Origin of the sequence: Streptomyces sp. NPDC097107 (assembly GCF_044762405.1) — a bacterium.
Lineage (GTDB): Bacteria > Actinomycetota > Actinomycetes > Streptomycetales > Streptomycetaceae > Streptomyces > Streptomyces thinghirensis.
In genome coordinates this window covers 345,938-394,501 of record NZ_JBIWEF010000009.1, presented here as the reverse complement: position 1 = coordinate 394,501, position 48,564 = coordinate 345,938, and the positions used below count along the sequence as shown (strand labels likewise).

The 48,564-nt window shown below is 72.6% G+C and carries 50 protein-coding genes and 2 pseudogenes (1 of these 52 running past the window's edge); 27 read left to right on the top strand and 25 right to left on the bottom strand.

The genetic code is table 11. The features are described 5' to 3' along the window. Window positions 1-963: maltotransferase domain-containing protein (locus tag ACIQ1J_RS23685; RefSeq protein ID WP_403559668.1), on the bottom strand; the 963-nt coding region annotated here is incomplete at its 3' end. A gap of 52 nt (window positions 964-1,015) precedes the next feature. Beyond that, window positions 1,016-1,288, bottom strand: coding sequence for a DUF5133 domain-containing protein (locus tag ACIQ1J_RS23680; RefSeq protein ID WP_210961165.1), 273 nt, complete (start codon window positions 1,286-1,288; stop codon window positions 1,016-1,018). A 239-nt stretch (window positions 1,289-1,527) separates the two neighbouring features. Here ACIQ1J_RS23680 and ACIQ1J_RS23675 point away from each other — a divergent pair, with 239 nt between their 5' ends. Both ACIQ1J_RS23675 and glgX read left to right on the top strand, forming a co-directional pair. After that, window positions 1,528-2,043: a pep a2 gene (locus tag ACIQ1J_RS23675; RefSeq protein ID WP_403559664.1), complete on the top strand. Its 516-nt coding sequence runs from the start codon at window positions 1,528-1,530 to the stop codon at window positions 2,041-2,043. Next, window positions 2,040-4,187: a glycogen debranching protein GlgX gene (glgX, locus tag ACIQ1J_RS23670; protein ID WP_403559661.1), complete on the top strand. Its 2,148-nt coding sequence runs from the start codon at window positions 2,040-2,042 to the stop codon at window positions 4,185-4,187. Before ACIQ1J_RS23675 ends, glgX begins: the two co-directional genes overlap by 4 nt. A gap of 13 nt (window positions 4,188-4,200) precedes the next feature. Here the strand turns inward: glgX and ACIQ1J_RS23665 are convergent, their stop codons facing one another. Beyond that, on the bottom strand, window positions 4,201-5,001 hold the full coding sequence (locus tag ACIQ1J_RS23665; RefSeq protein WP_403559658.1) for a VOC family protein: 801 nt from the start codon (window positions 4,999-5,001) through the stop codon (window positions 4,201-4,203). On the opposite strand from ACIQ1J_RS23665, the gene ACIQ1J_RS23660 reads away from it, so the two are divergent. After that, entirely contained in the window at window positions 4,993-5,226 is a 234-nt protein-coding gene (locus tag ACIQ1J_RS23660; protein WP_403559655.1) for a hypothetical protein, read from the top strand. The genes ACIQ1J_RS23665 and ACIQ1J_RS23660 overlap by 9 nt on opposite strands. A gap of 2 nt (window positions 5,227-5,228) precedes the next feature. Beyond that, the gene (locus tag ACIQ1J_RS23655) at window positions 5,229-5,564 is read left to right on the top strand and encodes an ANTAR domain-containing protein (RefSeq protein WP_210961170.1); all 336 of its coding nucleotides are present in this window, start codon (window positions 5,229-5,231) and stop codon (window positions 5,562-5,564) included. A gap of 1 nt (window position 5,565) precedes the next feature. Here the strand turns inward: ACIQ1J_RS23655 and ACIQ1J_RS23650 are convergent, their stop codons facing one another. Next, a complete protein-coding gene (locus ACIQ1J_RS23650) occupies window positions 5,566-6,357 on the bottom strand; it encodes a SigB/SigF/SigG family RNA polymerase sigma factor (RefSeq protein ID WP_210961349.1) in 792 nt (263 codons plus the stop codon). A gap of 301 nt (window positions 6,358-6,658) precedes the next feature. Here ACIQ1J_RS23650 and ACIQ1J_RS23645 point away from each other — a divergent pair, with 301 nt between their 5' ends. Next, entirely contained in the window at window positions 6,659-7,183 is a 525-nt protein-coding gene (locus tag ACIQ1J_RS23645; RefSeq protein ID WP_403559651.1) for a hypothetical protein, read from the top strand. Between the two features lie 18 nt (window positions 7,184-7,201). On the opposite strand, the gene hemC is transcribed toward ACIQ1J_RS23645, so the two are convergent. From hemC to ACIQ1J_RS23625, 4 genes are all read right to left on the bottom strand, one after another. Further along, window positions 7,202-8,137, bottom strand: a complete 936-nt coding sequence (gene hemC / locus ACIQ1J_RS23640) for a hydroxymethylbilane synthase (protein ID WP_403559649.1) — start codon at window positions 8,135-8,137, stop codon at window positions 7,202-7,204. 75 nt (window positions 8,138-8,212) lie between these two features. Further along, window positions 8,213-8,986: an NPP1 family protein gene (locus ACIQ1J_RS23635; protein ID WP_403559647.1), complete on the bottom strand. Its 774-nt coding sequence runs from the start codon at window positions 8,984-8,986 to the stop codon at window positions 8,213-8,215. Between the two features lie 144 nt (window positions 8,987-9,130). Next, the gene (locus ACIQ1J_RS23630) at window positions 9,131-10,111 is read right to left on the bottom strand and encodes an ATP-dependent DNA ligase (protein ID WP_403559646.1); all 981 of its coding nucleotides are present in this window, start codon (window positions 10,109-10,111) and stop codon (window positions 9,131-9,133) included. A gap of 97 nt (window positions 10,112-10,208) precedes the next feature. Continuing rightward, window positions 10,209-11,693: an MFS transporter gene (locus ACIQ1J_RS23625; protein WP_403559644.1), complete on the bottom strand. Its 1,485-nt coding sequence runs from the start codon at window positions 11,691-11,693 to the stop codon at window positions 10,209-10,211. Between the two features lie 226 nt (window positions 11,694-11,919). Here ACIQ1J_RS23625 and ACIQ1J_RS23620 point away from each other — a divergent pair, with 226 nt between their 5' ends. The 5 genes and pseudogenes from ACIQ1J_RS23620 (at window position 11,920) to ACIQ1J_RS23600 (ending at window position 15,656) form a co-directional block, all read left to right on the top strand. Further along, window positions 11,920-12,576, top strand: coding sequence for a TetR/AcrR family transcriptional regulator (locus ACIQ1J_RS23620; protein ID WP_403559720.1), 657 nt, complete (start codon window positions 11,920-11,922; stop codon window positions 12,574-12,576). Between the two features lie 48 nt (window positions 12,577-12,624). Beyond that, on the top strand, window positions 12,625-13,146 hold the full coding sequence (locus tag ACIQ1J_RS23615) for a MarR family winged helix-turn-helix transcriptional regulator (RefSeq protein WP_210961175.1): 522 nt from the start codon (window positions 12,625-12,627) through the stop codon (window positions 13,144-13,146). Window positions 13,147-13,273: 127 nt separating this feature from the next. Further along, window positions 13,274-13,654, top strand: a complete 381-nt coding sequence (locus tag ACIQ1J_RS23610; RefSeq protein WP_403559642.1) for a hypothetical protein — start codon at window positions 13,274-13,276, stop codon at window positions 13,652-13,654. After that, window positions 13,651-14,118, top strand: coding sequence for a peroxiredoxin (locus ACIQ1J_RS23605; protein ID WP_210961177.1), 468 nt, complete (start codon window positions 13,651-13,653; stop codon window positions 14,116-14,118). The genes ACIQ1J_RS23610 and ACIQ1J_RS23605 overlap by 4 nt, the downstream gene beginning before the upstream one ends. A 60-nt stretch (window positions 14,119-14,178) precedes the next feature. Then, a pseudogene (locus tag ACIQ1J_RS23600) lies at window positions 14,179-15,656 on the top strand (SpoIIE family protein phosphatase). A 44-nt stretch (window positions 15,657-15,700) separates the two neighbouring features. Here the strand turns inward: ACIQ1J_RS23600 and ACIQ1J_RS23595 are convergent. Beyond that, window positions 15,701-16,363 (bottom strand): DNA polymerase ligase N-terminal domain-containing protein, encoded by a 663-nt coding sequence (locus tag ACIQ1J_RS23595; RefSeq protein ID WP_403559717.1) that lies wholly within the window; start codon window positions 16,361-16,363, stop codon window positions 15,701-15,703. Between the two features lie 53 nt (window positions 16,364-16,416). Beyond that, window positions 16,417-17,247, bottom strand: a complete 831-nt coding sequence (locus ACIQ1J_RS23590; RefSeq protein ID WP_403559639.1) for an aldo/keto reductase — start codon at window positions 17,245-17,247, stop codon at window positions 16,417-16,419. Between the two features lie 176 nt (window positions 17,248-17,423). On the opposite strand from ACIQ1J_RS23590, the gene ACIQ1J_RS23585 reads away from it, so the two are divergent. After that, window positions 17,424-18,401, top strand: coding sequence for a TauD/TfdA family dioxygenase (locus ACIQ1J_RS23585; RefSeq protein WP_210961181.1), 978 nt, complete (start codon window positions 17,424-17,426; stop codon window positions 18,399-18,401). A 4-nt stretch (window positions 18,402-18,405) separates the two neighbouring features. On the opposite strand, the gene ACIQ1J_RS23580 is transcribed toward ACIQ1J_RS23585, so the two are convergent. The 3 genes from ACIQ1J_RS23580 to ACIQ1J_RS23570 form a co-directional block, all read right to left on the bottom strand. Further along, window positions 18,406-19,908 (bottom strand): metallophosphoesterase family protein, encoded by a 1,503-nt coding sequence (locus ACIQ1J_RS23580; RefSeq protein WP_403559637.1) that lies wholly within the window; start codon window positions 19,906-19,908, stop codon window positions 18,406-18,408. A 99-nt stretch (window positions 19,909-20,007) separates the two neighbouring features. Beyond that, window positions 20,008-20,763, bottom strand: coding sequence for a dienelactone hydrolase family protein (locus tag ACIQ1J_RS23575; protein WP_403559635.1), 756 nt, complete (start codon window positions 20,761-20,763; stop codon window positions 20,008-20,010). 119 nt (window positions 20,764-20,882) lie between these two features. After that, complete coding sequence (locus ACIQ1J_RS23570; protein WP_210961184.1) at window positions 20,883-21,503, bottom strand: L-threonylcarbamoyladenylate synthase; 621 nt, start codon at window positions 21,501-21,503, stop codon at window positions 20,883-20,885. A gap of 466 nt (window positions 21,504-21,969) precedes the next feature. On the opposite strand from ACIQ1J_RS23570, the gene ACIQ1J_RS23565 reads away from it, so the two are divergent. Beyond that, window positions 21,970-22,206, top strand: a complete 237-nt coding sequence (locus tag ACIQ1J_RS23565) for a hypothetical protein (protein ID WP_403559633.1) — start codon at window positions 21,970-21,972, stop codon at window positions 22,204-22,206. Window positions 22,207-22,409: 203 nt separating this feature from the next. After that, a complete protein-coding gene (locus tag ACIQ1J_RS23560) occupies window positions 22,410-24,068 on the top strand; it encodes a catalase (RefSeq protein WP_403559631.1) in 1,659 nt (552 codons plus the stop codon). 3 nt (window positions 24,069-24,071) lie between these two features. Here the strand turns inward: ACIQ1J_RS23560 and ACIQ1J_RS23555 are convergent, their stop codons facing one another. Continuing rightward, window positions 24,072-24,941, bottom strand: a complete 870-nt coding sequence (locus ACIQ1J_RS23555) for a fructosamine kinase family protein (protein WP_403559629.1) — start codon at window positions 24,939-24,941, stop codon at window positions 24,072-24,074. A gap of 160 nt (window positions 24,942-25,101) precedes the next feature. Here ACIQ1J_RS23555 and ACIQ1J_RS23550 point away from each other — a divergent pair, with 160 nt between their 5' ends. The 3 genes from ACIQ1J_RS23550 (at window position 25,102) to ACIQ1J_RS23540 (ending at window position 27,165) form a co-directional block, all read left to right on the top strand. Then, complete coding sequence (locus ACIQ1J_RS23550; protein WP_403559627.1) at window positions 25,102-25,425, top strand: hypothetical protein; 324 nt, start codon at window positions 25,102-25,104, stop codon at window positions 25,423-25,425. Window positions 25,426-25,496: 71 nt separating this feature from the next. Beyond that, window positions 25,497-26,288, top strand: coding sequence for a maleylpyruvate isomerase family mycothiol-dependent enzyme (locus tag ACIQ1J_RS23545; RefSeq protein ID WP_403559625.1), 792 nt, complete (start codon window positions 25,497-25,499; stop codon window positions 26,286-26,288). Between the two features lie 331 nt (window positions 26,289-26,619). Further along, on the top strand, window positions 26,620-27,165 hold the full coding sequence (locus ACIQ1J_RS23540) for a hypothetical protein (RefSeq protein ID WP_210961189.1): 546 nt from the start codon (window positions 26,620-26,622) through the stop codon (window positions 27,163-27,165). A gap of 371 nt (window positions 27,166-27,536) precedes the next feature. On the opposite strand, the gene ACIQ1J_RS23535 is transcribed toward ACIQ1J_RS23540, so the two are convergent. Beyond that, window positions 27,537-28,781, bottom strand: a complete 1,245-nt coding sequence (locus ACIQ1J_RS23535; RefSeq protein WP_403559623.1) for an MFS transporter — start codon at window positions 28,779-28,781, stop codon at window positions 27,537-27,539. Between the two features lie 436 nt (window positions 28,782-29,217). On the opposite strand from ACIQ1J_RS23535, the gene ACIQ1J_RS23530 reads away from it, so the two are divergent. Next, window positions 29,218-30,201, top strand: coding sequence for an NAD-dependent epimerase/dehydratase family protein (locus tag ACIQ1J_RS23530; protein WP_403559621.1), 984 nt, complete (start codon window positions 29,218-29,220; stop codon window positions 30,199-30,201). 69 nt (window positions 30,202-30,270) lie between these two features. On the opposite strand, the gene ACIQ1J_RS23525 is transcribed toward ACIQ1J_RS23530, so the two are convergent. From ACIQ1J_RS23525 to ACIQ1J_RS23510, 4 genes are all read right to left on the bottom strand, one after another. After that, window positions 30,271-30,834: a hemerythrin domain-containing protein gene (locus ACIQ1J_RS23525; protein WP_403559619.1), complete on the bottom strand. Its 564-nt coding sequence runs from the start codon at window positions 30,832-30,834 to the stop codon at window positions 30,271-30,273. Window positions 30,835-30,921: 87 nt separating this feature from the next. Next, on the bottom strand, window positions 30,922-31,455 hold the full coding sequence (locus ACIQ1J_RS23520; RefSeq protein WP_403559617.1) for a DoxX family protein: 534 nt from the start codon (window positions 31,453-31,455) through the stop codon (window positions 30,922-30,924). A 153-nt stretch (window positions 31,456-31,608) separates the two neighbouring features. After that, the gene (locus tag ACIQ1J_RS23515) at window positions 31,609-32,100 is read right to left on the bottom strand and encodes a hypothetical protein (RefSeq protein ID WP_403559614.1); all 492 of its coding nucleotides are present in this window, start codon (window positions 32,098-32,100) and stop codon (window positions 31,609-31,611) included. Next, window positions 32,097-34,586 (bottom strand): molybdopterin-dependent oxidoreductase, encoded by a 2,490-nt coding sequence (locus tag ACIQ1J_RS23510; RefSeq protein ID WP_403559611.1) that lies wholly within the window; start codon window positions 34,584-34,586, stop codon window positions 32,097-32,099. The genes ACIQ1J_RS23515 and ACIQ1J_RS23510 overlap by 4 nt, the downstream gene beginning before the upstream one ends. A 109-nt stretch (window positions 34,587-34,695) precedes the next feature. Here ACIQ1J_RS23510 and ACIQ1J_RS23505 point away from each other — a divergent pair, with 109 nt between their 5' ends. Then, window positions 34,696-35,334, top strand: a complete 639-nt coding sequence (locus ACIQ1J_RS23505; RefSeq protein WP_210961196.1) for an N-acetyltransferase — start codon at window positions 34,696-34,698, stop codon at window positions 35,332-35,334. A gap of 15 nt (window positions 35,335-35,349) precedes the next feature. On the opposite strand, the gene ACIQ1J_RS23500 is transcribed toward ACIQ1J_RS23505, so the two are convergent. The 3 genes from ACIQ1J_RS23500 to ACIQ1J_RS23490 are packed head-to-tail and all read right to left on the bottom strand — an operon-like array spanning window position 35,350 to window position 37,066. Further along, the gene (locus tag ACIQ1J_RS23500; RefSeq protein ID WP_403559608.1) at window positions 35,350-36,075 is read right to left on the bottom strand and encodes a metallophosphoesterase; all 726 of its coding nucleotides are present in this window, start codon (window positions 36,073-36,075) and stop codon (window positions 35,350-35,352) included. Further along, window positions 36,075-36,371: a BON domain-containing protein gene (locus ACIQ1J_RS23495; protein WP_210961198.1), complete on the bottom strand. Its 297-nt coding sequence runs from the start codon at window positions 36,369-36,371 to the stop codon at window positions 36,075-36,077. The genes ACIQ1J_RS23500 and ACIQ1J_RS23495 overlap by 1 nt, the downstream gene beginning before the upstream one ends. Beyond that, entirely contained in the window at window positions 36,368-37,066 is a 699-nt protein-coding gene (locus ACIQ1J_RS23490) for a nucleotidyltransferase family protein (RefSeq protein WP_210961199.1), read from the bottom strand. The genes ACIQ1J_RS23495 and ACIQ1J_RS23490 overlap by 4 nt, the downstream gene beginning before the upstream one ends. 209 nt (window positions 37,067-37,275) lie before the next feature. Between ACIQ1J_RS23490 and ACIQ1J_RS23485 the strand changes: the two genes are divergently transcribed. Beyond that, a complete protein-coding gene (locus tag ACIQ1J_RS23485) occupies window positions 37,276-37,578 on the top strand; it encodes a hypothetical protein (RefSeq protein ID WP_403559604.1) in 303 nt (100 codons plus the stop codon). Between the two features lie 22 nt (window positions 37,579-37,600). On the opposite strand, the gene ACIQ1J_RS23480 is transcribed toward ACIQ1J_RS23485, so the two are convergent. Continuing rightward, window positions 37,601-38,785: a PP2C family protein-serine/threonine phosphatase gene (locus ACIQ1J_RS23480; protein WP_403559601.1), complete on the bottom strand. Its 1,185-nt coding sequence runs from the start codon at window positions 38,783-38,785 to the stop codon at window positions 37,601-37,603. A 169-nt stretch (window positions 38,786-38,954) separates the two neighbouring features. Between ACIQ1J_RS23480 and ACIQ1J_RS23475 the strand changes: the two genes are divergently transcribed. The 3 genes and pseudogenes from ACIQ1J_RS23475 to ACIQ1J_RS23465 all read left to right on the top strand — a co-directional run. Further along, window positions 38,955-39,368: an SRPBCC family protein gene (locus ACIQ1J_RS23475; protein ID WP_210961202.1), complete on the top strand. Its 414-nt coding sequence runs from the start codon at window positions 38,955-38,957 to the stop codon at window positions 39,366-39,368. A gap of 101 nt (window positions 39,369-39,469) precedes the next feature. Next, window positions 39,470-40,087: a hypothetical protein gene (locus ACIQ1J_RS23470; protein ID WP_403559598.1), complete on the top strand. Its 618-nt coding sequence runs from the start codon at window positions 39,470-39,472 to the stop codon at window positions 40,085-40,087. A gap of 281 nt (window positions 40,088-40,368) precedes the next feature. Further along, window positions 40,369-40,859 (top strand): annotated as a pseudogene (locus tag ACIQ1J_RS23465) (cytochrome P450); the annotation flags it as partial. Window positions 40,860-40,868: 9 nt separating this feature from the next. On the opposite strand, the gene ctaD reads toward ACIQ1J_RS23465, so the two are convergent. After that, complete coding sequence (gene ctaD / locus ACIQ1J_RS23460) at window positions 40,869-42,590, bottom strand: cytochrome c oxidase subunit I (RefSeq protein WP_403559595.1); 1,722 nt, start codon at window positions 42,588-42,590, stop codon at window positions 40,869-40,871. 723 nt (window positions 42,591-43,313) lie between these two features. Between ctaD and ACIQ1J_RS23455 the strand changes: the two genes are divergently transcribed. The 3 genes from ACIQ1J_RS23455 to ACIQ1J_RS23445 all read left to right on the top strand — a co-directional run bounded on the left by ACIQ1J_RS23455 (window position 43,314) and on the right by ACIQ1J_RS23445 (window position 45,879). Then, window positions 43,314-44,348: a polyprenyl synthetase family protein gene (locus ACIQ1J_RS23455; RefSeq protein ID WP_403559714.1), complete on the top strand. Its 1,035-nt coding sequence runs from the start codon at window positions 43,314-43,316 to the stop codon at window positions 44,346-44,348. Window positions 44,349-44,432: 84 nt separating this feature from the next. After that, window positions 44,433-44,717, top strand: coding sequence for an ATP-binding cassette domain-containing protein (locus ACIQ1J_RS23450; RefSeq protein ID WP_403559593.1), 285 nt, complete (start codon window positions 44,433-44,435; stop codon window positions 44,715-44,717). Between the two features lie 718 nt (window positions 44,718-45,435). Beyond that, entirely contained in the window at window positions 45,436-45,879 is a 444-nt protein-coding gene (locus ACIQ1J_RS23445) for a hypothetical protein (protein ID WP_403559590.1), read from the top strand. Between the two features lie 70 nt (window positions 45,880-45,949). On the opposite strand, the gene ACIQ1J_RS23440 is transcribed toward ACIQ1J_RS23445, so the two are convergent. Next, window positions 45,950-47,113: an alpha-lytic protease prodomain-containing protein gene (locus ACIQ1J_RS23440; protein ID WP_403559588.1), complete on the bottom strand. Its 1,164-nt coding sequence runs from the start codon at window positions 47,111-47,113 to the stop codon at window positions 45,950-45,952. 258 nt (window positions 47,114-47,371) lie between these two features. On the opposite strand from ACIQ1J_RS23440, the gene ACIQ1J_RS23435 reads away from it, so the two are divergent. After that, on the top strand, window positions 47,372-47,878 hold the full coding sequence (locus tag ACIQ1J_RS23435; RefSeq protein ID WP_403559585.1) for an SRPBCC family protein: 507 nt from the start codon (window positions 47,372-47,374) through the stop codon (window positions 47,876-47,878). Further along, a protein-coding gene (locus ACIQ1J_RS23430; RefSeq protein WP_403559583.1) for a phytoene desaturase family protein crosses the window boundary here: on the top strand, window positions 47,871-48,564 show its start. 926 nt of this gene lie beyond the right edge of the window; 694 of the gene's 1,620 nt are visible here — the first part of the coding sequence; the start codon lies at window positions 47,871-47,873; the stop codon falls past the right edge of the window. The genes ACIQ1J_RS23435 and ACIQ1J_RS23430 overlap by 8 nt, the downstream gene beginning before the upstream one ends.

Sequence of the window (48,564 nt, the reverse complement as noted above, 5' to 3'; positions counted from 1 at the left end):
GACCCAGGGGTGGTCGGGGGAGCACTGGAGGGCGAAGTCGAGGGCGACCTCCATGTCCAGGCGGGCGGCTTCGGCGACGAAGTGGTCGAAGTCGTGTATCGTGCCGAGCCGGGGGTGGACGGTGTCGTGGCCGCCTTCGGGGGAGCCGATGGCCCAGGGGACGCCGACGTCGTTGGGGGTGGCGGAGAGGGTGTTGTTGCGGCCTTTGCGGTGGGTGGTGCCGATGGGGTGGACGGGTGGGAGGTAGACGACGTCGAAGCCCATCGCGGCGATGGCGGGCAGCCGGCGGGCGGCGGTGCGGAAGGTGCCGTGGGGTTGCCCGGGGGTGCCCTCGGAGCGGGGGAAGAACTCGTACCAGGCGCCGTACAGGGCGCGTTCGCGCTCCACGAGCAGGGGCAGCGGGTCGGAGGTGGTGACCAGCTCCCGCAGCGGATGCCGGGCCAGTACCGCGTCCGCCTCCGGCGTCAGCGCCGCCGCCAAACGGGTGGCCACCGGCAGCGTGTCGTCGAGCAGGGCGGCCGCGGCGGCCAGCACCACGGCGCGCCCGGCGCTCTTCGGCACACCCGCGGCGGCCCGCCGGTACAGCTCGGCGCCCTCCTCCAGGACCAGGCCGGTGTCGATACCGGCCGGGATCTTGATGCGCGCGTGGTGCTTCCAGGTGGCGACGGGGTCGCTCCACGCCTCCACCCGGTAGGTCCAGTCGCCCGGGGCGCCCGGGGTGACCTCGGCGCCCCAGCGGTCGCTGCCCGGGGCCAGCTCCCGCATCGGCGTCCACGGACCCGGCCGGCCCTCGGGGTCCTTCAGCACGACGTTGGCGGCGACCGCGTCGTGCCCCTCGCGGAACACGGAGGCGGTGACCTGGAACGTCTCTCCGGCCACCGCTTTCGCCGGGCGCCTGCCGTACTCCACCACCGGGTGGACGTCCCGTACCGGGATACGTCCGATCCCCACGGTCGCACTCATCCGTTCTCACCTCCGCCGTGCTCGGGGCCGGGCCGCAGCCCGGCCGTTCGGGTCAAGCCGCGCCGGAGGGGGTCTTCCGCCCCGACGGGGAGAGCCGGTCCGTCCGTCCCTGCGCGTGGGTGACCAGGTTCGTTCGCAGATACCGTTCGGCGGCGTCCGCGGCCTCACGTGCGCACCGCTTTCCCATCAGCACGCAGAGGGTGTAGCCGGAGTCCTCGAAGGTGGACCGGACGCCCACGTCCGCCGGGGACGCGAGCATCGAGCGTTCCCAGGCGCGGTAACGCCGCAGCTGCCGGGCGACTTCGCTCTTCGCGGGAAGCAGCATGGCCGGTCACCTTCCGGACGGTCCGGGGGTACGGACGATCGAGTTCTTCACACATGGTGCACGGGTGGTGACGCGCCGTCTTGTTGGATCTTCAACTGCTTTCTCGTGTTGCACGAATGGACTACTGCTCTCACTCTGGAGTGACTCAGAAGCGATCAGTGCTCACGCTTCGTATTCGGGGAGCTCGTCCCCCAAGGGGCGAGGAGGAGCGAGAGCTTTCGCGGTGAGGAGCCACGACGATGAAGACCGCAGTGCCCTGCTACTACCACCTCGACGTGGAAGTGAGCCCGGAACGGGTCGGACAGGTCAGGCGCATCCTGGCCGCTCACCTCCGGTTCTGGAACCTGGAGAACCTCGTCGAACCCGTCTGCTCGGGCGCCGAAATGCTGCTTCGGGCGATCGACGAGCACGCGAGCGACAAGAACACGTCGATCGAGATGTGGTGGAACCACCAGCACCTCATCACGGCCGTGGGGGGCAACGACCACGCGCTCCGTCCCGACCAGGACCTGCGCACCTGCCTGCAGCACCTCGCCGCCACCAGCGACGGCTGGGGCTGCTGCGCCGCCGACACCGGGGCCAAGGTGATCTGGTTCTCGCAGCGCGCCCGGGCCGGCGAACGCGTCCCGCTCGTGGCGACATCGCCGGAGCCGATCACCCAGGAGGGGCTGGAAGTGCCGCGAGAGACCATGCCGGTGGCCCGGGTGGCCGGTCCGGCCAGCAGGACGAACGGCATTCTGGAGGAGGCCCGGTGACCCGCGCCAGGCCGAACTGGAAGGGGTCGCCCGTGTGGAGCGGGCACCCCTATCCCCTGGGGGCCGCGTACGACGGACAGGGCACCAACTTCGCACTGTTCAGCGAGGTCGCCGAACGCGTCGACCTCGTCCTCGTCGACGACGACGGCACCCACAGCACCGTCCCGCTGCCCGAGGTCGACGGCTTCGTCTGGCACTGCTACCTGCCCGGCGTCGGCCCGGGGCAGCGCTACGGTTACCGGGTCCACGGTCCGTGGGCCCCGGCCGTGGGCCACCGCTGCAACCCGGCGAAGCTGCTCCTCGACCCGTACACCCGGGCCGTGGACGGAATGGTGGACAACCACGCCTCTCTCTTCGAGCGGGCCAGGGGCAGGGCCGACCCGGGGGACAGCGCCGGGCACACCATGCTCGGCGTGGTCACCGACCCGTTCTTCGACTGGGGCGACGACCGCCCGCCGGGGCGCCCGTACTCGGAGAGCGTGATCTACGAGGCGCACGTCCGCGGACTCAGCCGCACCCACCCCGACGTGCCCGAGGAACTGCGCGGCACCTATGCCGGGTTGGCGCACCCGGCGGTCGTGGAACACCTGACGTCCCTGGGCGTGACCGCCGTGGAGCTGATGCCGGTGCACCAGTTCGTGCACGACGGCCACCTCCAGGACCGGGACCTGTCCAACTACTGGGGCTACAACACCATCGGCTTCTTCGCCCCGCACAACGGCTACGCCGCCCACGGCACCCGCGGGCAGCAGGTCAACGAGTTCAAGTCGATGGTCAAGGCCCTGCACGAGGCCGGCCTCGAAGTGATCCTCGACGTGGTCTACAACCACACCGCCGAGGGCAACGAGAAGGGCCCCACCCTCTCCTTCCGCGGCATCGACAACGCCTCCTACTACCGCCTGGTGGACGGCGACTGGCAGCACTACTACGACACCACCGGCACCGGCAACAGCCTCCTGATGCGCCACCCCTACGTGCTCCAGCTGATCATGGACTCGCTGCGGTACTGGGTCACCGAGATGCACGTCGACGGCTTCCGCTTCGACCTCGCCGCCACCCTGGCCCGGCAGTTCCACGAGGTGGACCGGCTGTCGGCGTTCTTCGACCTCATCCAGCAGGACCCGGTGATCAGCCGCGTCAAGCTGATCGCCGAGCCCTGGGACCTCGGCGAGGGCGGCTACCAGGTGGGCAACTTCCCGCAGCTGTGGTCGGAGTGGAACGGCATGTACCGGGACGCGGTACGGGACTTCTGGCGCGGCGAGGAGCACACGCTCGGCGAGTTCGCCTCCCGGCTGACCGGCTCCTCCGACCTGTACCAGCACAGCCGGCGCCGCCCCCGTGCCAGCGTCAACTTCGTGACCGCGCACGACGGGTTCACCCTGCGCGACCTCGTCTCCTACAACGACAAGCACAACGAGGCCAACGGCGAGGGCAACCGGGACGGCGAGAGCCACAACCGGTCCTGGAACTGCGGGGCCGAGGGCGAGACCAAGGACCCGGCCGTCCGGGAGCTGCGCGGCCGCCAGCAGCGCAACTTCCTCGCCACGCTGCTGCTCTCGCAGGGCATCCCGATGCTCTGCCACGGCGACGAACTGGGCCGCACCCAGCGCGGCAACAACAACGCCTACTGCCAGGACAACGACATCTCCTGGGTCGACTGGCGGCTGAACGGGGAACAGCGCGCGCTGCTGGACTTCACCCGGCGCGTCATCGCGCTGCGGGCCGGTCATCCCGTGCTGCGCCGGCGCCGCTACTTCCGCGGCGACACCCCCACCCACGCGGACCAGCCGCTGCCCGACCTGGTGTGGCTGCTGCCCGACGCGCGGGAGATGACCGACGACGACTGGCAGCGCTCCGACGCGCACGCCGTCGGCGTCTTCCTCAACGGCGACGCCATCGCCGAACCCGACCCGTGCGGCCGTCCGGTCGAGGACGACTCCTTCCTGCTGCTGCTCAACAGCCACTGGGAGCCGACGGCCTTCCGGCTGCCCGACGCCACCTACGGCGAGCGCTGGGCGACCCTGATCGACACCGCCGACCCGGAGGGCGTCCCCGACGAGGCGGAGCACAAGGCGGGCACCGTGGTGACCGTCGAGCAGCGCAGTCTGGTGCTGCTCTCCCGGCCCTCCCGCACCGGCCGGTGAGCAGCCCGTGAGGTCAGCTGCCGAGGCGGCGCTCGGTCACCGTGAACTGCGCGCCGTCGGCGTCCCGGAGCACGGCCTCGGCACTGCTCACGGACAGCACGCTGCCACCGTGCTGCTCCGCGGTGCGGGCGCAGGCCGCCACGTCCTCGACGGCGAAGTGCACCTGCCAGTGCGGCCGGATGGCCGGGTCGGGCGCCGCTCCCAGGGCGCCCGACTCGATGCGCGCCACCACGTCGCCCTGGCTGCGCAGGACCACCTCGTCGCCCTCGTACTGGACCTCGCAGCAACCGTCGGGCCCCGCCCAGTCGAAGATCTCGCCGTAGAAGATGGCGGCGTCGAAGGCGTCACGGGTGTGCAGCCGGATGAAGGCGGGGCGCGAGGTGCGCCAGGTCTCCCAGTCCGAGAACAGCTCGCCCTCCCAGATCCCGAAGGTCGCGCCGTCCCGGTCGGCCAGCAGGGCCGCCCGCCCGGGCGGGAGGGAGATCGGCCCGACCGCGGACGTGCCGCCGCGCTCCTGCACCCGGGACGCGGCCTCGTCGGCGCTGCGCACGGCGAAGTACGGCGTCCACGCCACCGCCATCTGCCACATCGCGGCGACCGCGGCGATCCCGGCGACCGGCACCCCGTCGGCCAGGGCGATCCGGAAGGGCTCGCCCAGCTTGCCGGTCCGCCACTGCCAGCCCAGCACGGCGGAGTAGAACTCCTCGGTGGCCTTCAGATCACGGCTGGTCAGACTCACCCAGCAGGGAGCCCCGAACACGGAGTGCGTGGACAGGAGGCTCTCGCCGGCGGGGAAGGGCATGTCGTGGTTCATGGCAGTCGCGTCCTGGTCTCGTCCACCGGCAGCCACCGGCTCCACACCAGTGTCCGGCCGGGAGTGCGGCGGGCGCCTGCCGAGTACCCCGGGCGCGGCGCCGAAACGGTGGCGGACGATCCCCGGGAGGCCCGGTGGCGCGAGGAGGCGCAGGTGGCGACGATGGATGCGTCGGAGCGGCACCGCGCCGCACAGGCGGCGGTGGCCCGCCGGATCCGGAGGTGATCATGCCCACGGACTGGGGCTCGGACCAGACCGGCTCGGACCAGGTCTTCCAGCTGCAGGAGCAGGTCCGGCAGCTGAAGGAGGCGGTCGTCTCGCACGCGGTCGTCGACCAGGCGATCGGGATGGTCGTCGTCCTCGGCAGGGTGACGCCGGACGAGGGATGGATCGTCCTGAAGGAAGTTTCCCAGCATACGAACATCAAACTGCGCAATGTGGCAGAAATGATACTCATCTGGGGGCGCACCGGAGTGATGCCGCCGGAGATCCGGGCCGCCCTCGAGGGCGCGCTGGACCGGCACGGCCCGACGCAGATTCCCGGTGCCGCACCAGGGGTCTGAGTCAGCGGGCCTCCGCGAGGATCTCGTCGCGGATCCGGTCGAAGCAGCCGCTGAGCAGCCGGGAGACGTGCATCTGGGAGATGCCGAGCTGCTGTGCGATGCGGCTCTGCGTCATGCCACCGAAGAAGCGCAGGTAGAGGATGGTGCGCTCGCGTTCGGGCAGCGCCTCCAGACAGGGCCGGACGGCCACCCGGTCCACCACCGCGTCGAAGGCCGGATCCGGCCCACCGAGCGCGTCCCCGAGGGCGTACCCGTCGGTGCCGGGCATCTCCGCCTCCAGCGACAGCGCGGAGAAGCACTCCAGGGCCTCCATGCCGGTGCGGACCTCGACCGTGGTCAGCTGCGCGTGGTCGGCGATCTCCTCGATGGTGGGGGCGCGTCCCGGCGTGGTCTGTGCCAGCTCCTTCGTGGATTTGCGCACCCGGTTGCGCAGGTCCTGGATCCGCCGCGGCACGTGCAGGGTCCACATGTGGTCGCGGAAGTGCCGCTTGATCTCGCCGGTCACGGTCGGCACGGCGTACGCCTCGAAGGCGTGGCCGCGCTCCGGGTCGTAGTGGTCGACGGCCTTGACCAGGCCGAGGGCGGCCACCTGGTAGAGGTCCTCCAGGTTCTCGCCGCGGCCCCGGAAGCGGACCGCGATCCGCTCGGACATGGGCAGCCAGACCTGGATCAGTTCGTCCCGCAGGGCCTTGCGCTCCGGGCCCTCGGGCAGCCGCGCGAGCCGGCCGAAGGCCGCGGCCGTGTCGGGAGCGTCGTCGTGCGGATGGGGCTTGGTTCTGCCGGCGATACGCATCATGCGCACCTCCCTCAGCAGGGGTGCGGGCGAGTCCTCATATATATGGATACTGAGCGCGATTGCCCCGGACGGCCACCCGAACGGCTGCGGACCGGTGAGCGAGACGGCGCCGCAGCCGAACGTGATGTGCGGCACGCTCTGGGTGATCGTCCGCAGAGGGCGTCGGCGGATACTTCCTGCGCAACGCTTGATCGCTGATCAAAAGGGGTGAAGTCCCTGGCCACAGCGCATTCCGCTCATTTGACAGTGCACTGAGCGCACAGATAGGAAGCAGCGTCGAGAGGTCGAGAGGGGCACCGTGTACGAGCCGAACGTGGTCGGGGACTGGCAGGAGTACGACGAGCACACCGGCCTGCGGGTCCGCGTCCACCGACTTGAGCCGGCCGAGCCGCCGCGTGGACGCGACGACGCCGCCGAGGGGCTCACGTACTTCTGTGTCCGGGTGACCGTCGAGAACCGGGGCTCCCGGCACCTCGGCATTCACCTGGAGGACGGCCAGATCGACGTGCGGATCGGCCCCGACGGGGAGAGTGCCTTCCTCGACTGGCGCAACTCCCAGTTCGTCGAGGGCTTCGACGTGTACCCGCTGCGCCGGGCCACCGCCGTGCTCTACGCGGCCGGCCCGGAGGCGAGCCTTTGCCAGGTGGACGTCCAGGTGCAGTTGCGGGTGGACGAGGAGTGGGCCGACCGCCGGCTGTGGACCGGCGGTCTCGGGCTGCACGACGGCAGCGCCGGGACCCTTGCCGGCACGGTGCGTGACGACGGGCTGGCGCACCAGGTGAGCGCCTTCCTGCGGGGCCAGGCGGAGGAGGGCTCCGCCTGATCCCCGGCCGGCGGCGCCTCAGTGCGCGATGCCGTCGATGATCTCGCGGGCGCCCTGACGCAGCAGGGCCACGGCGACCGACGTGCCGAGCGTCGCCGGGTCGAGCCGGCCGGCCCACTCGTGGGCGTTGAGCCGGGTCTTGCCGTCCGGGGTGAAGACGCAGGCCCGCAGGGAGAGTTCCCCGCTCCGGTCCACGCGGGCGTACCCGGCGATCGGGCTGTTGCAGTGCCCCTGCAGCACGTGCAGGAACATGCGTTCCGCCGTCGCCTCCCGATGGGTCCCCGGATGGCCGAGGCCGCTGACCGCGTCGATGAGGGCGGTGTCGCCCTCGCGGCACTGCAGGGCGAGGATGCCGGCGCCGATCGGCGGCATCATCGTCTCGGGGGAGAGGACCTCGCTGATCACGTCACGGCGGCCGATGCGCTCCAGGCCGGAGACCGCGAGGAGCAGGGCGTCCGCCTCGCCGGCGGCCAGCTTCGCCAGCCGCCGGTTGGCGTTGCCCCGGAACGGCACGCACTGGAGGCCGGGGTGGGTGGCGGCCAGCTGGGCGACGCGGCGCACCGAGGAGGTGCCGACGCGGGTGCCGGCCGGAAGCTGGTCCAGGGTGAGCCCGTCCGGATGGATCAGCGCGTCCCGGATGTCGTCCCGCTCGAGGAACGCGGCGAACACCGTGCCCGCCGGCAGCGGCCGGTCGGCGGGCACGTCCTTGACGCAGTGCACCGCCAGGTCGGCCTCGCCCGACAGCAGCGCGGCATCGACCTCCTTGGTGAACGCGCCCTTGCCCTCCACGAGCGACAGGTCGCCGAGCCACTTGTCGCCGGTGGTCTTCACCGGTACGACCTCGGTGCGCACGCCGGGGTGGAGGGCCGCCAACTCGGCCCGGACGCGCTCGACCTGCGCCAGGGCCATGGGGGAGTCGCGGGAGACGATGCGGATCAGTTCGGGGACGGACATGCGGACACGATAGTGCTCCCGGGGGCGAGCCGGTGGCCGGGTTCGCTCGACCGGCCCCGGCCGGCCGCGGTCGCCTCAGGCGTTCGGGTCGAAGGAGACGCCGGAGGGCTTGGCGGCCGCCAGGTGGGAGGCGAAGCTGCCGTCCTTCAGGCCGAAGTTGGCGCTGCCGAAGTCGTAGGAGACCAGCTTCTCGCGCAGGCCGGCCGGATAGCCGTTCCAGCCGACCAGCGCCGGGTACTGCCAGCCGCCCCTGTGGTTCTCCGGCGGCTCGTCGCCCGGGGTCGCCGGGCGGAAGCAGTGGGTGCTGATGCCGTCCTTGTGGTAGACGATCTTCGGATGTGAGCCGTCGAAGCGGACCGCCGACCTCGCGTGCACGCTGAACGAGCCGTGGTTCGAGGTCGAGACGTACTCCACGGTGCCGTCCCGCACCCACACCACGACGTGCTCCCAGTCGTGCCGGTGACCGCCGAGGCTGCTGCCGGGCAGCGCCTGGTCCTTCTCGAAGTAGAGGCCGTACATGTAGGCGCACCAGCCGTTGTCGCACTTGGCGCGCGAGTAGCCGTTGGTGTTGTCCAGGTCGGCGGCGTCCCGGCAGTTGCCGCTCAGGGCGCCGGTCGGCTTGAGCCCGCCGTTGACCGCTCCGTCGGAGCCGATGGCCGGTGTGGGGTAGCAGCCGTCGGTGTCGTAGTCGTAGGCGGGCTGGTATGCCCGCTCCAGGCTGTCGGCGTTGCCGGGCAGCCCCGGGGGCGGAGCGGCGAAGGCGGTGGCGGGGAAGGCGACGACGAGGGCGAGGGCACCGAGCGGTGCGGCGAGCCATCTCTTGCGGCGGGTTCCGGCGGTACGAGACACCGCGTCCTCCTCTGATTCCGGGCGCAGCCCAACGGCTGTGGAGGGAAAGGGAGTTCAGGGTCCCGCTTTTCCACTTCCGGGCCAAGGGGTCACGTGCGTCCCCGCGGTGAAGGGCAGCCCAATACTTGACCCGGCGTCACACGGTCACACCATGTCGTCCGGGACGTCGGCGGCCGACTCCTCGGGTGCGAGGTCCGGGCGGAGCCTGAGCCAGGACGGCTGGCGCAGCATGCCCTCGCGAGTGCGGGTGCTGTAGCGGACCTCGCCGACCAGCCGGGGGACGACCCAGCGCGCTCCCGGTACCGGTGGTGCGGGGTCGAAGGGGCACACGTCGCTCGCGGCGGCCCCCAGCAGCGCCGCCAGCTCGGTGCGCTCGGCCGCGCTCCAGCCGGTGCCGACCCCGCCGACGTAGCGCAGCCGGCCCGCGGCGCGCTGGCCCACCAGGACGGCGCCCGGCAGGCCCGAGAGCCGTCCCTTGCCGGGCAGCCAGCCGCCGACCACGACGTCCTCGCTGCGCATGTTGCGGATCTTGATCCAGGCCCGGGAGCGGGCCCCCGGCTCGTACGCCGAGTCCAGCCGTTTGCAGACCAGGCCCTCCAGGCCGTGCTCGCGGGTGGCCCGCAGCGCCTGCTCCCCGTGGCCGACCAGTGCGGCCGGGGTCGACCAGGACGGCCCGCCGAGACCGAGGCCCGTCAGCTGTTCACGGCGGTGGGCGTAGGGGAGGCGCAGGAGGGGACGGCCGGCCAGGTGCATGGCGTCGAACAGCACCAGGTGGACGGGGGCCTTCAGCGCCCGGTGCGCCGCCCGGCCCGGGGCGTGCGCCAGGCCCATGCGGGACTGCAGCAACTGGAAGTCGGCGCGGCCCTGTTCGTCCAGGGCGAGCACCTCCCCGTCCAGTACGGCGGCGGTGGAGCCGAGCGCGGTACCGAGCGGTGCCAGTTCGGGGTAGGCGGCCGTGATGTCGCGGCCGGAGCGGGCGCGCAGCCGCACACTGCCGTCGCCGGGCAGGTAGACCACCACGCGCTGGCCGTCCTGCTTGGTCTCGTAGGCCCAGTGCGCGTCCTGCGCGGCGGACGGCAGGGTGCCTGGGGTGGCGAGCATGGGAGGGATCAGCGGCAGCTCCACGGGTCAGTTCTCGACCCGCCCGTGCGCCGTCACGCGCGTTGTCCGCCAGGTTCGCCTGAACGGCGCCGGCCCCGGGGCGGGACCGGCGCCGTCGCCGTCAGCGGACGGAGGTGGTGGTCTCAGCCTCGACGCCGGCGGCCGGTGCCGTGTGCGCCGGACCGGTGGCGGGGCGGTGCCGCGGGATGAACGACGCGATCACGAAGGCGAGCAGGGCGGCGCCCGCGCCGATCGCCATGACGACCTTGAACGCGTTCTCGGACGGCAGGGCGAAGCCGCCGGGGCTGACGGTCATCTGGGCCAGGATCACGCCGGCGATGGCGCTGGCGACCGACGTACCGATGGACCGCATGAGGGTGTTCAGGCTGTTGGCGGCGGCCGTCTCGCCGGCCGGCACCGCACCCATGATCAGGGCCGGCATGGCGCCGTAGGCGAAGCCGATGCCCGCGCTGATGACGCAGGAGACCAGCACCAGGTGCCACAGCTGGGACATCAGCACGATGTTCAGCCCGTAGCCGGCCGCGACGATCAGGGCGCCGATCATCAGGGTCACCTTCGGGCCCCGGGACTTGGAGACCTTCGCGGAGACCGGGGCGAACGTCATCATCACCAGACCGGACGGCGCCATCACGAGGCCCGCGGCCAGCAGCGAGCGGCCCAGGCCGTAACCGGTGGCCTCGGGCAACTGCAGGAGCTGCGGAAGCACCAGGGACATCGCGAACATCGAGAAGCCGATGGCTATGGACGCGAGGTTGGTGAACAGCACCTGACGGCGGGCGGTGGTGCGCAGGTCCACCAGCGGCTGCGGGGTACGCAGCTCCCACCAGCCCCACACCAGCAGGATCACCACGGCCGCCGCGAACAGGCCGAGGGTGGTGCCACCGGTCCAGCCCCAGTCGGCGCCCTTGGAGATCGCCAGCAGCAGGGACACCAGACCGGCCGCCATGCCGATGCCGCCGATCAGGTCGAAGCGGCCACCGGTGCGCACCGCCGATTCGGGCACGAGCGCCAGCACCAGCACCAGCACGACGGCGCCGAGCGTGCCGGAGAGCCAGAACAGCATGTGCCAGTCGAGGTTGTCCGCGATCAGCGCGGCGGCGGGCAGGCCGAGCGCGCCGCCGACTCCGAGAGAGGCGCTCATCACGGCGGTGGCGCCGGCCAGCCGCTCGGCGGGCAGTTCGTCGCGCATGATGCTGATGCCGAGCGGGATCACGGCGGCGGACAGGCCCTGCATGGCGCGGCCGACGACCATCGGCACCAGCGTGTCGCTCAGGGCGCAGACCGCCGAGCCGGCGATCAGCAGCACCAGGCTGAGCAGCAGCATCCGCCGCTTGCCGGCCATGTCGCCGAGCCGGCCGACCACCGGAGTGGCCACCGCCGCGGCGAGCAGCGTGGCGGTCACCGCCCAGGCCGCGTCCGAGGCCGGTGCGTCCAGGAGCTTGGGCAGCTCCGGCACGATCGGGATGACCAGGGTCTGCATCAGCGAGACGACGATCCCGGCCAGGGCCAGTACCGCCACCACGGCGTTCGGCCGCGGCGCGGCGGCCGTCTCGGCGCCGGTGGGTCTGGCGGGGGATGCGGGCATGAAGGTGCCTTTCGAGGATGTGCGCGAAACCGGAGCGAACTTTTAAGTCAGTCGCTTGAAGTATCCTACGAGGCGTGGGACGGACCCGCTCGTCCGGGCCGAGCGGCGCGACCGGTCCACGGTTGCGTAGGCTTCCGTGAGGACTCGCCGCACGACGGCGGACCTGCGACGACTCCAGGGACTGGCCGTCGCCGGATGTGAGGCAGGTCCCGGCGCGGTGGTGATCATGGCGGGCAGGACGGTACGGACGGAACAGGTCGGCGCGACCCGGCAGCTGATCCTGACCACCGCCGAGCGGCTGTTCGCCGAGCACGGGGTGTACGCGGTCTCCAACCGCCAGGTCAGCGAGGCCGCGGGACAGGGCAACAACGCCGCGGTCGGCTACCACTTCGGCACCAAGTCCGACCTCGTCCGCGCCATCGCCCAGCGGCACTCGGAACGCGTCGAGGACCTGCGGGCGCGGCAGTTGGCCGCCCTCGGCCAGTCGGCGGTCCTGCGCGACTGGGTGGACTGCCTCGTGCGGCCGCAGTTCGATCATCTGGCGGCGCTGGGCAGCCCCACCTGGTACGCGCGGTTCTGCGCCCAGGTCATGACCGACCCGGCGCTGCGGCAGATCATGACCGAGGAGTCCCGCGCCTCCGCCTCACTGCGCGAGATCATCGCGGGGCGCAACCGGTGCATGCCGGCGCTGCCGGGAGAGGTCCGGGCGGAGCGGGGCGACATGGCGCGTCATCTCATCGTGCACGTGGCGGCCGAACGGGAGCGAGCCCTCGCCGAAGGGCGTCCCACTCCCCGCGCCAGTTGGCAGGAGGCCGCCGACGGGCTGGTCGACGCGATCGTGGGCATGTGGCTGGCGCCCGTGACGTCCCGGGGCGGGGTGTGACGAGCGGGCGTTTACTTGCGTTACGCAATGAGATGCTAAAGTGGTCGTATGCCCACATCCCCGCTCCCCGGCGGTCCCGCGTCCCCCGAGGTGACCGAGATCGAGCGAGCGCTCACCCGGGTCACCTATCTGAGCACGCGGCAGCGGCAGCACGACCGGCTGATGGCCCTCGCGGACGTGCCGCTCGACCGGGCCGCCGTGGCACTGCTGCGGCAGGTGGCCGACTCCGAGCCGCTGCGCCCGGGTGAGCTGGCGGCCCGGCTGGGCGTGGAGGCCTCGCACGTCACGCGCACGGTGCAGCAGTTGCAGCGGACCGGGTACGCCAGCCGCGTCCCCGACCCCGACGACCGCCGCGCCCAGCGCATCGAGCTGACCGAGACGGGCCGTCAGGCCGTCGCGCGCCTGCGCGAGGCCGGAGCCCGCGGCATGCAACTGGCCCTGGCCGACTGGTCCCCCGAGGAGCTGCGGCAGCTCGCCACCCTCTTCCACCGCATGGTCGACGACTTCCTCGGCTACGCGGCGGACGAGGAGCCCGAGGTTCGGCCCACGGCACCGGCGGGGACCGCCTGACGGATGCGCCCACCGTGCGGACGCCCCGTCGTGCGGCCGTGCCGCCGTGCGCGAACCCGGTACTCGCGTCGCCTCCCCGCCCTTACCGTCGAGTAATATCGCGCGGCAGGCCCCCAGAGGAGGAACCGTGTCCCGGTCCGAACGCTCACCCCTGCTGCTCGCCGGCCTGCTGGCCACCGCGGGCGTCGCCCACTTCGCCCGCCCTGGCACGTTCGACTCGATCGTGCCGCGCGGCCTGCCCGGCGCGCCCCGGGCATGGACGTACGCCAGTGGCGTCGCCGAACTGGCGCTCGCCGCGGGCATCGCACTGCCGCGCACCCGCAGGGCCGCCGCGCTGACCACGGCCGCCTTCTTCGTCGGAGTCTTCCCGGCCAACGTCAAGATGGCCGTGGACTGGCGGCACCGCCCCGCACCGCAGAAGGCCGCCGCCTACGGCCGGCTCCCCGTGCAGGTGCCGCTCGTGCTGTGGGCCCGCAGCGTCGCCAAGGGCAGCGAGGGCCGGTCGTGAGCGCGGCCCCGGCCGTGGGTGACACGGTCGACGACTTCACGCTCCCGGACGAGACCGGCACCCCGCGCCGCCTGTCCGAGCTGCTCGCCGACGGCCCGGTCGTGCTGTTCTTCTACCCGGCCGCCCTGACCCCCGGCTGCACGGCGGAGGCCTGCCACTTCCGCGACCTCGCCGCCGAGTTCGCCGCGGTCGGAGCCCGCCCCGTCGGGGTCAGCGGGGACTCCGTCGAACGGCAGCAGGAGTTCACCGGGCGTCACACCCTCGGCATGCCGCTGCTGTCCGACGCCGACGGCGCGGTCCGCGCGCTGTTCGGAGTGAAACGCGGGTTCAGCCTGGCCCCCACCAAGCGGGTCACCTTCGTCATCGGGAAGGACCGCACCCTGCTCGAGGTCGTCCGCAGCGAGCTGAGGATGAACACGCACGCCGACCGCGCCCTGGCCGCACTGCGCGCACACCAGGGGTAGCGGCCCGCTCCCGCTCCGTCGCGGTTGAAACCGTGCCGCATAGGGGCAATCCTGGAGGTTATGGAGCATCCCTCCGCTGTGGCGACCCTGGACACCCACGGCACGGTGACGGGGTGGAGCGAGGGCGCCCGGCGGCTGACCGGTTACCCGGCCGAGGAGGCCGTGGGCCGGGCCGCCCGGGAGCTGCTGGCCGAGGATGTGCCGGCGGACGTCCTGGCCGCCCTGTCCGGCACCGTTCGGACGCGACACCGGGACGGCACTCTCGTCGCGCTCGGCCTGCGGGCCCGCGCCCTGACGGGCGCCGACGGCAGGCCCGCGGGATACGCCGTCACCGTCGAACCGTCCGGCGGCGGGCGGGCCTCGCCGGCGGAGCTGGCCTTCGAGCAGGCGGCCATGTCGATGTCCGTCTTCGACACCCGCCAGCACTACCTGCGGCTCAACGAGGTGGCGTGCCAGGTGCTGGGCGTGTCGGAGGAGGAGTTGACCGGCCGTTACTTCTCGGACTCCGTCGAGGACGCCGAGCACAGCCGGGGCTTCCTGCACCACCTGCGCCAGGTCGCCGAGACGGGCCGGCCCGCGCGCTACGAGAGCTTCACGGGCGCGCCGGCCCTCAACCGCGACCACGCCTGGACCACCGAGATGTGGCCCGTGCGGGACGCCTCCGGCGAGCTGCTGGGGTCGACCTGCCCCCCGACGAACTCCTCACCCACCTCGACGACCTCATCACCCACGTCGTGGCCGACGACTCGGGCGACGACGTCGCGGAACTGGGCGCCACCTGCCTGTACGCCGTCTACGACCCCGTCTCCCGCTGCCTGTCCCTGGCCGCGGCCGGCCACCCCGCGCCGGCCGTCGTCCTGCCCGACGGCACCGCGCGGCTCGTCCGCATGACCGCCGGGCCGCCGCTCGGTGTCGGCGGGCTGCCGTTCGAGGCGGCCGAGCTGGAACTGCCCGAGGGCTCCGTCGTCGCCCTGTACACCGACGGCCTCGTCGAGGACCGCGACCGCGACGTCGACCACGCCACCGCGGAACTGTGCCGGGCGCTGACCGCCCCCGCCAACTCGCTCGACGCCCTGTGCGACACCGTGCTCAAGGCGGTCATGCCGGAGCAACCCGGTGACGACGTGGCGCTGCTGCCGGCCCGTACGCGTGCGCTGGGCACGGACCAGATCCGCACCTGGGACGTCCAACCGGACCCCTCGCACGTGGCCGCCACCCGGCGGTCCGTCACCGAGCAGTTGACGGAGTGGGGACTGGACGAAGCCGCCTTCGTCACCGAACTGGTCGTCAGCGAACTCGTCACCAACGCGATCCGGTACGGCGAGCCGCCCATCCAGCTGCGCCTCATCCGCGACAGCGCCCTCATCTGCGAGGTCTGTGACGGCAGCTCCACCTCACCGCACCTGCGCCGGGCCCACGCCTACGACGAGGGCGGGCGGGGCCTGCTGCTGGTCGCCCAGCTCACCCGGCGCTGGGGCAGCCGGCAGACAGGCACCGGCAAGATTATCTGGGCCGAGCAGCCCCTGCCCGCGGACTGAACGGGACTCGCCGGAGCGGCACCCCCGCGCGGCGCCGTCCCGTGCTATCCCTCGCGGTCCTGTGCGGCGACCCGCGCGAGCGTGCGGCCGGTCCGTGCGGACCGGGCGCGCCGAGGGTCGGGTGTACCGTGCGCCCGGGGCCCGCCGCCGGCCGTCCTCACGAGGAGCCACGCCTCCTCGCTGTCGTCCGCATTACCACCGCGGAACCGGGTCAGCGCGTACTCGCCGCGCAGTTTCGCACCGTGCAGCCGGAACCTGGCGTGGCCGCGCGCGAGCGACTCCCCGAAGTCCACCGGCCGTCCCCGGCGGTCATGGCTCAGCGGCTCGTAGGTGCCGTGGTCCCAGACGATGACCGTGCCGCCTCCGTACTCGCCCGCGGGGATCACGCCCTCGAACTCCTCGTACTCCAGCGGATGGTCCTCCGTCGGCACGGCGAGCCGCTTGTCGCTCGGGTCCGCCGACGGCCCCTTCGGCACCGACCAGGACTTCAGCACGTCGGCCACCTGGAGCCGGAAGTCGAAGTGCAGGGTGCTCGCGTCGTGGATCTGCACGACGAAGCGGGGCGCCGCCTCCCCGGGTCCCTCCGAGGACGCGGCACGTCCCGCCTCCCCGGGTCCCTCCGAGGACACCGCACGCCCCGCCGGCTCACCGGTCCGGCCGAAGTCACGCCTGCCGCGGTAGTCCCGCAGCCCGTTCCCCTCGCCCACCACCTGCGGCTCCTTCCCGGGAGATGTGTGCCGACGGGGGCCGGGTACCCCGGTCAGAACTCCTCGTGCACCTCCGGGTCGCCGCCGATCCGCCGGTGCGCGCGGTCCGCGACCGTGCGCATCTGGCCGGCGTCCAGTCCGAAGCCGAAGACGTCGAGGTTCGCCCGCTGCCGCGCGGGGTCGGAGGACTTCGGGATGGGCACCGCGCCGAGCTGGGTGTGCCAGCGCAGCACTGCCTGGGCGGGCGTCACGCCGTGCGCGTCGGCGACCTCGACCAGGGCCGGATCGTCCAGCAGGTCGCTGCCGCGTCCCAGCGGGCTCCAGCTCTCGGTGCGGATGCCCTTGCGCTCGTGGAAGGCGCGCAGCTCGTCCTGCGGGAAGAGCGGGTGCAGCTCGATCTGGTTGACGGACGGCAGGACGCCGGTCTCCTTCTCCAGCCGTTCGATGTGCCCTTCAGTGAAGTTGGAGACGCCCACCGACCGTACGAGGCCGTCCTCGCGCAGCTTGACCATGGCCTTCCAGGAGTCGACGTACTTGTCCACGCGGGGCAGCGGCCAGTGGATCAGGTACAGGTCGACGTACTCGAGCCCGAGCCTGGCGCGGGACTCCTCGAACGAGGCGAGGGTCTCCTCGTAGCCGTGGTGCCGGCCGGGCAGCTTGGTCGTCACCACGATCTCCTCGCGGGGAACCCCGCTGCCGGCCAGGCCGCGGCCGACGCCGGTCTCGTTGCGGTAGTTCGTCGCCGTGTCGATCAGGCGGTAGCCGGTCTCCAGGGCCTCGCGGACCGCCCGCTCCGCCTCGTCGTCCGTCATCGGCCAGGTACCCAGCCCCAGGGCCGGGAGCGGGGTGCCGTCGTTGAGCGTGTGCGTCGGGATGCTGATCACCGTGGGACCTTCCCTAGACCGTGTACGGCGGGTGTGCCGCCCGTCCAGCGTCGCCCACGGGGCGGGTGGTGATCAACCGGACGGCGCGGGAGGGGGTCTGCCACGATTTCCGTTGGAGCCGACACGCACGAAACGGCCGACGGCCGACGGCCGACCGACCGACCAACGGAGCGCGCATGACGACGGACAGGGCAACGGCGGAACGTACGGCGGCCGAAGCGGCCGGGATCGAGGTGAAACCGGTCGCCGGGCACATCGGCGCCGAGATCCACGGCGTCGACCTGGCCGGCGGCCTCGGCGCGGCACAGGTAGCGGCGGTCCGGGCGGCGGTGCTGCGCTGGAAGGTGGTGTTCTTCCGCGACCAGCGCCTCGACCACGCCGGACACGTCGCGTTCGCACGCCTCTTCGGCGAACCGGTCGTCCTGCCCCGGCGCGGCAAGGCGTCGCCGGCCGACTTCCCGGAGGTCGAGACGACTGCCGACCGGCTGGAGCTGGGCGGGCGGTTCGGGATGGAGCACGACGAGTGGCTGCGGCGCCGGCGCCACACGCTGCTGCGCGGCTGGCACTGCGACCACGGCGCCCGCGTCGACCCGCCGGCCGCCACGATCCTGCGCGCCGAGACGGTCCCGCCGTACGGCGGCGACACCACCTGGTCGAACCTCGCCGCCGCCTACGCCGGTCTGTCCGCCCCGATGCGCGCCTTCGTCGGCACACTGCGCGCCGAACACCGCCTCGGCGTCGGCTACCAGCCCCGGCCGGGCGACGACGCCTACGTCCGCCACCTGCTCGACCACCAGACCGCGACCGTGCACCCGCTGGTCCGCGTCCACCCCGAGACGGGGGAGCGGGTGCTGTTCGTCAACGGCTACTACGTCGAGCAGATCGCCGGGCTCTCCCGCCCCGAGAGCGCGGCGGTCCTCCAGTTGCTGGTGGAGCAGGCGACCCGGCCCGAGTACACCGTCCGCTTCCGCTGGGAGCCGGGCAGCGTCGCCTTCTGGGACAACCGGGCCACCATCCACCTCGCCCCGAGCGACAACGCCCACCTCGACCACCCCCGGACCATGCACCGCGTGATGCTCGCCGGCGACGTACCGGCCGGAGTCGACGGCACCCCCTCGGAGGCGATCGCCGGCAGCGGACCGGGACGCTGGTGAGCCGTCAGACGAGCGGGATCGTCACCTCGTCCTCGACCGGCGGATCCAGCTCCTGGGCCCGGTTGCCGGTGGCGGCGTAGCAGCGCAGCCGGACGGCGTCCGGGGCGACGTCCAGACGCAGGAAGCACTTGAAGAAGGGCGGGTCGTACGTCGCCGAACTCGGCGAGAACAGCTGCGTGTAGATCTTGCGCACGGGCAGCCGGAACCGCTTTCCGCGATCGGGCCGCCGTCCGGTGCCCAGCAGCCCGGCGACCAGCCTGGTGCGCCGGGTGACCCGCGCGGCCGTACCCGGGGCGCGGGCCGGGCGGATGCCGAGGCGTTCGGTGATCACGGCCGTCGCCTCGGCCTCCGTGAGGGTGAAGAAGCGGCGCAGTCGCAGCCGGCGGCCGTACAGCCGGCTGTAGAAGGCGAGGGAGTCGCCGCGCAGCGGGTAGCAGCGGAAGTCCCGCTCGTCGACGCCGGCCACCGAAACGCGGGGGATGGTGTGGGTGGCGTGCATGAACGCCCCGCCGCCGCCCGCGACGACGTACTGGACGGTGCGGCCGTCCACGTCGACCGGATAGCGCTGGTAGTTGTGGATGTCGCCGCCTATCGCCGCGACGTAGTGGTGGTCGGGGTCGCGCACGAGGTCGTCGACCGTGCCGCCGCCCTCCATGGGGCACGGGTGGTGCTCGCCGTCCACGTACAGGGGCGAGCCGGTGACGAGGATCTTCGGCCGCGGGCCTCGGGACACCTCCCGCAGCCACGCGCCCTGTTCGGCGTCGACCGTGCCCAGCAGCCCCGTGTCGATGCCGATGATCCGCACCGGTCCGGCGTCGATCGCCCAGTACGGTCCGGGCTGGGCGGCCTGCTGCGCGGGCGCGGACCGCAGCTCGCGCGCCTCGTCCAGGTGCCGGCCGTCGTCCGGGCGCGGCCGGTGCCACAGCAGGGACCGCAGCCAGGCGGGAGTGAGGGGGCGCGGCACGGGCTCCGGCGGCAGCGGCGGGGCGTCGTCGCAGAAGACGCGCATGAAGCCGCCCAGGTCCTCGTACCAGTCGTGGTTGCCCGGTATCGCGTATATGGGTGCCGGATAGTCGCGGTACGGGCGGAAGAACTTCGTGCCGTAGTCGTCGGCACTGCCCACCGGGTAGATCACGTCGCTGGCGAGGACGGCGAAGCGCGTGTCCTGACCAGCCTTCAGCAGGCCGGGGACGACGGCGTACTGCGGGTCGTCGCCCTCCCCGGTGTCGCCGATCACAAGGAAGGAGAACCGGTCCGGGTCGTCGCGCCGGATCACCTTGTCGGCCGGCGCCCCGTCCGCCGTCCGCCGCGCCACCCAGCGGCCCCGGGTCCGGCCCGTGGGGTCCCCGAACCAGGAGGCGAGCACGCCGTTGCGGGCGGCCCACAGCGTTCTCGGACTCAGCCAGGACAGCTTCTCGGTGCGCTGCGGCATGAGTGCTCGGTAGGCGCCGCGCCCGGCGGAGCCCCAGCCGGCGCCTTCGGCGGTATCACGTGAGGAGTCAGACACCCGGGCACGGTAACAAGGCCCGGGGCGGGCGGGGGCGGGCCCGTCGCGGGGAGCCCCGTCAACTCCCGCCCCGGCACCGCTGTTTCGCAACCGTCCGGATCAGAACGTGCGCTTCAGGAGGTCCAGCAGCGCCGCCCAGTGCCGCTCGGTCGCCTCCGGGTCGTACGCCGCGGTATCGGCCTGCGTGTAGCCGTGGGGGGCGTCGCCGTACACCTCACAGCGGTGCCGGACGCCGGCCGCGGTCAGCGCCGCCGCCAGGCGCTCCTGCTGCTGGGGCGGCATGGACCCGTCGTGGTCCGCGTGGCCGAAGTACAGCTCGGCGGTGATGTTTCTGGCCACCAGGTGCGGGCTCTGCGGTCCCTCGGTCGCCAGGTTCCCGCCGTGGAAGCCGGCCGCCGCCGCGACCCGGTCCGGATACGTGCCGGCCGTGCGCAGGGCGAGCCCGGCGCCCATGCAGTAGCCGGTCAGCGCGACCGGGCCGTCGGCCGCCGCCGGGCAGTCCGCGAGCCACCGCAGGTAGGCCCCGGCGTCCCGCATCGCCCGGTCGGGCGTCAGCGACCGCATGCTCGGGCCGAGGCGCTGGAAGATGTCCGGCCGGGCCCCCGGGTCGATGAACTCGGGCAGTTCCACCACCGGCGCCCGCCCGTGCCGGTGGAAGACGTTGGGGACCAGGACCGTGTACCCGGCACCGGCCAGCCGGTCGGCCATGTTCCGCAACTGCGGGCGCAGTCCGAAGACGTCCATGTAGAGCAGGACCGCGGGATGCGGGCTCCCGTCGGCGGGATGCGTGAGGTAGGCGTCGGCGGTGCCCTCGCCGGTGGCGACGTCGACGGCTGTTCCCTGTACGGCGGCCATGGGGGACTGCCTTTCTGTCGTGCCTCGGTGCCCGATCCGCCGGCGTCACCGGCGGATCATGGCCATCCTGGCACGCCGCTCCGGGGGAGTGCGGCGGACCCCCGGCGGTGGGCGGCCGGCTACTCGAACCTGGCCGTGTCGCCCGCGCCCCGCCGCACGATCTCCGCCGCACCGCCGGAGAAGTCGACGACCGTGGTCGGCTCGGTGCCGCAGTCCCCGGAGTCGATCACCGCGTCGAGCACATGGTCGAGCCGGTCCTTGATCTCCCAGCCCTGGGTCATCGGCTCCTCCTCGCCGGGCAGCAGCAGGGTGCTGGACAGCAGCGGTTCACCGAGTTCGGTGAGCAGGGACTGGGTGACGACGTGGTCCGGGATGCGTACGCCCACGGTCTTCTTCTTCGGATGCTGGAGCATGCGCGGCACCTCCCTCGTCGCCGGCAGGATGAAGGTGTAACTTCCCGGTGTCGACGCCTTGATCGCCCGGAACACGTCGTTGTCGATCTGTACGAACTGACCGAGCTGCGCGAAGTCCTGGCACACCAGGGTGAAGTGGTGCCGGCTGTCCAGTTGCCGGATCGACCGGATGCGGTCGATGCCGTCGCGGCTGCCCAGCCGGCAGCCCAGCGCGTAGCAGGAGTCCGTCGGATACGCGATCAGCGCCCCTGAGCGGACGCTGTCGGCGACCTGGGTGATGCTGCGCGGCTGGGGGTTGTCGGGGTGCACGTCGAAGTACTTCGCCATTCACCGAGCTTATGCCCGCCGGCGGGCGCCGCGCCGACAGGCCCGGTCGGCGGCTCGGCCGCCGCCCGTTCCCGGATCGTCGCGTCCGCCGGAAGCACTCGGCCCAGGCCGGGGACGTTACCGCATGGCTGAGCGCGCACCGCGTGTTCACCGGCCCCGGCTCTCCACTGCCGTGCCCCGTCCTCTCGGCCCGCCACGTCGGCCTTCTCCTCGCCCTCGTCCTGACCCTGGGTTCGACGGACCGAGGGGGCACGACCGGAACGGGGGACCGGTCGCGCCTCCTCCGCCTTCTCCCCACCCGAAGGGGCCGGCACAGCCGCGCAGCCGAACCGGGATCATGGGACACGACCGACTGGGGGCCCGAGTCCGGGTGGCCGGGTCCGTGCCCGCGAACGCCGTGTGCCCCATGGCACCCCGGGTACCCGGCCGGCACTTCGGATCGAACACCTTGAAGGAGGAGGCCCGCATGACCAGCGGCACGGAGACCGGCGGTGTGACCGGCACGCAGGACAAGGACTACAACCTGATCTGGTACGTCGAGTCGTGCCTGAACAACGTGCTGCGCCTGGAGACGTACATCCAGGACGCGGAGCGCAACAAGGACACCGAGGTCGCGGAGCTGTTCCGCAAGGCGCAGTCGGACAGCCGCAAGGGCGCCGAACTGGGCAAGGGGCTGTTGCGCGCACGGCTGAACGGCGGCTGAGCGCGGTCCGCCCGCGAGGACCCGGACGCCCGGCGGCACGGGCTTCCGGGTCCTCGGCGTGCGATACGGGAAAAAACCGCAAATCGGTATGTGTCGGATGATGCGTCGAGGGGTACCCGGCCCGCCCATCTGCGCGGCCGACGGCCGCCTCGCAGCTCAGGGCCGCGTCCGAGGCCGGCCACGAGTCGAAGGAGCCCACGAACATGACGGACGTATCGAGCCAGGGGCCCGCCCCGGGCGACGACCGCAAGGTGCTCACCAACCGGCAGGGGCACCCCGTCTACGACAACCAGAACCAGCGCACCGTCGGCGCCCGCGGTCCCGCCACGCTGGAGAACTACCAGTTCCTGGAGAAGATCAGCCACTTCGACCGCGAGCGCATCCCCGAGCGCGTCGTACACGCCCGCGGAGTGACCGCGTACGGCTACTTCGAGGCGTACGGCACCTGGGGCGACGAGCCGATCGACCGCTACACCCGGGCCAAGCTGTTCCAGGAGCGGGGCAAGCGCACCGACCTGGCCGTCCGGTTCTCCACCGTCATCGGCGGACGCGACTCCGCCGAGACGGCCCGCGACCCCCGCGGCTTCGCGGTGAAGTTCTACACCGAGGACGGCAACTGGGACCTCGTCGGCAACAACCTGGCCGTCTTCTTCATCCGCGACGCGATCAAGTTCCCGGACGTCATCCACGCCCTCAAGCCGGACCCGGTGACCTTCGAGCAGCAGCCGCGGCGCATCTTCGACTTCATGTCGCAGACACCCGAATGCATGCACATGCTGGTCAACCTGTTCAGCCCGCGCGGCATCCCGGCGGACTACCGCCACATGCAGGGCTTCGGTGTCAACACCTACAAGTGGGTCAACGCCGCCGGTGAGACCAAGCTCGTCAAGTACCACTGGATGCCCAAGCAGGGCGTCCGCAGCATGACCGAGGAGGACGCCGCCAACGTCCAGGCGCAGAGCCTCGGCCACGCCACCAAGGACCTCTACGACGCGGTCACGCGCGGCGACCACCCCGAGTGGGAACTGCTCGTCCAGATGATGGACGACCACGACCACCCGGAGCTCGACTTCGACCCGCTCGACGACACCAAGACCTGGCCCGAGCAGGAGTTCCCGGCGAAGCCGGTCGGCCGGATGGTGCTCGACCGGATGCCGGAGAACTACTTCGCCGAGAACGAGCAGATCTCCTTCGGTACCGGCGTCCTCGTCGACGGACTGGACTTCTCCGACGACAAGATGCTGGTCGGCCGCACCTTCTCCTACAGCGACACCCAGCGCTACCGGGTCGGCCCGAACTACCTCCAGCTGCCCGTCAACCAGGCCAAGAACGCGGACGTGCGCACCAACCAGCGCGACGGCCAGATGGCCTACCACCAGGACGGCGGCGGCGAGAACCCGATCGTCAACTACGAGCCGTCGATCACCGGCGGCCTGCGCGAGGGCGAGTACCCCACGCACGACGAACAGGGCCCGGAGATCCAGGGGCGGCTCACCCGCAAGCGCATCCCGCGCGCCAACGACTACATGCAGGCCGGGCAGCGCTATCTGCTGCTGGAGCCGTGGGAGCGCGACGACCTCGTGGCGAACTTCGTCGACCTGCTCTCCCAGTGCGACCGGCCGGTGCAGGAGCGCATGGTGTGGCACTTCCTGCTGGTCGAGAACGACCTCGGCCTGCGGGTCGGCGAGGGGATCGGCATCAGCCCGCAGGACGTGTCGGATCTTGAGCCGCTGGCCAGTCAGGACCTCACCGACGAGGACCGCGAGCGGCTGGCCAACCTCGGCAAGAACCCGCCGCGTGACGTCGCGGGCCTGACGATGACCCACTGCGTCCCCAACGAGCGGCACGTGGTGACGCGCTGACGCTCAGCCGGGGCGCCGTAGTGCCGTCCGGGCCGCCGTGAGGGCCTGCTCGGCGTAGCCGCGCCCGAAGAGTACGGCGTGCACCAGCAGCGGGAAGAGCTGGTGCACGACGACGCGGTCGGCCCAGCCGTCGGCGAGCGGCGCGGCCTCCTGGTAGCCGTCCATGATCCGGTCCAGGTGCGGGCAGCCGAAGAGGCTCAGCATCGCCAGGTCGGTCTCCCGGTGCCCGCCGTGCGCGGCCGGGTCGATCAGGTGGACCCACCCGTCGGCTCCCCACAGCACGTTGCCGTTCCACAGGTCGCCGTGCAGCCGGGCGGGCGGCTCGGCGGGCCCCGCCAGCTCGGGCAGCCGCTCGCAGACCCGCTCGACATCGGCCGCCTCGGCCTGCCGGAGGGTGCGGGCATCGACCGCGCGGCGCAGGTACGGAAGCACCCGGTGCTCCGCGTACCAGCTCGGCCAGTCGCCTCCGGTGACGTTCTGCATCGGGGCGAGCCCGATGTACGCGTCCTTCGGCCCACCGGGTGGCGCGGCACCGAAGGCCGGCGCTCCGGCGGCGTGCAGCGCGGCCAGGTCCCGGCCGAACCGGACCGCCGCCCCGGCACTGGCCCGGCCCTCTGCGACGCGGGCGGTGACCAGCCAGCGCTCGTCGCCGCCGCGCACCGCAGGGACCCGCACCGTGCGGGCGTCGGCCAGCCAGCGCAGCCCGGCGGCCTCGGCCCGCGCCGCTCCCGCCCCGTCACCGCGTTTGACCATCACCGTGTCCCCGTCGTCGAGGGTGACTTCGGTGAGCGAACCGGACAGCGGGCGCTCACCGGCCACCGACCGGCCGGTGAACCGGGCCGCGGCGACCGAGGGCGAGGTGGTGGGACACACGGCGACCAGCCTAGGTCCTGTCGTCAGACTCCCGTCCGCCCGGAGGCGGACGGGAGTCTGACGACAGGACCTAGGAGCCCAGGACCGGGTTGCGGCCGGACTGGTGAAAAACGCCTGGTATGCCGATCGAACACCCCGGGCGCGGGGGAGCAGTGGGACTATGACCAGTTCAGCGTTCCATCGCACCATCACCTTGCCCGCCCCCGTGTGCGAGCAGGCCGCACAGCATCTCGAGCACGCGGTCCAGAAGGCCATCGACGGTGCGGCGACCCCCTGGCGCGCGTTCCGCGGGGCCGACGGCGACGCCTTCGCGTTCTCCGTCCCGGTCGTCGAGCAGGCCGCGGGCTGCCTCCTGGTGCTGGCCGCCGAGAGCGCCCAGAGCCTGCGTCCCTCCGCCCTGCGCGCCCTGATCACCGTCGCCCTCCATCTGCGGGACGCCGCCGAGGCGGTCCGCCGCCCGGTGCTCACCAGCGGGGCCTGGTGAGCACGGGCCCGATCCCGCCAAGCCGGTTGAACCCCGTGCTCCTGTCCTGAGCGTGTGCTTGTCTCTGCGGCATGGAGTACTCCCGTTTCCTCGACTGCCTCGCGGCCGACTACGACCGGCTGCGGGCCGTCGTCGACACCGCCGCCGATGCCCCGGTACCCACCTGCCCCGGTTGGACCGTCGCCGATCTGACCCGCCACGTCGGCGAGGTCTACCTGCACAAGACCGTCGCCATGCGGGAGGGCGTCGAGCCCGAGCCGTGGCCGCCGGAGGAGTTCGCCAAGGAGGAGCCGACGGCGCTGCTCGACCGTGGGTACACCGCGCTGCGCGCCGAGTTCGCCACCCGCGCTCCCGAGGACCCGGCCGCCGCCTGGTACGGCCCCGACCAGAGCGTCGGTTTCTGGATCCGGCGGATGGCCCAGGAGACCGTCATCCATCGCATCGACGCCGAACTGGGCACCGGGCGGGCTGTCGCGCCGGTCCCGGCCGATCTCGCCGTGGACGGGATCGACGAACTGCTCAAGGTCTTCGCCGCGTACTCCGTCGCCGAGTGGGGCGAGTACTTCACCGGCATCCTGGCCGATTCGCCGGGGCACACGTTCCTGGTACGGGCCGGTGACGCGGCGTGGCGGGTGCGGACCGGCCCCGGGGAGTTCGCCGTGACGGACGGCGCCGGCGACGGCACGGCCGACGTGACGTTCGGCGGCAGCCCGGAGGCCGTGCTGCGCCGGCTGTGGAATCGGGAGAGCGCCGACGGGGGCTCCGGGGGCTCCGGGGGTTCCGGGGACCCCGGGGTGACGATCGAGGGCGACCCCGAGGCGATCGAGGAGCTGCGGCGCTGCATCGTCGTGGCGACCGAGTGACCGGACGCCCGGCATGGGCCGGCGCCGCCGGGGCCGCGCGCCTATGAGGCGCCGGCGTGGGGGTCACGCCGTGTGCACGCCGTGTGCCTCCCCCGCCTGCGGCTGGGCGGCTCTCATGACGTGTGGCGTTGTCTGCGGCTGGGCGGTCCTTATGCCGTGTGCCTCCCCCCGCCTGCGGCCGGGCGGCTCTCACGCCGTGTGATGTGTCCGAGGCCACGCCGCCGAGGAGAGCCGGGCCATGTTCCACGCCGGGGCCCCGGGCTACGGTTTTCGTGTCCTCCACGACGACCAGACTCCCTGTCCCACGACGAGCAGTTCGGACGGCCCGGCAGTGCACGCAGATCTCTCCCCCGTCATCGCGGCGACCGCCCAGTGGCTCACCTGCGCCTACCCGGCGTCCGGCGGCGCGCTGGCCTGCGCCCTGGGTGAGGTGCAGGCGCGGCAGGCGGTGACGGTCGCGGCCCGGCTGCGCTATCCGACCCCGATGGACGTCGCGCTGCTGGGCGTGGCGGGCCCCGGAGGCTCCGCCCGGCTCGACTGGATCACCGGCGCGGACGGTACCGCTGCTGCCGACCCGGACGGGGATGCCTGGCGGACCTGGGTGGACGAGGTCGTCGCGAGCTGGGCGGCCTGCCTGCTGACCGACCCGGAACTGGCCGCCCTGGCCGTGGCGGCGCTGGCGGACGGTGACGGCGGCCCGGTGGCGGGCAGGCCGTGCGGTGCGCCGGTGGAGTTCCGCCGCCTGCTCGCGCCCGACGAGCAGGACCGGCGGGCGGCGACGCTCCTGCGCCATCCCGACCTCGCCGCGCCTGTCGCCGAACTGCACCACGCCCAGCTCGTGGCCCGACTGGACCCCGGCCGGGCGCTCGTCGCCTGATCCGTGTACCTGCGGTGGCCTGCGCGGGTTTGGTGGGGGTGCGGGTAGCGCGGGCCGGTTCGTTGCGGGTCGGGGCCGTGCCGGGGGTGTCCGCCCGCAGCGGTTGGCGCGTCAACGCCGGCACTTCTGCGGCCGACCCGTTCCGCGCGCCGTTCCGAGGACGGACTCCCCCCGGCACGTCCCCTTCTCGCCGTACGCGGCTACCGGATTCCCCGTCCCGCTGCGGGCAGTCGTGCCGTCGTACCCCGTGGCTGCGGGCAAGTCGTGCCTCCCCCAGCGCCTGAACGGCCTGGGAGGTACCCCCAGGGGCGGCACGGGTGGGCGCGGCGGCACCCTGTAGCGCCGGGCGGCGGCACCCACTTCCGTCCCGCTCAGGCGGCCGTCCCCAGCGCCGCCTGCTCGGGCACATCCGCGTCTTTGGCCCGTACCGCCACCGGGGCCGTGAACCGGCGTTCCCGCAGAAGGTGCCCCGCACCGATGCTGCCGGCGATGATCAGTCCACCCGCGATGAGGGCGCCGCGTGCGCCGGCCAGCTCCATCAGCAGGCCCAGGGCAGGTGGGCCGCCGAGGCTCCACACGGTGCCGATGCTGCCCCACACCCCGAGCACCCGGCCCCGCATGTGCGCGGGCGGGTCGGTCTGGAGCACCGCCGTTCCCGCGGTGTCGGAGACGGACTCCACCACGGCCATCGGCAGCACCATCACCAGGAGGACGGCCAGCGACGGCGACAGGCCGGCCACCACCTGGAGCAGCCCGCCCAGCGCCGCCAGCGCGCCCACGATCCGCACGGAGGGCCGGCGCAGCCGGGCGCCCAGGACGGCGCCGACGATGCCGCCGACGGCCAGCACCGTGGAGACCGTGCCGAACGAACCGGCGCCGCCCGCGAGCGGCCCGGTGACCAGGACGGCCAGGGTGAGCTGGTAGTTTCGGCCGAAGACCGCGCTGACCCCGGTGACGCCGGCCAGCGCCAGCAGGCGGGGACGGCGTGCGAAGAAGGCCAGCCCCTCGCGAACGGTCATGGTGTCCGCGTCGGCGCCGCGCTTCACCGCCCCGGTGTGCCTGACCGCCCCGCGCGCCGGACGCAGGAAGGGGATGACCGAGGCCACGAACAGGAACGACAAGCCGTTGGCGGCGTAGGCGGCGGCCGTACCGAGGAAACCGACCGTCACCCCGGCCAGCGCGGCCCCCGTGAGGCGGCCGGCCTGGTGGACCAGCGCGCCCACGCCGATCGCGGAGGGCACGTCCTGGGGCGGGACGAGGTCGTTGCCCAGCAGCGAACACGCCGGGCCGTCGACGGTGGCGATGACTCCGGTGACGGCGGCCAGCAGCATCAGGGAGGTCACGTCGAGCCGGTCCAGTGCCACCATGAGCGCCGTCACGAACGCGACCGCGCCGAGCAGGGCCTGGCTGACGGCGGCGGTCAGCTTCCGTGGCCAGCGGTCGACGGCCGCGCCGCCGAAGACGCTGATCAGGAGCGCGGGCGCGGCCTGGACGGACATCGACAGACCCGTCGCGGCGGCGGACCCGGTGATCTGCAGGACCAGCAGGTTCTGCACCGTGAGCTGCATCCACGTACCGGCGTTCGACACGAAGTTCGCGACCGACCACCAGCGCATGCTGCGGTATCTCAGGGACCGCCACGGCGAACGGGACGGTGCGGAGACGGAGGCGGAGGTGTGGGTAGGGGCAGGGGAAGAAGACACAGTGCGCCACTCGAAGACGAGTCGTGAGACCCGGAAGGGAAAGGGACGGGAGCTGAGAAGGCCGGCTGCGTTGCGCGGCCACTCCACTGAGCCGGAGACGGCGCCGACCATCGTGGCAGAAGGGAACGGCGAGTCATTGCCGGTCCCCATCCCCGGGCCGGGGCCGGAGGGGCCAAACTCCTTCACCGTCAACTGATTTGGTGAGGTGAGTGGGTTTGATCACAGGCTCTGGAGCCTCACGGACAGTGACGGCAGGGGGCGCAGTAGACGTCAGAGCATGAAAGCGACTCGGTGGGGCACCCGGGGCCACGCTCCGTCAGCGTTTCGCAGAGGAAGAAGGGTCGTCCTCATGATGTCGATGGCGGCGTCCAGCCCGCCCTGGAACCATGTCCTGGTGACCGGCGGCGCAGGGTTCCTCGGTTCACATCTGTGCACCCACCCGCTCGATTCGGGTGTCGAAGTCGACTGCCTGGACGATCTCTCCACGGGGCGGGCGGAGAAGGTGGCCCACCTCGCCGGCCGGCCCGGCTTCCGCTTCCTGGAACGCGACATCTCCGACCCCGACTGCTCGGAAACTCCGGCCGGCTCCTACGACCTGGTCCTGCACCTGGCGGGTCCCGCGTCCCCGGCCGCCTGGCCGGACCGGCCCGTGGAGGTCCTGGACGCCGCCAGCCTCGGCACCCGCAACGCGCTGGCCGTCGCCGACCGGGACGGTGCCCGGTTTCTGCTCGCCTCCTCGCCGCCGGTGCCGCCCGCCGCCGACCCGGTCGGTCCGCACAGCGCCTGCGCCGAGGCCGTCCGGTTCTCGGAGGCTCTGGTCGCAGCGCACGCGGGCGCCCGCGGCTCGAACGCCGGCATCGTCCGGCTGTTCACCGGCTACGGACCCGGTATGCGCACGGACGCCGGTGGAACCGTGGCGGGCTTCATCGAGCAGGCCCTCGCCGGCCGGCCCGTCACCGTCCCCGGGGACGGCAGCCGGAGGCACCCCCTGTGCTACGTCGACGACATGGTCGACGGCGTGCTGCTGGTCGCGGCCGGCCGCTCGGTGCGGCCCGTGGACATCGGTGGCGACGAGGAGCCCACCGCCGCGGAGATCGCCCGCCTGGTGATCGACCTGACCGGGTCCGACTCGCCGCTGACGTTCGTCGACGGGGCGGGGGCCCGGCCTGCCGAGCCCCGGCCGGTCACCGGCTTCGCCCGCGAGATCTTCGGCTGGCTGCCGAGTGTGACCTGGCAGGACGGACTGGAGCGCACGGTCGCCTCGCTCCGCGGCCTGGCCGAGACGATCCCGACGACGGCGGCGCCCGGGAGGGCGGGGGAGTGGTGGGCCTGAACGCCGTGTGAGGGCCCGTCGCCTTGGCGACGGGCCCTCACATCACACGGCGTTCGCGGACGGGTGCGCTCAGCCGGACTTGCCCCGCCCCGACATCGCGTCCCGCACCCGGTCGACCATTCCCGCACCGGGCGCCAGGAGCTTGTTCATCGGGGGCTTGTCCGGCGCGGACGGGTGCGGACGTGTCGGCGCCGTCTTCTTCGCCTGTCGGACCTTGTCGCCCAACTCGTTCAGCGCGTCCGCGGGGCAGGCCTCGCGGAGCCGCGGGAAGAGGTTGCCCTCCTCGTCGGCGACGTGCTCACGGATCTCACTCATCAGCTTGCCGATCAACCGGTCGAACTCGGCGTCGTCCGCCGCGCAGCCCTCCAGGTCCTTCATGATCTGCTCGGCCTCGGCGTGGTCCTCGAGTTCCTTGTCCGCGAGGGCACCTCCGTTCGCCACGTGCTCACGGACGGCCGGATAGAGATACGCCTCCTCCGCCACCGAATGCCGGATGAGCTCGATGGTGGCCTGATCGGCGTACAGCTTGCGGTCCTTGTGACCGGACGGCAGGGCCTCGATCTTGCCGAAGAGCTCCTCGACCTCACGGTGATCGGTCGTCAGCTCGTCGATGACGTTTCCTCCGTGTCCCATGCTTCACCTCCATCAGGTCGTGGCGGTTACGGGACCGACCCGCCACGGACGTCGGGTCCCCCCACACTCAGTGGGCTAACGCCCCCTTCAGCTGCCCAGCTTGGCCCGGATACCACCCGCGGCCGCCGCGGGACGTGCCGCGGCCCGGACCGACCGGTGCACCAAGTGGGCGTCGTGCCGCAGGTCTTGGGCCGCGTGTCGGCCGCGCCACAGCAGTGAGGGGGCGCTGCCGGTGTCGTCGGCCGCGATCAGCAGCCCGCCCATCATGGACAGGTTCTTCAGGAAGTGGATGCGCTGCTGGGCGCGGTCGGACGCGTCCTCCGCCTCCCAGTAGCGGTGCGCCGCCAGCGTGGTGGGGACCAGCGTCGCCGCGAGGGCCAGCGCGGCCAGTCGCGGGCAGCGGCCGAGCCCGAGCAGGACCCCGCCCGCCACCTGGACGGCGCCGTTGAGCCGTACGAGTTGTTCGGTGTCGTCCGGCAGCGCCGCCACGCGGTCCGCGACCGGCCGCACGATCGGCTCCGCCGCCGGGGCCACGTCCGCGGGCCGGCGCAGGGCGTGCAGACCGCCCGCGACGAACATCGAGGCGAGCATCGGGCGGCCGACCATACGCAGAAGACTCATGACACTCTCTCTCGCTTCAATCCATGGGTGTCGGAGGTTGCCGAGGGTGTGACGCCTACTGGGATCATCAGGTGCCCGGACCCGGCGGCGCCATTCGGCGTCCAGCGCGGTACCTGCGCTCCCCGGCACCGCGCCGCGCCGGGGCCGCGCAGGTCACAGGCTGTTGAGGAGCTGCGGCGACAGGTTCTTGATCATGGTGTTGGTCCAGCGCATCTGGCGCAGTGTCCGCGGGTGGCAGGCCGAGGCCAGCCCCAGCAGTTCGCTGTCCCTGGACGCCTGGGCGGCCTGGGCGAGCATCTCCCAGTGCAGCGAGTTCTCCGTGGCGGCGATGTGCAGCTCCCGCAGGTCGCGCAGGAGCAGCAGGCCGGGCTCGGGCCGGTGCACCACCGCCTCCGACGCCTTCTTCCGCAGCGTCGCGAAGACGCCGTCCGACGAGTGGTCCGGCGGTTCGCCGAGCCTCACGTCGTAATGCGCGGCGACCTCGGCCAGCCGCCGGACGTGTTCACGCGACCAGGCGGCGAGGTCGGTGGCGACGTGCTGGACCTCGTGCTCGGTGCGGTGCCGCTCGGCGACGCTCACCAGGTCGTGTGCCAGGTGCCGTTCGCCGCGGTGCAGGGCGCGCAGGGTCAGGGTGATGCCGTTCACTGGGCGCCTTCCTCACGGCCGTGCGGGAACCCGGTCGGTGTCTGTGTCGTGTGCGCCGCCGGTCCGCCCGCGGTGGGCGTCGCGACGCCGGGGGTGGCGGGCGCCGAGGCGGCGGTGGTCGGTGCCGGGGACGCACTGCCATCGCCGCGTTCCACGAGGGTGAGGCCGGCGGTGGCCGTCTTGAACAGCGGCTGCTTGGAGGCCGGGTCCCAGTCGGTGACGGTCGTCTCGTTCGCCGCCCGTCCGGGAGTGTCCGGGCCCGGTCCCGAACCGTTCTCGGTGTCCCAGTAGCCGTAGTGGAACGGCACGAACAGCAGGCCCGGCCGGATGCCGGTCACCCGCAGCCGCCCCCGGAGCGAACCGCGCCTGCTCGTCACGTCGACCAGGTCGCCCTCGCCGAGGCCGAGCCGGTCCGCGTCCGAGGTGGAGATCTCCACCCACACGCCCGGGGCGGCGTCGCGGAGCTGGGGTGCCCGCCCGGTCTTCGTACGGGTGTGGAAGTGGTAGATCGTCCGGCCGGTGGTGAGCTGGAACGGGTACTGCTCGTCCGGCTCCTCGTGCGGCGGCCGGTAGGCGGCGGCCTTCAGCATCGCCTTGCCGTCGGGGTTGAGGGAGCGGTACTCGACCACCTCCTGCGACGCCCCGGTCTCCAGATCCTTGCCGTAGCTCTCGCACAGGTCCGGGTGGGCCCAGCTGATGCCCTCGGTGTAGAGGCGAGCGGTGCCCTCGGGTGACTCCTCGTCGCAGGGCCACTGGATACCGCTGGTGTCGCGCAGCTTGGCGTAGGACAGGCCGGTGTAGTCGCAGGGGCGGCCCGCGCTGCAGCGCTTCCACGCCTCGAACGCCGACTCGGGGTCGTCCCAGGTGATCAGCGGGCCGCCGTCCTTGTCCCGGAAGTCCATGCGCCGCGCGTAGTCCAGGAAGATGTCCAGGTCGGGTTTGGCCTCGCCGGGCGGCTCGACCGCCTTCTCCGACAGGTGCACCGTGCGGTCGGCGTTGGTGAGGGCGCCGGTCTTCTCGCCCCAGGTGGCGGCGGGCAGCACCACGTCGGCCAGTTGCGCCGTCTCCGTCAGGAACAGGTCCTGTACGACTGTGAACAGGCGTTTCTGCGTCAGGATCGAGCGGATGCGGGACAGTTCGGGCAGTGACACGGCCGGGTTGGTGCCGCTGATCCACAGCATCCGGATCGAGCCCTGCTCGGCGTACCGGTACATCTGCATCGCGTGCGTGGGCGGCGCGTAGTGCGGGATGGTCTCCGGCTCGACGTTCCACACCTTCGCGAGGTCGGCGACGTGGGAGTCGTTCTGCCAGTTGCGGAAGCCCGGCAGGTCGCCGTTGGCGCCGCACTCGCGGGTGTTCTGGGCGGTGGGCTGGCCGTTCATCTGCAGGAGGCCGGCGCCGGGGCGGCCCAGCATGCCGCGGATCAGGTGCAGGTTGTTGATCTGGACCGCTGCCGCGGTGGCCTGGTGGGACTGGTAGACGCCCTGGAGGACGGTGGAGACCAACGCGTCGGTGGTACCGACGAGTTCGGCCGCCTCCTCGATCCGGGCGGCGGGGACGTCGCAGATGTCCGCGGCCCACCTGGGCGTGCAGTCGGCGACGCGCTCGGCCAGCTCCTCGAATCCCACGGTGTGCGCGGCGATGAAGCCGCGGTCGATCCGGTCGTGCCGGATCGTCTCGTGCAGCAGCGCGTTGAGCAGGGCGACGTTGGTGCCGCCGCGCGGCGCGAGGTGCACGGCGGCGTGCCGGGCGACCCGCGTGGGGCGGGGGTCCACGCACAGCAGGCGCGGTGGATCGGCCCCCTCCATCCGGTCCAGCAGCCGCATCCACTGCACGGGCTGGGTCTCGGCGATGTTGTGGCCGAACAGCGCGACCACGTCGGCGTGGTCGAAGTCGTCGTAGCTGCCGGGCTGTCCGTCGCAGCCGAAGGTCTCCTTGAGCGCCTCCGCGGCCGTCGCCGTGCACATCCGGGTGTTGCCGTCGAGGTGGTTGGTGCCGATGCCGGCCCGGGCGAGGACCGCGAGCGTGTAGTACTCCTCCAGGAACAGCTGCCCGGTGGTGTAGAAGCCGATCGAGCCCGGTCCGCGCTCGTCCAGCAGTTCGCGGGAGCGGGCGGCGACCAGGTTCATCGCCGTGTCCCAGTCCGTCTCCTCCAGCCGCCCGTCGCGCCGGACCAGCGGCCGGGTCAGCCGGTCCCGGGAGGCGTTCGCCTGCCAGCCGAACAGGTCCTTCGGACCGAGCCGGCCGCGGTTGACCCGGTCCACGTCCCGGCCCCGTACGCCCACCATCCGGCCGTCGGCCACCGCGATGTCCATGGCGTCGCCGTCGGAGTGCAGGATCGACGCCGACTGCACCCACTGCTGCACCGCCTCGGGCTCCACCCCGTCCGCGAGGAACGTGTCCACCCGGGCCGGCCAGGTCTCGTGCCGCCCGTAGGGCACTCTGTCGCCCCACGGCTGCGCGATCCGGTCCGCGCTGTCCTCCATTGCCGGCCTCCTGCCAACCGTCGTCACACTGCGGGCCGCCGGGTACCCGGGCGCCACCGATCGAAGCGGACCACTTGTGGGAGCGCTCCCAGGCGGGCAGGATGCTGCGGTGACCCCGACAGCCGCCGTACGCCCGTACCGCCCCGCCGACGCCCCGGCCCTCGACGACATCTGCATCCGCACCGCGCACAACGGCCGGGACAGCCGGCCCGTGTACGCCGGCCCCGCCGTCCTGCCCGCCATCTTCGCCGCCCCCTACGTCCACCTGGATCCCGACCTGGCCTTCGTGCTGGACGACGGACAGGGCCGGGCGGTCGGCTACATCCTCGGCACGGCGGACACCCCGCGCTTCGCGGAGGAGTTCCGGGCCAAGTGGCTGCCGCGGGTCGCCGACCGGTATCCGGCACCGGACGGCCCGCCCGGCTCCCCGGACGAGGTCATGGCCGGACTGCTGCACGACCCGGAGCGGATGATCGTCCCCGAACTTGCCGCGTACCCGGCCCATCTGCACATCGACCTGCTGCCCGACTGGCAGGGCCGCGGACACGGCCGGGCACTGATGCGCGCGTTCTGGCGGGCACTGCGGGAGCGCGGGGTACCGGCCGTCCACCTGGTCATGGCGACGGCCAACACGCCGGCCAGGGCCTTCTACGACCGGATGGGCTTCCACGTGATCGAGGCGGCGGGCATGGACCCCGCGGACGTCACCTGCCTCGGACGTACGACGGAGGACACCGGCCGGACCTGACGCGCGGGGCGGCGGTCAGGCGGTGCCCAGCCGGTAGACGTTGAAGGCCCGGCGGATGACGGGCTGGGCCACGTTGCGCACCCGCACGCCGCCCGCCGTCATCCCGTGCTCCGAGCCCAGGTGGGCGTGGCCGTGGACGGCGAGGTCCGCACCGGCCGTGTCGATCGCCTCGGCCAGGAGATAGCTGCCGAGGAACGGGTGGATCTCCGGCGGCTCCCCGGCGAGCGTGTCGGCGACCGGGGAGAAGTGGGTCAGCGCCACCCGGGCCGCGCAGCCCTCGTCGTCCAACTCCTTCAGCGCGGCGTGCAGGCTGTCCGCCGAGCGGCGTGTGGTGCGGACGAACTCCTTCATGATCGGCTCGCCGAACTCTCCCGCGCTGCGCCCCACGAAACCGCCGCCGAACCCCTTGGCCCCGGCGATCCCCACCCGGGCCCCGGCGCACTCCAGGACAGTCCCCTCACCCTCCAGGACTCTGACGCCGGCGTCCTGGAGGAGGGCGGTGACCTTCTCGGGCTGTTCGTCGTGGTGGTCGTGGTTGCCGAGCACGGCCACCACCGGCACCGGCAGGTCGCGTACCTCCTGGGCCACCACCCGCGCCTCCTCCGGCGTGCCGTGCCGGGTGAGATCCCCGGCGAGCAGCAGCAGGTCGGCACAGTCGGGCAGGGTCTCGAAGGCCGGCCGCAGCAGTCCCTGACTGTCCGGCCCCATGTGGATGTCTCCGACGGCGGCGACGCGGATCATCACAGCTCCTCCGCATGGTCGGGGCCGGCCGTCTCCGCCACCACGACGTCGGTGTGCACGGTGAGCCCGGCCAGCTCCTCGTGGGCGACCCGCAGCACCGTCTCGCGGCACTGCGCGGAGGGCACCGTGCCGGTGAGCACGATCGCGCCGGCCCGGATCTCGGCACGTACACCGAGCTCGCCGAGTTCCTCCGCGGCGAGCCGGTCGTGCAGGTGGGCCACCCGGTACTCGACGTTCTCGGCCGCGGCAGAGGTGTCGCTCGCCGCGGGTCCCCGGTGTGCGACGGGATCGCTCATCGCTGCTCCTCCTTCGCGGAGTGGGACGGGGAGATGATCTCCAGCCGTTCGAGGATGAAGAAGAACGCGGCGGGCATCGGGGCGTCCCCGCAGTCGCGGCGCAGTTCCTCCCAGTCGATCTTCTCCCGCAGCGTGCGGGCGATCGGCAGTACCGCCCCGAAGTCGCAGTGGTGCTCCGAGAAGGCCGCCAGCAGACCGCGCAGCAGATCGGTCGGCGACAGGACCGGCATGAGCACCGAGTCGACCGAGAGGTCCTGGGCCCGCGCCAGCAACTGTGTCGTGACGGGCTCGTGCGCCAGCTCGAAGATGAGGTCGACGTGCTGTCCCAGGCAGTTCGCCTTCAGCAGCCAGTCCTCGGGAGGTGTGTACACCGCCAGACCCGCCTCCCGCAGCGTCGCGGCGACGGCCTCCGCGTCGTCGGGCCGGATGCAGAAGTCGACGTCGTGCTGGAGGTTCTGGGTACCGCCGTGCGCGTACACGGCCACGCTGCCGGCCAGCGCGAACGGGTGCTCCTTCTTCTTCAGGATCGAGCCCACCTGCTTGGCCGCCTGAAGGATCGCCTGATTGCGGTCGAGCGGGAGATCCTCGTGGCGTGCGTCGTTCTGCGGGACGAGTTCTGGGTCCCCCGCTGCCAGACGGAGCTCGGAAACGCCGGCGCGCTGGTCGAGAGCGTGGTCGTCGGCGGGCTGCGTCATTGCTGTCCCCTTCCCGGGCTGTCGCCTTCTGCCGGGCCGGATCAGTCTGACTCGGACTGAAACGAAACGAATCAGTCGGAGCTGAGCGAGATGAATCAGACGGTGTCGGGCCGGTCCTCCGCTGAAGTTCCGGGTACCCGGCGCGGTAACGCCGACACGAACCCGTCCCGGAGATGAGGTGCCGGGAGGAATCCGGGCACTCGGGCGGCATGAACGACAAGCAGCGGACCGGACCCGAGGACCGCCGGACGGTGGAACGGCTGGTGGCCGCGTGGCTGGCGGAGACCGAGCAGCACGACCGTGCCGCGGCCCACGAGGCCCGCACCGGCTGGGAACGGGGCGCCCTGCCCGAGCGGGCCGCCCAGGACCTGGCCACCTGGGTCACCGCGAGGATCACGGACACCGGTTTCACCGAGGACGAGGGGCCCTACGTGGAAGGACCCGTCCGCATCACCCCGTCGGACAAGGACACCGTGCACGACTGGCTCCGTGCCCGAGGGCACCCGGTCTGACCTGTCGGGGACCGTGCCGGCGTCAGCGGGCCGGCGGCCGCCATTCGAACATCAGGATCGTCGCGTCGTCGCGCAGCCGCCCGCCGGTCTGCGAGTCGAGGATCGAGTGGATCAGGCGCCGCAGCGACTCGGGCGCCAGCTCGCCGCCCGCCGTGGCCCGGATGACGTAGTCCGCGAACCGTTCGAGCCCGAACAGCTTCTCCTCCCGGGTGCGCGCCTCCGTGACCCCGTCGGTGTACATCAGCACCCGGTCGCCGGGCTCGAGCCTCATCTCGTGCGTCTGGCGCGGCTCGGCGGACAGGAGGGCCGGAGCGCCCATCGGCGTATCGGCCTCCCGCTCAAGGGCGTCGACGATCAACTGCTCGCCCCGGATCAGGAGAGGCGCCGGATGCCCGCAGTTGCTCCAGCGCAGCAGGCCGGTCGCGAACTCCAACTGGGCGAGGACCGCGGTGCAGTACTGCTCCGGCAGCCAGCGGGCCAGCGCGTCGTCGACGCACTCCACGAGCGTGGGCAGGTCGGCGCCGTTGCGCCGGGCGTTGCGGCAGGCGGCCAGCGCCACCGCGCTGGTCAGCCCGGAAGCCAGGTCGTGCCCCATGGAGTCGATGACCGAGACGTGCAGGGTCGTCCGGGTGAGCGAGTGGTCGAAGGCGTCCCCGCCGAGTTGGTAGGCCGGTTCGAGGACGGCCGTCGACACGACGTGCGCGTTGCCGATGGTGCGCGGCGGCAGAAACGCGCGGAGCATCTCCGAGGGGAGGTCCATCGGCTGGGTACGGGTGTGCGTGACGAAGGAGTCCTCGAAGGCCCGCTTCGAGGTGATCATCATGGCCAGCAGCGAGGCCAGCGTCCGGCCCCGGGTCAGGGTGGCGGAGGTGAGCGCCGACGAGTGCACCGCCAGCACGCCGAGCCGCTCGGCACCGTCCACCAGGGGCAGCCACGCGATGACGCCGCCCGTGTCCGACTCCTCCACACGCAGCGCCTGGGTGCGGTAGGCCCAACCCGCGAGAGAGCCGTCGACGGGGATGGCCGACGCCACGTCGGTCTGCGGTACGAGGTGCCGTTGCTGCAGGTCGGCGAGGTAGACCACCGCGTGCTGGATATCCAGCGCCTTCGTGCACCGGGCCACCGCGCCGGCCAGGTCCAGGGTCAGATGGGCCGGATCGGCGAGGAACTCCTGCAGCAGCGCATCGCACGCCTCTGGAGTCGGCACCTCGTCTCCCCTCGTCGAGAAACCCGTCGTGGCGGGGCACACTGCGCAGCAGTCTGACACCGGGCGCCCCGCCCCGCCCGTCGAGCGGATCACCGCCGAAGCGCTTCGGTCGGGACAGACAGGGCACGCGTCACGTCGTACGACACCGAGCGCGAAGGAGTGGTGCCGCATGACCGAGTACGAGCGTTCCCGCACCATGCCCGCCCATCCCGAGCAGGTCTTCGGCCAGGCCGCGAACGTCGGGCAGCTGGACACCTGGCTGCCCCGGGACCTGCACGTGGAGCCCGAGGACCCGCCCGCGGTCACCGTGCACGAGGACCGCACCGACCAGGACACCTCCGCGCTGCTGAGCGCCCGGCCCGAGCAGATGCGGCTCGAATGGGGCACCCGCGACCAGGGCAGCTACGCCGGCTGGCTGCAGGTCGCCGGACTCGACAGCGGGGCCAGCGAGGTGACGGTGCACCTGTCGTTCTTCGACGAGGGCCACGACCCCGGGGAGCAGACGGTGGCCGACGCCCTCGACAGCAGCCTGCGCCGTCTGGAGGAGCAGGTGCGGCTGCGCACCGACAACGCGGCCGGGTGAATTCGTAGCAGGGACAAGGGCAACCCTTCGCCCTCATGTCGGGTCGTACGGGTCGTACGGGGAAAGGACGACCGATACCGACGAACCGACATGGGGGACACATGCACGTCCGTAACCGAGGGGCCCGCGCCGCCGTGACCGCGCTGGCGGCCGGTGCCGCGGTCGCCGTGACCGCGGTCCCGGCGACCGCGGCGACGCCGCAGACCGATCCGCCCGCCTTCCTGGAGCCGGCCGAACTGCCGCCGCATCCCACCTCCGACTGGTACGCCGGGCCGGTCACCGCCGGACAGCCGGATCCGCTGCCCATGTGCGTCGGCGAAGCGCTGCCGTCCACCGCCTCCCACCGCCGGTACTGGACCGAGTACGACACCGGCGCCCTTCAGGCCACGGTCGTGGAGCGCGGCCCGCGGCAGGCCCGGGAGTTCGCCGCCCTGCTGCGCAGGAACCTCGCCGACTGCGCGCGGAAGGTGATGGAGCAGTACCCCGACATCACCGCCACGCAGAAGTACTACGGCCGGCTGAACGTGGAGGAGGGCGCCCACGTCTACGGCGTCCACACGGTCGCCGAGTGGGGCGCCTCAGACATCGGCCTGTTCTCGGTGGGCCGGGACGGCAGGACCGTGACCGTCGTGCAGTGGGGGCAGATGGGCACCTTCGCGCACGCCCAGGTGGCCGACTTCAAGACCACCACGGTCACGGCCGTCGGCAAACTGAACTGAACGGTCGCGGCGGTCGCCGCCCGCTAGGGGGTGCCGTTTGGATCAGGCCGACTCCGGGCAGCGGTGCGTTGCGACTGACCCGAGCGGGGTCTGGTGCGTGCGGCTGCAAGGCGGAGGAGGGCAGGGCGGAGCCCTGGCAACCGACGACAACGCCGCAGATGTGCGTGCCAGGCCCCGCGACCCCGGCACGATCCAAACGGCACCCCCCAGGTCACGGCGGGCGGCCCGCCGTCCGGGCCGAGGACGGCACGCTGACCGTGCCGGCAGAGGCGCTGTTCGGGCAGGGCGCCGCCCACGCCCTGCACCGGTGGGCGGCCCATCGGGAGCGGCTGCGCGCAGGTGACGGCGCGTTCGCCACCGCGTTCGCGCACGAGGTTCGCCGTTTCTACCCGTTCGCCCCGTTCCTCGGCGGCCGGACGGTCAAGGAGCTGACCTGGCACGGCGAGTCCGTCCCGCCGGCGGGACGCTGCTGCTCGACGTCTACGGCCAGAACCACGACGAGAAGCTCTGGGGCGACCCCTGCACCTTCAGGCCGGAGCGGTTCCTGGAGCGGCCCGCCGACCCCGACGAGCTGATCCCGCAGGGCGGCGGCGACCCGGCCACCGGTCACCGCTGCCCCGGCGAGCGCGTCACCGTGGGCCTGCTGGAGGCCCTTGCGGTGCGGCTGGCGCGCCTGGAGTACACGGTCCCCGAGCAGGACCTGCGCATCCCCCTGCGCCGCGTCCCGACCCGTCCGCGCAGCGGCTTCGTCGTCACCGGCGTAGGCGTGCCCTGCCCCGCGTCAGGACGTACGGTCGCCGCCCTTGTGTCCCTCACCCGGCTCCACCGCGTCGCGCCGCCCGGTCTGCTCCGCCTGGTCGAGCCGGGTGAGGCCTGGGTGGTGCAGGTCGAAGGCCGGCGACTCGGAGCGCACGCGCGGCAGTTCGCGGAAGTTGTGGCGGGGCGGAGGACAGGACGTGGCCCACTCCAGCGAGCGCCCGTAGCCCCAGGGATCGTCGACCTCGATCGGCGGGCCGTACTTGGCGGTCCACCACACGTTGTACAGGAACGGCAGCGTGGACAGACCCAGCAGGAACGCGCCGATCGAGGAGAGGGTGTTGAGGGCCGTGAATCCGTCGACGGCCAGATAGTCGGCGTACCTGCGCGGCATGCCCTCGACGCCGAGCCAGTGCTGCACCAGGAACGTGGTGTGGAAGCCCACGAACAGCGTCCAGAAGTGCACCTTCTCCAGCCGGTGGTCGAGCATGCGGCCCGTCATCTTCGGCCACCAGAAGCTGAATCCGCCGAACATCGCGAACACGATCGTGCCGAACAGGACGTAGTGGAAGTGCGCCACGACGAAGTACGAGTCGGTGACGTGCCAGTCCAGCGGCGGTGAGCCGAGGATCACTCCGGTCAGGCCCCCGAAGAGGAAAGTCACCAGGAAGCCGGCCGCCCACAGCATCGGCGGCTCGAAGGACAGGGACCCCCTCCACATCGTGCCGATCCAGTTGAAGAACTTCACCCCGGTGGGGACGGCGATGAGGTACGTCAGGAAGGAGAAGAACGGCAGCAGTACGGCACCGGTGGCGAACATGTGGTGCGCCCAGACGGTGGCCGACAGCCCGGCGATGGCGATGGTGGCACCCACCAGGCCCATGTAACCGAAGATCGGCTTACGGGCGAAGACCGGGATGATCTCGGTGATCACCCCGAAGAACGGCAGCGCGAGGATGTACACCTCGGGATGGCCGAAGAACCAGAACAGGTGCTGCCACAGGATCGCCCCGCCGTTCTCGGCGTCGAACACGTGCGCACCGAAGTGCCGGTCCGCCTCCAGCACCAGCAGCGCCGCGGCCAGCACCGGGAAGGCCAGCAACACCAGGACCGAGGTCAGCAGCACGTTCCAGACGAAGATCGGCATACGGAAGATCGTCAGGCCGGGTGCGCGCATGCAGATGATCGTGGTGATGAAGTTGACCGACCCCAGGATGGTGCCGAACCCGGACAGCGCCAGCCCCATGATCCACAGATCACCGCCGAGGTAGGGGGACCGGACCGGCCCGCTGAGCGGTGTGTACGCGGTCCAGCCGAAGTCCGCGGCGCCCTGTGGGGTGAGGAAGCCGCCGAGCACGATCAGGCCGCCGAAGAGGAACAGCCAGTAGGCGAGCATGTTCAGCCGAGGGAAGGCCACGTCGGGCGCACCGATCTGCAACGGCATGACGGCGTTGGCGAATCCGGCGAAGGTCGGGGTGGCGAACAGCAGCAGCATGATCGTGCCGTGCATCGTGAACGCCTGGTTGTACTGCTCGTTGGAGAGCAGTTGCAGACCCGGCCGGGCCAACTCCATCCGGACCAGCATCGCCAGCACCCCGGCGATCAGGAAGAACGCGAACGACGTGATGAGATACAGGTGGCCGATCCGCTTGTGGTCGGTCGTGGTCAGCCAGGAGACGACCACCCGCCCCCTGCCGCGGTGTTCCGCCGCCGGGACCGGCGCGATCGGTTCGGTCTGTGTCGCCATCCGACCAGAGCAGCCGACCCGCGGCAGCCTGCGTCGACGCCACGTCACGCGACCACCCATGTAGGGCCGGTTGGCTGATCGTTTCTATCCGTCCGGGTGCGTCGTCACCTCGGAGGGGCGAAGCGGCCGTCACCCGAATGGCCCCCGCACAGTACTGGTGACGGCCGATCCGGTGTCTCCTGGAGAGTGTCAGCGGCGTCCAGGCTGGGAGGCCGATCATGTACGAAATGTGCGTGGGCCCGGAGAAGGCGGGCGGAGCGTTGGTGTGGCACGTGATGGCCAAACAGGCCGCGGCCACCCTGTGCGGACAGCGGCTCCGCGAACGTATCGAGGCATCCGACGGTGAACGGGCACGTCACTGCCCAGACTGCATGGCTTCCTTCGAGAAGTTGATGGCAGTCACGCCGTGCTGACGGACCGTCCGCAACCGTCCGCCCCGTCGCATCCCGCGGCGGGGCGGACTGCGGATCGCGTAACACCGCGGACTGCGTCGGGCGGTCGACGGGAGCCGTGGCGGGCGGTCGGCGTGATGGTCGGCTGGGTGCGTGGTCATAGACCTGGGCTGCTCCGGTGATCTTTCACCGGGTGGGGCGCCGCGGACCCTGCCCGCGGTGCGGCAGCCGATTGACTGGCGGTGCGGCCGGCCCGGCGCGGTGCGAGTGCCGTCGGCTTCCGCTTTCCGCCAACGTGTCCTGCCAACGTGAGGAGCAGTACGTGTCGCAGATGGCCGACTCGGCCCCGGTAGGTGCCTTTCCGCGTCTGGACTGGGTCGACGACGTGCTCTCGCCCGCCCTGCGGGCCGCGGTCGAGTCGCTGCCGGCCGCGGAGAGCCTGGTGGCCCGGTACCACCGGGGCTGGTGCGAGGCCGACGGCGCACCCCGCGCGGCCGAGTCCGGCGGCGGCAAGGCGGTGCGCCCGGCACTCACCCTGCTGTCGGCGGTGGCCGTCGGAGGAAGCCCGGCGGCCGCGGTGCCCGGCGCCGTGGCGGTCGAGCTGGTGCACGACTTCACCCTGCTGCACGACGACGTCATCGACGGCGACGCGCTGCGCCGCCACCGGCCCGCCGCCTGGTCGTTGTTCGGGACCCCGGCCGCCGTACTGACCGGAGACGCGCTGCTGGTCGCGGCGCTGCGCGCCCTGGCCCAGGCCCCGCCGGGACGGGCCGGGGCAGCCGTGCAGGAACTCGTGGGCGCCCTCCTGGAACTGGTGGAGGGGCAGAGCAACGACGTCGCGTTCGAGAAGGCCCACGAGGTGTCGGTCGCGGACTACCTGGACATGGCCGCCGGCAAGACGGGCGCCCTGATCGGCTGCGCCTGCGCGCTGGGCGGCGTGCTGGCCGGCGCGGACGACGTCCGGGTCGGCGGGCTGCGGGAGTTCGGCCGGCGACTCGGCGTGGCATTCCAGTGCACGGATGACATCCTCGGCATCTGGGGCCGTACCGCGCGCAGCGGCAAGCCGGTCGGCTCGGACCTCGCCGCGCGCAAGAAGTCGCTGCCGGTGGCGGCGGCCCTCGCGGCTCCGGGCGAGGAGGCCGAGCGGCTGCGCGAGTTGTACCGCGCACCGCACCCACTGGACGAGGCCGGCATCGACCTGGCGCGTCACCTCGTGGAACGGGCCGGCGGACGGCAGGCGGCCGAGGAGGAGGCCCGCCGCCAGGTGACGGCCGCGCTGCGGTCCCTCTCGCAGGCCCGGCCGGCCTCTGACGCCTACCGCCAACTGCACGACATCGCCTGGGCGATGACCCGCCGCGAATCCTGACCCGGACCATTCCACTCCACGCCACCCCGGTGGCCGCGTCGAGGCCGCCCGCCGAGGCCCCGATCCGCGAAACGCAGTGGAGCCGTGCAGCACACCACCGAGCACAGCGCAACGCCTCCGGGTGACTTTCCGGCCGTCGCCGCCTACGGGATGCAGGTGACCCGGGGTACCCAACCGGTGCTGCGCAACGTCGGTTTCACCATCCCCCGTGGCCGCATCGTCGGCCTGCTGGGCCCGAGCGGCTGCGGCAAGACCACCCTGCTGCGCTGCGTGGTCGGCGTCCAGCAGCCCGGTGGCGGCCATGCCGACAGGCCATGCCCGCCGAGCGGCGGCTGTCAGCCGAAAGGGTCGGGGCACCGCGCCGGTTGACCGGCGGCGACCATCACTCGTCCGGCGCAGTGTCGCGGCGCCGACCCGGGGAAGCCGCAGAACATGCCCCGGTGCGCATTCCTCCCGCACCGGGGCGGCGGGGCGTGCCGCGGCCGGGATCCCCGAGTCGGCCGCGGCGCGCCCCCGTCAGCCGCACGGCGGGGAAGTCTCCTCGGCCGCCGGGCGGCGCGCGTCCCGGGCCGGTGCTGAGTGCCGACGCCCGGACGCCATGGGTGCCGTCCCCGATGGCGCGGCCCCGGCCCGGCGTGTGACCGTGGAGCGACGCCGCCCCGGGGGCCTTTCCGGGGGCCGGGGCACGTTGCGGGGAAGCCCCGTCCCGCCCGCCTGCGGGCGTTGGCGCGTGGTCCGTTCCGGGTGTGCCGTCCGCGCCCGAGTGCCGAGGCGGCCGGTGGTCATCGTGGCGTACTGCCGTGGGCGCGCCCCAGGCCGGGGCGCCCGCCCGTCCGGGTGCGCCGCGGCCCGGTCGGCGTCCCGCTCGGTCCGGCGGGCAGGGCAGTAGCCCGGCGGTTCGGACGACGGCCGGTACGAGGGGCATCGCGGGGCCGGGCACGCGGGTAATGGTCGCGGCGGTGCCCGGTGAACCCCGGTCACCACCCCGGCCGGTACGTCACCGGGCACCCCGGTGGGACAATCTGCCCGCAGGGTCGGTGTCCGACGGCGTGGTTGGAGCCGTCCGGGACCGGAAGGAGTCGTCAGCATGATCGAGTGGGTGCCCCTGGGCAGCGGTGCCAGGCCCGTTCCCCGGCCGGTCGCGGCTCCGCTTGTGTGGGCGGGGGCCTTCGGCGGAGCCCTCGCCCTGGTGGCCCTCCTCAACGGCACCGTGGGCTCGGGCCGCCCCGGACTCGCGCTCGTCGTGCTCTCCCTGCTGGCGGCCCTGCTCGGGCTCTGCGCCCGGTTCACGGCCGCCCCCGGGACCGCCGTCCTCTGCTGGCTGTCCCTCAACGGCTTCGCCATCCCGCCCGCCGGCACGCTGACGTGGGCCGGCCGGCGGGACGCGGTCTGGCTGGGCTGTCTGCTCGTCGCGGCTCTCGTCGGCACGGCACTGGCCCGCCTGGTCCATGCCCGGGCCGCCTACCGCCGACTGACCACGGCGGCCGGACCCGACGCACCGGAGCCGGGCGCCGGGCCGGGCGACTTCTGACGGCGCGCGACCGACGGTCGGGGGAGGGCCTCGCCGGCCACCCGGCGACGTCCTCCCCGCCGTCTCGGGGTCAGGCCGTGTGCAGGGTCAGCCCATAGCGGTTCAGGATCTCGTTGACGGGCTGGAACCAGGTCTCCCCGCCGCTGGAGCAGTTGCCCCAGCCGCCCGAGGTCACGCCCTGCGCCTGGTCGCCGCTGATGAAGGAGCCGCCCGAGTCGCCGCCCTCGGCGCAGACGCTGGTCTTCGTCATCTGGTGTACCGCGCCCTGGCTGTAGTTGACCGTCTCGTTCTTGGCCAGCACGGTGCCGCAGTGCCAGTGGGTGGTGGAGCCGGAGCGGCAGATCGAGGCGCCGACGGGTGCCTCGTTCGAGCCGCGCACCAGCTGGTCGGAGACCGTTCCCCAGCCGAGCACGACCGGTACCGTCCACCAGCCGCTGCCCACACTGACCCAGGCGTAGTCGTTGCCGGGGAACGACGAGCCCCGGAACGTCCCGATGTGCGAGCCGTCCCAGCCGCGGACCGCCCCTCCCACGCCGCCGCAGTGCCCGGCGGTGACGAACCCGCCGTGCACCGAGAAGCCGATGGAGCAGCGGACGTTGCCGGTGTAGTACGGGTCGCCGCCGACCGTACCCGCCGCGAAGGTCTGCGGGGCCGACGCCACCGTGCGCACCGCGACCGGTCCGGCCTCGCGGGCCCGGGTCACGAAGCGCTGGACATCGTTGTCGGCCCGCTTGTCCGCGACCACGTCGACGACCACCGCGTTGGCGGCCGGATCGACGTGCCAGCTGCTGACGCCGGCGGGCGCGTCCAGGCGGTCGATGCGCGTCTTGGCGGCGTCGAGCTGCCGTGCGCTGTGTTCGACGGTGCGGACGTGCGCACCGGTGGCGCCGACGGCCCGTACCGTCGCGGGGGACGCCTCCGAGGTGACGGCCACGGTCAGCCGCCCGCGACCGGCGTCGAACCAGGAGCCGCCGAAGGCGTCCCCGGCGGCCCTGCGTGCCGTGGGTGCGAGGTCGGTGGCGCGGCGTTCGGCCGCGATCCGGTCCTCGGCCTCGGCCCGGGTGAGGCCGAAGTCCCGCTGCATGGCGTCCAGGAGGCCGGCGGAAGCGGCCGGGTCCTTGGCGGAGTAGGTGGGGGAGCCGGCCGCCGAGGCGGGCAGCGTGCCGACCGCCGTCAGGCTGCCGAGCACGAGGAGGGTGGCCAGGCCGAGGTGCCTGAGTCTGCTGCGTCTCACGGGGTTGCCCTTCGTCGTTCCAGCGAGGTGGGGGTGGAACAACCGCAGTCTGAGAGCGCTCTCACCGGGTTGGTTCCGAGCTTAGCCAGGGTGCGACGTCAGGTCCATGCCAATGCAGGGGCTTTCCGGAGAGCCTGTCCGCCGGGCGGCCGGAGTCCGCGGGGAGGGGTGGGCGGGCCTGTCCTGGTTGGCCGGTCCCGGACGGGGCACTCAGTGCTGCGTCCTTGCAGTGACGGCTTCTGGATGTGGGAGGCGGGCGTGGCGGTTCGGCATCGGTTGATCCAGGCGGGTCCGGCGGCGGTGTGGGACGTCCTCGCGGACGGCGACCGGTACGTGGAGTGGGTGGTGGGCCCGTCGGAGGTCATCCCCAAGACCGGACAGTGGCCGCGGGTCGGCGCGACGATCGCCTACGAGGTGCGGCTCGGGCCGGTGCGGCTGAACAACGAGTCGGTGGTCCGGCACTGTGTGGAGGGCTCCGTGCTGGAGCTGGAGGCGAAGGCGGGCAGGCTCGGCACGGCCCGGATCGCCATCGAGCTGCGCCCCTGGGGCGAGCAGTGCCTGGTGATCGTGGACGAACACCCGCTGCGCGGCCCCGGCGGCCTGCTGCACAACGTGGGTGTCGAGGCGCTGATCCAGGTGCGGCACCGTGCGATGCTCGCCCGGCTCGCGAAGCTGTGCGAGTCCGAGGCCGGGGAACAGTGCCGGCCGGACCCGGCGGAATCGACCGGGACCGTGGACTTCGGACCCGGAGCCGGCCGTGCCTGACGCCGTCGTGATCGGGGCCGGCCCCAACGGGCTGGTGGCGGCGAACCTGCTGCTGGACGCCGGCTGGAGCGTGGAGGTCCTGGAGGAGCAGCCCGAACCGGGCGGGGCGGTGCGCCACGACAGCGAGGTCGCCCCGGGCTTCGTCAACGACCTGTTCAGCTCCTTCTACCCGCTCGCCGCCGCTTCCCCGGTCCTCGCCGGACTGCGGTTGCAGGACCACGGGCTGCGCTGGGCGCACGCCCCCCACGTGCTGGCCCACCCCCTGACCGACGGCACGTGTGCCGTCCTCGACCGCGACGTGGGCACCACCGCCGCCTCCCTCGACGCCTTCGCGTCCGGGGACGGCGCCGCCTGGGAGCGCCTGCACGAGGTGTGGGACCGGTACCGGGCCGACATCCTGGACGCCCTCTTCACCCCCTTCCCCCCGGTCCGGGCCGGCGCCCGGCTGGCCCTGCGGCTGCGCGGCGGGGGCGGACTGCGACTGGCGCGCACCCTGGTGCTGCCGGTACGGCGCATGGGCGAGGAGGAGTTCCGCGGCGAGGGCGGCAAACTGCTCCTGGCCGGCAACGCCCTGCACGCCGACCTCGCGCCGGAGGCCGCCGGGAGCGGCGGGTACGGCTGGCTGATGTCCATGCTCGGACAGACCTACGGCTTTCCCGTCCCGGTCGGCGGCTCCGGCGCCCTCA

Coding starts and splice junctions, on each gene's coding strand:
- ACIQ1J_RS23530 (WP_403559621.1), top strand. CDS start 29,218: ATGATGTCGATGGCGGCGTCCAGCCCGCCCTGGAACCATGTCCTGGTG.
- ACIQ1J_RS23575 (WP_403559635.1), bottom strand. CDS start 20,763: ATGGCCGCCGTACAGGGAACAGCCGTCGACGTCGCCACCGGCGAGGGC.
- ACIQ1J_RS23520 (WP_403559617.1), bottom strand. CDS start 31,455: ATGAGTCTTCTGCGTATGGTCGGCCGCCCGATGCTCGCCTCGATGTTC.
- ACIQ1J_RS23495 (WP_210961198.1), bottom strand. CDS start 36,371: ATGAGCGATCCCGTCGCACACCGGGGACCCGCGGCGAGCGACACCTCT.
- ACIQ1J_RS23650 (WP_210961349.1), bottom strand. CDS start 6,357: ATGCGTATCGCCGGCAGAACCAAGCCCCATCCGCACGACGACGCTCCC.
- ACIQ1J_RS23445 (WP_403559590.1), top strand. CDS start 45,436: ATGATCGAGTGGGTGCCCCTGGGCAGCGGTGCCAGGCCCGTTCCCCGG.
- ACIQ1J_RS23680 (WP_210961165.1), bottom strand. CDS start 1,288: ATGCTGCTTCCCGCGAAGAGCGAAGTCGCCCGGCAGCTGCGGCGTTAC.
- ACIQ1J_RS23585 (WP_210961181.1), top strand. CDS start 17,424: ATGACGACGGACAGGGCAACGGCGGAACGTACGGCGGCCGAAGCGGCC.
- ACIQ1J_RS23525 (WP_403559619.1), bottom strand. CDS start 30,834: ATGGGACACGGAGGAAACGTCATCGACGAGCTGACGACCGATCACCGT.
- ACIQ1J_RS23490 (WP_210961199.1), bottom strand. CDS start 37,066: ATGACGCAGCCCGCCGACGACCACGCTCTCGACCAGCGCGCCGGCGTT.
- ACIQ1J_RS23470 (WP_403559598.1), top strand. CDS start 39,470: ATGCACGTCCGTAACCGAGGGGCCCGCGCCGCCGTGACCGCGCTGGCG.
- ACIQ1J_RS23500 (WP_403559608.1), bottom strand. CDS start 36,075: ATGATCCGCGTCGCCGCCGTCGGAGACATCCACATGGGGCCGGACAGT.
- hemC (WP_403559649.1), bottom strand. CDS start 8,137: ATGTCCGTCCCCGAACTGATCCGCATCGTCTCCCGCGACTCCCCCATG.
- ACIQ1J_RS23560 (WP_403559631.1), top strand. CDS start 22,410: ATGACGGACGTATCGAGCCAGGGGCCCGCCCCGGGCGACGACCGCAAG.
- ACIQ1J_RS23510 (WP_403559611.1), bottom strand. CDS start 34,586: ATGGAGGACAGCGCGGACCGGATCGCGCAGCCGTGGGGCGACAGAGTG.
- ACIQ1J_RS23475 (WP_210961202.1), top strand. CDS start 38,955: ATGACCGAGTACGAGCGTTCCCGCACCATGCCCGCCCATCCCGAGCAG.
- ACIQ1J_RS23665 (WP_403559658.1), bottom strand. CDS start 5,001: ATGAACCACGACATGCCCTTCCCCGCCGGCGAGAGCCTCCTGTCCACG.
- ACIQ1J_RS23675 (WP_403559664.1), top strand. CDS start 1,528: ATGAAGACCGCAGTGCCCTGCTACTACCACCTCGACGTGGAAGTGAGC.
- ACIQ1J_RS23570 (WP_210961184.1), bottom strand. CDS start 21,503: ATGGCGAAGTACTTCGACGTGCACCCCGACAACCCCCAGCCGCGCAGC.
- ctaD (WP_403559595.1), bottom strand. CDS start 42,590: ATGGCGACACAGACCGAACCGATCGCGCCGGTCCCGGCGGCGGAACAC.
- ACIQ1J_RS23625 (WP_403559644.1), bottom strand. CDS start 11,693: ATGCCCGCATCCCCCGCCAGACCCACCGGCGCCGAGACGGCCGCCGCG.
- ACIQ1J_RS23535 (WP_403559623.1), bottom strand. CDS start 28,781: ATGCGCTGGTGGTCGGTCGCGAACTTCGTGTCGAACGCCGGTACGTGG.
- ACIQ1J_RS23550 (WP_403559627.1), top strand. CDS start 25,102: ATGACCAGTTCAGCGTTCCATCGCACCATCACCTTGCCCGCCCCCGTG.
- ACIQ1J_RS23620 (WP_403559720.1), top strand. CDS start 11,920: ATGGCGGGCAGGACGGTACGGACGGAACAGGTCGGCGCGACCCGGCAG.
- ACIQ1J_RS23615 (WP_210961175.1), top strand. CDS start 12,625: ATGCCCACATCCCCGCTCCCCGGCGGTCCCGCGTCCCCCGAGGTGACC.
- ACIQ1J_RS23655 (WP_210961170.1), top strand. CDS start 5,229: ATGCCCACGGACTGGGGCTCGGACCAGACCGGCTCGGACCAGGTCTTC.
- ACIQ1J_RS23455 (WP_403559714.1), top strand. CDS start 43,314: ATGGCCGACTCGGCCCCGGTAGGTGCCTTTCCGCGTCTGGACTGGGTC.
- ACIQ1J_RS23545 (WP_403559625.1), top strand. CDS start 25,497: ATGGAGTACTCCCGTTTCCTCGACTGCCTCGCGGCCGACTACGACCGG.
- ACIQ1J_RS23485 (WP_403559604.1), top strand. CDS start 37,276: ATGAACGACAAGCAGCGGACCGGACCCGAGGACCGCCGGACGGTGGAA.
- ACIQ1J_RS23565 (WP_403559633.1), top strand. CDS start 21,970: ATGACCAGCGGCACGGAGACCGGCGGTGTGACCGGCACGCAGGACAAG.